60 protein-coding genes and 1 tRNA gene (2 of these 61 only partly in view) are annotated in these 54708 nt (G+C 57.0%); 37 read left to right on the top strand and 24 right to left on the bottom strand.

All coding sequences use genetic code 11. From position 1 onward, the window contains the following. Window positions 1–1002, bottom strand: partial view of a VOC family protein gene (locus tag KHQ23_RS17295; protein ID WP_004200106.1) — the 5' portion only. Its footprint begins 342 nt before the window's first position; the window shows 1002 of its 1344 coding nt (coding positions 1–1002); its start codon is at window positions 1000–1002; its stop codon lies off the left edge, out of view. A 239-nt stretch (window positions 1003–1241) separates the two neighbouring features. On the opposite strand from KHQ23_RS17295, the gene pcaH reads away from it, so the two are divergent. The 4 genes from pcaH (at window position 1242) to KHQ23_RS17275 (ending at window position 6373) form a co-directional block, all read left to right on the top strand. Then, entirely contained in the window at window positions 1242–1982 is a 741-nt protein-coding gene (pcaH, locus tag KHQ23_RS17290; RefSeq protein ID WP_002907552.1) for a protocatechuate 3,4-dioxygenase subunit beta, read from the top strand. After that, window positions 1979–2599: a protocatechuate 3,4-dioxygenase subunit alpha gene (pcaG, locus tag KHQ23_RS17285; protein ID WP_004200107.1), complete on the top strand. Its 621-nt coding sequence runs from the start codon at window positions 1979–1981 to the stop codon at window positions 2597–2599. Before pcaH ends, pcaG begins: the two co-directional genes overlap by 4 nt. A gap of 177 nt (window positions 2600–2776) precedes the next feature. After that, window positions 2777–3700: a LysR substrate-binding domain-containing protein gene (locus KHQ23_RS17280; protein WP_004143800.1), complete on the top strand. Its 924-nt coding sequence runs from the start codon at window positions 2777–2779 to the stop codon at window positions 3698–3700. A gap of 300 nt (window positions 3701–4000) precedes the next feature. After that, window positions 4001–6373: a membrane-bound PQQ-dependent dehydrogenase, glucose/quinate/shikimate family gene (locus KHQ23_RS17275; RefSeq protein ID WP_020324764.1), complete on the top strand. Its 2373-nt coding sequence runs from the start codon at window positions 4001–4003 to the stop codon at window positions 6371–6373. A gap of 69 nt (window positions 6374–6442) precedes the next feature. Here the strand turns inward: KHQ23_RS17275 and KHQ23_RS17270 are convergent, their stop codons facing one another. From KHQ23_RS17270 to cybB, 3 genes are all read right to left on the bottom strand, one after another. Then, complete coding sequence (locus KHQ23_RS17270; protein ID WP_004189749.1) at window positions 6443–7561, bottom strand: S-(hydroxymethyl)glutathione dehydrogenase/class III alcohol dehydrogenase; 1119 nt, start codon at window positions 7559–7561, stop codon at window positions 6443–6445. A 24-nt stretch (window positions 7562–7585) separates the two neighbouring features. Beyond that, window positions 7586–7861, bottom strand: a complete 276-nt coding sequence (locus KHQ23_RS17265) for a metal/formaldehyde-sensitive transcriptional repressor (protein ID WP_002907563.1) — start codon at window positions 7859–7861, stop codon at window positions 7586–7588. A gap of 105 nt (window positions 7862–7966) precedes the next feature. Further along, complete coding sequence (cybB, locus tag KHQ23_RS17260; protein ID WP_002907640.1) at window positions 7967–8494, bottom strand: cytochrome b561; 528 nt, start codon at window positions 8492–8494, stop codon at window positions 7967–7969. A gap of 259 nt (window positions 8495–8753) precedes the next feature. Here cybB and KHQ23_RS17255 point away from each other — a divergent pair, with 259 nt between their 5' ends. Beyond that, complete coding sequence (locus KHQ23_RS17255) at window positions 8754–9116, top strand: hypothetical protein (RefSeq protein ID WP_004200109.1); 363 nt, start codon at window positions 8754–8756, stop codon at window positions 9114–9116. Window positions 9117–9125: 9 nt separating this feature from the next. Here the strand turns inward: KHQ23_RS17255 and KHQ23_RS17250 are convergent, their stop codons facing one another. Further along, a complete protein-coding gene (locus KHQ23_RS17250) occupies window positions 9126–9311 on the bottom strand; it encodes a hypothetical protein (RefSeq protein ID WP_002907644.1) in 186 nt (61 codons plus the stop codon). A 243-nt stretch (window positions 9312–9554) separates the two neighbouring features. Then, window positions 9555–10019 (bottom strand): helix-turn-helix domain-containing protein, encoded by a 465-nt coding sequence (locus tag KHQ23_RS17245; protein WP_032434633.1) that lies wholly within the window; start codon window positions 10017–10019, stop codon window positions 9555–9557. 193 nt (window positions 10020–10212) lie between these two features. On the opposite strand from KHQ23_RS17245, the gene KHQ23_RS17240 reads away from it, so the two are divergent. Next, entirely contained in the window at window positions 10213–11367 is a 1155-nt protein-coding gene (locus KHQ23_RS17240; RefSeq protein WP_014343130.1) for an MFS transporter, read from the top strand. 157 nt (window positions 11368–11524) lie between these two features. Continuing rightward, window positions 11525–12526 (top strand): adenosine deaminase, encoded by a 1002-nt coding sequence (gene add, locus KHQ23_RS17235; protein ID WP_004151209.1) that lies wholly within the window; start codon window positions 11525–11527, stop codon window positions 12524–12526. Between the two features lie 35 nt (window positions 12527–12561). On the opposite strand, the gene KHQ23_RS17230 is transcribed toward add, so the two are convergent. Next, window positions 12562–13602 (bottom strand): oxidoreductase, encoded by a 1041-nt coding sequence (locus KHQ23_RS17230; RefSeq protein ID WP_004214966.1) that lies wholly within the window; start codon window positions 13600–13602, stop codon window positions 12562–12564. Window positions 13603–13792: 190 nt separating this feature from the next. Here KHQ23_RS17230 and blr point away from each other — a divergent pair, with 190 nt between their 5' ends. From blr to gstA, 13 genes are all read left to right on the top strand, one after another. Then, window positions 13793–13930: a division septum protein Blr gene (gene blr, locus KHQ23_RS17225; protein ID WP_004898594.1), complete on the top strand. Its 138-nt coding sequence runs from the start codon at window positions 13793–13795 to the stop codon at window positions 13928–13930. A gap of 115 nt (window positions 13931–14045) precedes the next feature. After that, complete coding sequence (locus KHQ23_RS17220; protein ID WP_004180160.1) at window positions 14046–15416, top strand: GH1 family beta-glucosidase; 1371 nt, start codon at window positions 14046–14048, stop codon at window positions 15414–15416. Between the two features lie 216 nt (window positions 15417–15632). Further along, a complete protein-coding gene (gene ydgT, locus KHQ23_RS17215) occupies window positions 15633–15848 on the top strand; it encodes a transcription modulator YdgT (RefSeq protein ID WP_002907652.1) in 216 nt (71 codons plus the stop codon). A 75-nt stretch (window positions 15849–15923) separates the two neighbouring features. Further along, window positions 15924–16364, top strand: coding sequence for a DUF2569 domain-containing protein (locus tag KHQ23_RS17210; RefSeq protein WP_002907654.1), 441 nt, complete (start codon window positions 15924–15926; stop codon window positions 16362–16364). Between the two features lie 78 nt (window positions 16365–16442). Next, window positions 16443–17024: an electron transport complex subunit RsxA gene (rsxA, locus tag KHQ23_RS17205; RefSeq protein WP_002907658.1), complete on the top strand. Its 582-nt coding sequence runs from the start codon at window positions 16443–16445 to the stop codon at window positions 17022–17024. Continuing rightward, window positions 17024–17602: an electron transport complex subunit RsxB gene (gene rsxB, locus KHQ23_RS17200; RefSeq protein ID WP_004143816.1), complete on the top strand. Its 579-nt coding sequence runs from the start codon at window positions 17024–17026 to the stop codon at window positions 17600–17602. Before rsxA ends, rsxB begins: the two co-directional genes overlap by 1 nt. Further along, window positions 17595–19856 carry an electron transport complex subunit RsxC gene (gene rsxC / locus KHQ23_RS17195; RefSeq protein ID WP_047694735.1) on the top strand — a complete coding sequence of 754 codons (2262 nt, stop codon included), beginning with the start codon at window positions 17595–17597 and terminating at the stop codon, window positions 19854–19856. The genes rsxB and rsxC overlap by 8 nt, the downstream gene beginning before the upstream one ends. Then, on the top strand, window positions 19857–20909 hold the full coding sequence (rsxD, locus tag KHQ23_RS17190; protein WP_002907730.1) for an electron transport complex subunit RsxD: 1053 nt from the start codon (window positions 19857–19859) through the stop codon (window positions 20907–20909). A 10-nt stretch (window positions 20910–20919) separates the two neighbouring features. Then, window positions 20920–21540 (top strand): electron transport complex subunit RsxG, encoded by a 621-nt coding sequence (gene rsxG, locus KHQ23_RS17185; protein WP_002907731.1) that lies wholly within the window; start codon window positions 20920–20922, stop codon window positions 21538–21540. A 2-nt stretch (window positions 21541–21542) separates the two neighbouring features. After that, a complete protein-coding gene (locus KHQ23_RS17180; protein ID WP_002907733.1) occupies window positions 21543–22241 on the top strand; it encodes an electron transport complex subunit E in 699 nt (232 codons plus the stop codon). Between the two features lies 1 nt (window position 22242). Further along, on the top strand, window positions 22243–22878 hold the full coding sequence (gene nth / locus KHQ23_RS17175) for an endonuclease III (RefSeq protein ID WP_002907734.1): 636 nt from the start codon (window positions 22243–22245) through the stop codon (window positions 22876–22878). A gap of 607 nt (window positions 22879–23485) precedes the next feature. After that, window positions 23486–24991, top strand: coding sequence for a dipeptide/tripeptide permease DtpA (dtpA, locus tag KHQ23_RS17170; RefSeq protein ID WP_004151206.1), 1506 nt, complete (start codon window positions 23486–23488; stop codon window positions 24989–24991). Window positions 24992–25101: 110 nt separating this feature from the next. Then, window positions 25102–25707, top strand: a complete 606-nt coding sequence (gstA, locus tag KHQ23_RS17165; RefSeq protein WP_004175870.1) for a glutathione transferase GstA — start codon at window positions 25102–25104, stop codon at window positions 25705–25707. Between the two features lie 42 nt (window positions 25708–25749). Here gstA and pdxY read toward each other — a convergent pair whose 3' ends face one another. The 5 genes from pdxY to anmK all read right to left on the bottom strand — a co-directional run bounded on the left by pdxY (window position 25750) and on the right by anmK (window position 30325). Further along, complete coding sequence (pdxY, locus tag KHQ23_RS17160) at window positions 25750–26610, bottom strand: pyridoxal kinase PdxY (RefSeq protein ID WP_002907739.1); 861 nt, start codon at window positions 26608–26610, stop codon at window positions 25750–25752. Window positions 26611–26671: 61 nt separating this feature from the next. Beyond that, on the bottom strand, window positions 26672–27946 hold the full coding sequence (gene tyrS, locus KHQ23_RS17155; protein ID WP_004175868.1) for a tyrosine--tRNA ligase: 1275 nt from the start codon (window positions 27944–27946) through the stop codon (window positions 26672–26674). A gap of 124 nt (window positions 27947–28070) precedes the next feature. Continuing rightward, a complete protein-coding gene (gene pdxH / locus KHQ23_RS17150) occupies window positions 28071–28727 on the bottom strand; it encodes a pyridoxamine 5'-phosphate oxidase (RefSeq protein ID WP_002907742.1) in 657 nt (218 codons plus the stop codon). A gap of 57 nt (window positions 28728–28784) precedes the next feature. After that, window positions 28785–29108, bottom strand: a complete 324-nt coding sequence (mliC, locus tag KHQ23_RS17145; protein ID WP_047694738.1) for a C-type lysozyme inhibitor — start codon at window positions 29106–29108, stop codon at window positions 28785–28787. Window positions 29109–29200: 92 nt separating this feature from the next. Further along, entirely contained in the window at window positions 29201–30325 is a 1125-nt protein-coding gene (anmK, locus tag KHQ23_RS17140; protein WP_032434642.1) for an anhydro-N-acetylmuramic acid kinase, read from the bottom strand. A gap of 267 nt (window positions 30326–30592) precedes the next feature. On the opposite strand from anmK, the gene slyB reads away from it, so the two are divergent. Continuing rightward, window positions 30593–31060 carry an outer membrane lipoprotein SlyB gene (slyB, locus tag KHQ23_RS17135; RefSeq protein WP_002907749.1) on the top strand — a complete coding sequence of 156 codons (468 nt, stop codon included), beginning with the start codon at window positions 30593–30595 and terminating at the stop codon, window positions 31058–31060. Window positions 31061–31282: 222 nt separating this feature from the next. Continuing rightward, the gene (locus tag KHQ23_RS17130; RefSeq protein ID WP_004180166.1) at window positions 31283–32644 is read left to right on the top strand and encodes a GGDEF domain-containing protein; all 1362 of its coding nucleotides are present in this window, start codon (window positions 31283–31285) and stop codon (window positions 32642–32644) included. Window positions 32645–32677: 33 nt separating this feature from the next. Here the strand turns inward: KHQ23_RS17130 and slyA are convergent, their stop codons facing one another. Beyond that, the gene (slyA, locus tag KHQ23_RS17125) at window positions 32678–33118 is read right to left on the bottom strand and encodes a transcriptional regulator SlyA (RefSeq protein WP_004143833.1); all 441 of its coding nucleotides are present in this window, start codon (window positions 33116–33118) and stop codon (window positions 32678–32680) included. A 172-nt stretch (window positions 33119–33290) separates the two neighbouring features. Here slyA and KHQ23_RS17120 point away from each other — a divergent pair, with 172 nt between their 5' ends. The 3 genes from KHQ23_RS17120 to KHQ23_RS17110 are packed head-to-tail and all read left to right on the top strand — an operon-like array spanning window position 33291 to window position 36458. Then, complete coding sequence (locus KHQ23_RS17120) at window positions 33291–33527, top strand: DUF1656 domain-containing protein (protein WP_002907752.1); 237 nt, start codon at window positions 33291–33293, stop codon at window positions 33525–33527. Between the two features lie 10 nt (window positions 33528–33537). Beyond that, the gene (locus KHQ23_RS17115; protein ID WP_004143835.1) at window positions 33538–34434 is read left to right on the top strand and encodes an HlyD family secretion protein; all 897 of its coding nucleotides are present in this window, start codon (window positions 33538–33540) and stop codon (window positions 34432–34434) included. Beyond that, window positions 34434–36458 (top strand): FUSC family protein, encoded by a 2025-nt coding sequence (locus KHQ23_RS17110; RefSeq protein ID WP_002907754.1) that lies wholly within the window; start codon window positions 34434–34436, stop codon window positions 36456–36458. Before KHQ23_RS17115 ends, KHQ23_RS17110 begins: the two co-directional genes overlap by 1 nt. Here KHQ23_RS17110 and sodC read toward each other — a convergent pair. From sodC to KHQ23_RS17095, 3 genes are all read right to left on the bottom strand, one after another. Next, the gene (gene sodC, locus KHQ23_RS17105; RefSeq protein ID WP_004184268.1) at window positions 36451–36972 is read right to left on the bottom strand and encodes a superoxide dismutase [Cu-Zn] SodC; all 522 of its coding nucleotides are present in this window, start codon (window positions 36970–36972) and stop codon (window positions 36451–36453) included. The two genes, KHQ23_RS17110 and sodC, sit on opposite strands and share 8 nt — an antisense overlap. 69 nt (window positions 36973–37041) lie before the next feature. Next, entirely contained in the window at window positions 37042–37938 is an 897-nt protein-coding gene (locus KHQ23_RS17100; protein WP_002907760.1) for an aldo/keto reductase family oxidoreductase, read from the bottom strand. Window positions 37939–37986: 48 nt separating this feature from the next. After that, complete coding sequence (locus KHQ23_RS17095; RefSeq protein WP_004189722.1) at window positions 37987–38229, bottom strand: DUF1289 domain-containing protein; 243 nt, start codon at window positions 38227–38229, stop codon at window positions 37987–37989. A gap of 139 nt (window positions 38230–38368) precedes the next feature. On the opposite strand from KHQ23_RS17095, the gene KHQ23_RS17090 reads away from it, so the two are divergent. The 4 genes from KHQ23_RS17090 to rnt all read left to right on the top strand — a co-directional run bounded on the left by KHQ23_RS17090 (window position 38369) and on the right by rnt (window position 41390). Then, window positions 38369–38968 (top strand): TetR/AcrR family transcriptional regulator, encoded by a 600-nt coding sequence (locus tag KHQ23_RS17090; RefSeq protein WP_004175857.1) that lies wholly within the window; start codon window positions 38369–38371, stop codon window positions 38966–38968. A gap of 53 nt (window positions 38969–39021) precedes the next feature. Continuing rightward, the gene (locus KHQ23_RS17085; protein WP_032434644.1) at window positions 39022–40119 is read left to right on the top strand and encodes an alkene reductase; all 1098 of its coding nucleotides are present in this window, start codon (window positions 39022–39024) and stop codon (window positions 40117–40119) included. Window positions 40120–40197: 78 nt separating this feature from the next. Further along, on the top strand, window positions 40198–40605 hold the full coding sequence (gene gloA, locus KHQ23_RS17080) for a lactoylglutathione lyase (protein WP_002907764.1): 408 nt from the start codon (window positions 40198–40200) through the stop codon (window positions 40603–40605). A gap of 137 nt (window positions 40606–40742) precedes the next feature. Further along, a complete protein-coding gene (gene rnt / locus KHQ23_RS17075; RefSeq protein ID WP_002907766.1) occupies window positions 40743–41390 on the top strand; it encodes a ribonuclease T in 648 nt (215 codons plus the stop codon). 47 nt (window positions 41391–41437) lie between these two features. Here the strand turns inward: rnt and KHQ23_RS17070 are convergent, their stop codons facing one another. Beyond that, window positions 41438–41785 (bottom strand): Grx4 family monothiol glutaredoxin, encoded by a 348-nt coding sequence (locus tag KHQ23_RS17070; protein WP_002907768.1) that lies wholly within the window; start codon window positions 41783–41785, stop codon window positions 41438–41440. 340 nt (window positions 41786–42125) lie between these two features. Here KHQ23_RS17070 and KHQ23_RS17065 point away from each other — a divergent pair, with 340 nt between their 5' ends. Then, on the top strand, window positions 42126–42998 hold the full coding sequence (locus KHQ23_RS17065; RefSeq protein ID WP_004151204.1) for a C40 family peptidase: 873 nt from the start codon (window positions 42126–42128) through the stop codon (window positions 42996–42998). Here the strand turns inward: KHQ23_RS17065 and KHQ23_RS17060 are convergent. After that, window positions 42953–43438, bottom strand: coding sequence for an AraC family transcriptional regulator (locus KHQ23_RS17060; protein WP_004212764.1), 486 nt, complete (start codon window positions 43436–43438; stop codon window positions 42953–42955). The two genes, KHQ23_RS17065 and KHQ23_RS17060, sit on opposite strands and share 46 nt — an antisense overlap. Before the next feature lie 469 nt (window positions 43439–43907). On the opposite strand from KHQ23_RS17060, the gene sodB reads away from it, so the two are divergent. Further along, window positions 43908–44489, top strand: coding sequence for a superoxide dismutase [Fe] (gene sodB / locus KHQ23_RS17055; RefSeq protein WP_004202885.1), 582 nt, complete (start codon window positions 43908–43910; stop codon window positions 44487–44489). A gap of 58 nt (window positions 44490–44547) precedes the next feature. On the opposite strand, the gene KHQ23_RS17050 is transcribed toward sodB, so the two are convergent. Next, window positions 44548–45717, bottom strand: a complete 1170-nt coding sequence (locus KHQ23_RS17050; protein WP_004212762.1) for an MFS transporter — start codon at window positions 45715–45717, stop codon at window positions 44548–44550. 167 nt (window positions 45718–45884) lie between these two features. Further along, window positions 45885–45977 carry a YnhF family membrane protein gene (locus tag KHQ23_RS17045; RefSeq protein ID WP_002907776.1) on the bottom strand — a complete coding sequence of 31 codons (93 nt, stop codon included), beginning with the start codon at window positions 45975–45977 and terminating at the stop codon, window positions 45885–45887. A gap of 292 nt (window positions 45978–46269) precedes the next feature. Between KHQ23_RS17045 and purR the strand changes: the two genes are divergently transcribed. After that, on the top strand, window positions 46270–47295 hold the full coding sequence (purR, locus tag KHQ23_RS17040) for an HTH-type transcriptional repressor PurR (protein ID WP_002907778.1): 1026 nt from the start codon (window positions 46270–46272) through the stop codon (window positions 47293–47295). On the opposite strand, the gene punR is transcribed toward purR, so the two are convergent. Beyond that, window positions 47222–48226, bottom strand: coding sequence for a DNA-binding transcriptional activator PunR (punR, locus tag KHQ23_RS17035; RefSeq protein ID WP_004184276.1), 1005 nt, complete (start codon window positions 48224–48226; stop codon window positions 47222–47224). The two genes, purR and punR, sit on opposite strands and share 74 nt — an antisense overlap. A 112-nt stretch (window positions 48227–48338) precedes the next feature. Between punR and punC the strand changes: the two genes are divergently transcribed. Both punC and cfa read left to right on the top strand, forming a co-directional pair. After that, entirely contained in the window at window positions 48339–49520 is a 1182-nt protein-coding gene (gene punC, locus KHQ23_RS17030; RefSeq protein WP_004184277.1) for a purine nucleoside transporter PunC, read from the top strand. Window positions 49521–49812: 292 nt separating this feature from the next. Beyond that, the gene (gene cfa, locus KHQ23_RS17025) at window positions 49813–50961 is read left to right on the top strand and encodes a cyclopropane fatty acyl phospholipid synthase (protein ID WP_002907788.1); all 1149 of its coding nucleotides are present in this window, start codon (window positions 49813–49815) and stop codon (window positions 50959–50961) included. Between the two features lie 36 nt (window positions 50962–50997). Here the strand turns inward: cfa and KHQ23_RS17020 are convergent, their stop codons facing one another. Then, window positions 50998–51633, bottom strand: coding sequence for a riboflavin synthase (locus KHQ23_RS17020; protein WP_002907792.1), 636 nt, complete (start codon window positions 51631–51633; stop codon window positions 50998–51000). 229 nt (window positions 51634–51862) lie between these two features. Between KHQ23_RS17020 and mdtK the strand changes: the two genes are divergently transcribed. Together mdtK and asr are read left to right on the top strand one after the other, a co-directional pair. Continuing rightward, window positions 51863–53236: an MdtK family multidrug efflux MATE transporter gene (gene mdtK, locus KHQ23_RS17015; protein WP_047694742.1), complete on the top strand. Its 1374-nt coding sequence runs from the start codon at window positions 51863–51865 to the stop codon at window positions 53234–53236. Window positions 53237–53411: 175 nt separating this feature from the next. Next, entirely contained in the window at window positions 53412–53705 is a 294-nt protein-coding gene (gene asr, locus KHQ23_RS17010; RefSeq protein ID WP_032420419.1) for an acid resistance repetitive basic protein Asr, read from the top strand. A 140-nt stretch (window positions 53706–53845) separates the two neighbouring features. Here the strand turns inward: asr and KHQ23_RS17005 are convergent, their stop codons facing one another. Both KHQ23_RS17005 and KHQ23_RS17000 read right to left on the bottom strand, forming a co-directional pair. Continuing rightward, window positions 53846–54424 (bottom strand): TIGR00730 family Rossman fold protein, encoded by a 579-nt coding sequence (locus KHQ23_RS17005; protein WP_004200138.1) that lies wholly within the window; start codon window positions 54422–54424, stop codon window positions 53846–53848. A 5-nt stretch (window positions 54425–54429) separates the two neighbouring features. Then, on the bottom strand, window positions 54430–54708 hold a 279-nt coding region (locus KHQ23_RS17000; RefSeq protein WP_211777055.1), incomplete at its 5' end, for a hypothetical protein. Continuing rightward, a tRNA-OTHER gene (locus tag KHQ23_RS16995) sits at window positions 54679–54708 on the top strand; it runs 74 nt beyond the window's last position. The genes KHQ23_RS17000 and KHQ23_RS16995 overlap by 30 nt on opposite strands.

The raw sequence follows: 54708 nt of genomic DNA, 5'->3' as shown, positions 1-54708 counted from the left end.
GGGAAATTCGCTAAACACCTCCTGTAGATGCTGCTGGTGGCTGAGATTGTCTTTCCCGGTTCCTGCCGCCTGCAGCAGCCGATCGTACAGCGCGCGCCCTTTCGGCGTCAGCGCCACGCCCCGCTGCTCAATTTCGCCAAAGCGGGCGCTATGGGTGCCTCGGTGTTCTCCGGCGAACATCACCGGCTCCTCAAGCGCCTTAAAGCTGGTCTGCCGCAGGAGGATCGGGACCTCCCGGCGCGGTGGCCCTTCAATCAACGCTTTGGGTTCAATACCGCACTCCGGCATCAGGGACTGGACGCGGTCAATATCCAGCGTCCGCGGCGTGAGATGGTTGATATGACACCCCGGGAAACAGACCACATCGGCAATCAGGCGGTGCTCGCGATGCAGAGCATGGTAAGTCTCCTCATCGACGGTGGCTTGCCGGTGCCAGCGGAACGTCTCCAGCGCCTCCTGGACAAACTCGCGCGCGTCGGCAGAGGTGAATTCGCCCTCTGCTTCATACTGCGCAATCAGCGCCAGGCAGCGGGGGGTGAAGATTTTGCGCCGCGCGAGGATCGCCTCGGCCCGCTCGCGCAGGGCGCGATTTTCAATCAGCTCCAGGCGCAGCAGCGAGGTGAAAATCCGAAATGGATTGCGCGCCAGCGCGGCATCGTCGATGGGACGAAACGCCGTGGAGTGGACCGGCACGCCGGCCTGCGAGAGATCGTAATAGCTAACGGGATACATCCCCATGATGGCAAACATGCGACGGAGCGTCGCCAGTTCTTCCGCTGTGCCCACGCGAATCGCGCCGTGGCGCTCCACGTTTAAGCGCGCCAGCTCGTCAGCGTTAGCGAGCTGTTCATGCAGCTGCGGATAATTTTCCAGTACCGCCAGGTTGACGTCAGCCACCAGCTCCAGCAGCGTTCCGTACTGCGGAACTTCCTGCTGGTACATGGCCGACATGGCCTGCGAAAAGTGCTCCCGAATCTCATCAGCCGTGATGGTGTTCGCCATGATGTGTTACCTCCAGTGAATACTTCCTGGAGTGTAGGAAAGCTGCCTCGCCGCGGGGGGAAGAATTTACAAACTGTGATGGCGATAACCTGCCGCCGGCCCAGGTCATTGCGCAAAACATAACCCATAGTTATGAAAAACACCCGGTAATTTCACTTTAAATTAACAATACATTTACACACACTGCTTCTGGCGACATTACAACAATATGCCCCTCTACCGTCTACACGGAGTACCCTATGAACGACAAATGGTCCCCACGTGAGGTTGTCCATCGCGATTACAGTAGCCACCCGCCCGCTTACGCCCCGGGCTATAAAACCAGCGTCCTGCGCTCGCCAAAAAACGCCCTCATCTCTCTGCAGAACTCGCTGTCAGAGATCACCGGCCCGGTATTTAGCCGCGACGACCTCGGCCCTCTGGATAATGACCTAATCCTGAACTATGCCAAAGAAGGCCTGCCGATCGGCGAGCGGATCATCGTCCACGGTTACGTGCGCGATGGATTCGGCCGACCGATGAAAAATACGCTGGTGGAAGTCTGGCAAGCCAATGCTGGCGGTCGCTACCGGCATAAAAAAGATCAGTATCTGGCGCCGATTGACCCGAACTTTGGCGGCTGCGGCCGGGTGCTTACCGATGAAAACGGCTATTACTGTTTTCGCACCATCAAACCTGGCCCCTACCCCTGGCGCAACCAGGCCAGCGACTGGCGTCCGGCGCATATCCATTTTTCTCTCTCAGGCGACGCCTGGGCCCAGCGCCTGATCACCCAGATGTATTTTGAAGGCGACCCGCTGATTAAGCAGTGCCCGATCGTCAGGACTATTAATAATGACGACGCCGTGCGCACGCTGATCGCCGAGCTGGACATGCACGCCGCCGTACCGCTGGATTGTCTGGCCTACCGCTTCGACCTTGTTCTGCGCGGCCACCGCGCCACGCTGTTTGAAAATCGCACTCAGGGGGCCGCCCGATGAAAGAGTATCTGCCTGAAACCGCCTCGCAGACGGCGGGACCCTATGTTCATATCGGCCTGGCGCCGGACGCCGCAGGCTTTCATATTTTTGAGAAAAATTTTGGCCCGGTCCTCACTACCGCCGATACCGCCGGGGAGCGCATCACCATTGAAGGCCGGGTCATCGACGGCTCCGGGACGCCGGTCCGCGATGTGCTGCTGGAGATCTGGCAGGCCAACGCCGCGGGTCGCTATAACCATCCTGACGATCGTCAACAGCATAAAGCCGTCGACCCGGCCTTCCGCGGCTGGGGGCGTACCTGCTCTGATTTCACCTCCGGCATTTGGCGCTTTGAAACCATCAAGCCGGGCCCGGTGGTCGGTCGCGATGGCCGGCTGATGGCGCCGCACGTCAACCTGTGGGTGGTGGCGCGGGGGATCAATATTGGCCTGAATACGCGGATGTACTTTGCCGATGAACACGAGGCCAACGCCAGCGACCCGGTGCTGAATCTCATCGAGTGGGAGGTGAGACGCAAAACCTTAATCGCCGAGCGCGAGGTTCGCGGTACGGAAGTGGTCTATCGTTTTGACATTCATCTGCAGGGCGAGAACGAAACCGTCTTTTTCGATATTTAGCCGTCGCGGTGACCACCACCTTCGCCCCGTTTCTGCGGGGCGAAGGCGTTTTCAACCACAGGGAAAGATCTTGTCATGTAACCAACTCAAATGTTAATAATATTTTGCTATCTGGTTATCAAATTTAAACAAGTCCGCTTGTCTCTTTCACCGCTGTGTTTTTAACATCATCTTACTATGGAAAAAAATGGTCTCTTCAGTCAGCGCATTCGCTTGCGCCATCTACACACCTTCGTGGCCGTCGCTCAACAGGGAACGCTGGGGCGCGCGGCTGAAACATTAAATCTGAGCCAGCCAGCACTCTCGAAAACGCTTAACGAGCTAGAACAGCTGACCGGTACCCGGCTGTTCGAGCGGGGTCGTCTTGGGGCGCAGCTAACCCTGGTCGGCGAACAGTTTCTGACGCATGCCGTTAAGGTGCTTGACGCCCTTAATTCGGCCGGCCAGGCGCTGAACCGCAAAGAGGGCCTGAATAACGACATCGTGCGCATCGGCGCGCTGCCCACCGCCGCGCTGGGGATCCTGCCGACGGTGATCGGCCAGTTTCACAAGCAGCAAAAAGATATCACGCTGCAGGTCGCCACTATGAACAACACCATGCTGCTCGCCGGCTTAAAATCCGGGGAGATCGACATCGGCATTGGACGTATGTCCGACCCGGAGCTGATGAGCGGGCTGCATTACGAACTGTTGTTCCTTGAATCCCTGAAGCTGGTGGTTCGCCCGGGACATCCCCTGCTTCAGGAGACGGTGACCCTTAGTCGGGTGATGGAGTGGCCGGTGGTGGTCTCACCTAAAGGCACCGTGCCGCGGCAAAACGCCGAAGCGCTGCTCCAGAGCCAGGGCTGTAAGATGCCCGCCGGCTGCATCGAGACCCTCTCCGCCTCCCTGTCGCGCCAGCTGACGGTGGATTTTGACTATGTCTGGTTTGTCCCTTCCGGGGCGGTAAAAGACGATCTTCGCCGTGGCGTGCTAACCGCCCTGCCGATCGCCACCCAGGGCGCCGGAGAGCCCATCGGCATTTTAACCCGCGTCGATGCGACACTGACCCCGGGTACGCAGACGCTGCTCAGCGCTATCCGTAAGTCCATGCCTGCCTGACCCCCCTTTCTCCCCGGCCCGCAGCGGCCGGGGAACCTGCAAACGCGCCGACGCCGCTCCCCATGACGTTAGACATATTCGGCAAAATAATCATTTAGTGCGAAATTATTTATTAACATTTGCGCAAACTTCTTTAACAGATCTATCATGTCTCGATTTCACCAAATGGTTCACTCGAAATCTAATCAAGCAACAAATACAGTTTTATGAAGGTTAAAACCACTTCATTCAAAAATGATTCAAAAGCAACATGTTTCATTTGGTTCACAGTGAGGTGGCTGGTGTGGTTAAGGAGATTACATGGCAACTGGCAACGCGCCGCGCGGATTCCCCCGGATCCTGCAGTGGCTTCTCGCCGGACTGATGCTCATCATCGGTCTGGCTGTGGGTATTCTTGGGGCAAAACTGGCCCTCGTCGGCGGTACACTGTACTTCGCGCTGATGGGCGTGGTCATGGTCATCGCGGCGGTGTTGATTTTCCGCAACCGCCGCGGCGGTATTCTGTTATACGCCGTGGCGTTTATCGCCTCGGTGATCTGGGCGATTAGTGACGCTGGCTGGAACTACTGGCCGCTCTTCTCGCGCCTGTTTGCGCTCGGCGTACTGGCCTTCCTGGCCGCCCTGGTCTGGCCTTTCCTCGCCAGCCCACCGGCGAAAAAAGGCCCGGCCTATGGCGTCGCCGCCGTTCTCGCCGTGGCGCTGGCGGTGAGCTTTGGCTGGATGTTCAAATCCGCACCGCTGGTCAGCGCGACTGAAGCGGTACCAGTCAAGCCCGTCGCGCCAGGCGAACAGCAGAAAAACTGGGCGCACTGGGGTAACACCACCCACGGCGACCGTTTCGCCGCCCTCGACCAAATCAACAAACAAAACGTCAACCAGCTGCAGGTTGCCTGGGTAGCGCATACTGGCGATATCCCACAGAGCAACGGCTCGGGCGCAGAAGATCAGAACACCCCGCTGCAGATTGGCGATACTCTCTATGTCTGTACCCCTTACAGTAAAGTGCTGGCGCTGGATGTGGACAGCGGAAAAGAGAAATGGCGCTATGACTCCAAATCCTCTTCACCCAACTGGCAGCGCTGCCGGGGCTTAGGCTATTATGAAGATAGCCAGGCGCAAACCGCGCCAGCGGCAGGCACGCAGCCGGCCGCCTGTTCCCGTCGTCTGTTCCTGCCGACCATCGACGCCCGCCTGATCGCCATTGATGCCGATACCGGCAAACTGTGCGAAAGCTTCGGCGATCGCGGTATTGTCGACCTCAGCGTCGGCATGGGTGAAGTGAAAGCGGGTTACTATCAGCAGACCTCCACCCCGCTGGTGGCGGGCAATGTGGTGGTGGTGGGCGGCCGCGTCGCGGATAACTACTCCACTGGCGAACCACCGGGCGTGGTCCGCGCGTTTGATGTCCACACCGGCAAACTGGCATGGGCGTGGGATCCGGGCAATCCAGCGCTGACCGGTGTTCCGCCGGAAGGCCAGACCTACACGCGCGGTACGCCAAACGTCTGGTCGGCGATGTCCTACGACGCGAAGCTGAATCTGATCTATCTGCCCACCGGCAACGCCACGCCAGATTTCTTTGGCGGCGAACGTACCGCGCTGGACGATAAATACAGCTCCTCTATCGTGGCCGTGGATGCCACCACCGGCCAGGTGCGCTGGCACTTCCAGACCACACACCACGATCTGTGGGACTTTGACCTGCCGTCTCAGCCGCTGCTGTACGATCTGCCTGACGGCAAGGGCGGCACCACCCCGGTGCTGGTGCAGACCAGCAAGCAGGGCATGATCTTTATGCTCAACCGCGAGACCGGCGAGCCGGTGGCCAAAGTGGAAGAGCGTCCGGTGCCGGCGGGCAACGTCAAAGGTGAACGCTACTCGCCGACGCAACCTTACTCGGTAGGGATGCCGATGATCGGCAACCAGACGTTGACCGAGTCCGATATGTGGGGAGCGACACCGATCGACCTGCTGCTGTGCCGTATTCAGTTCAAAGAGATGCGCCATCAGGGCGTCTTTACCCCGCCAGGTGAAGACCGTTCCCTGCAGTTCCCGGGCTCGCTCGGCGGCATGAACTGGGGCAGTGTTTCGCTGGATCCAAACAACAGCCTGATGTTTGTCAACGATATGCGTCTGGGCCTGGCCAACTATATGGTGCCGCGCGCGAAGGTGGCGAAAGACGCCAGCGGGATCGAGATGGGCATCGTGCCGATGGAAGGCACGCCGTTTGGCGCGATGCGCGAACGTTTCCTGTCGCCGCTGGGCATTCCGTGCCAGAAGCCGCCGTTCGGCACCATGTCCGCGGTGGATCTGAAAACCGGGAAACTGGTGTGGCAGGTGCCGGTTGGCACCGTAGAAGACACCGGGCCGCTGGGGATCCGTATGCACATGCCAATTCCAATCGGCATGCCGACCCTTGGCGCATCGCTGGCAACGCAGTCCGGACTGCTGTTCTTCGCCGGCACCCAGGATTTCTACCTGCGCGCCTTTGATACCGCCAACGGCAAAGAGATCTGGAAATCGCGTCTGCCGGTCGGCAGCCAGTCCGGCCCGATGACCTACGTCTCACCGAAAACCGGTAAGCAGTACATCATTATCAATGCCGGCGGCGCCCGTCAGTCACCGGATCGCGGCGATTACATCATCGCCTACGCGCTCCCAGACCATCACTGATCGACATACACAAAAGGGCCCATCCGGGCCCTTTTTTTATGGGTGACGATTCGCCTTCAGCGTCGGGGATTACTGGTCTCCAAAGTGGATCACGGTGCGAATCGATTTACCTTCATGCATCAGATCAAAGGCCTCGTTAATCTGCTCCAGCGGCAGGCGATGGGTAATAAACGGATCGAGGCGAATTTTACCCGCCATGGCGTCTTCCACCATGCCCGGCAGCTGACTGCGCCCTTTTACGCCGCCGAAGGCGGAACCGCGCCACACGCGGCCGGTCACCAGCTGGAACGGACGGGTCTTGATCTCCTGCCCGGCGCCGGCTACACCGATGATCACGCTCTCACCCCAGCCTTTATGGCAGCACTCCAGCGCCGCGCGCATCACATTTACATTGCCGATGCACTCGAAGCTGAAATCCACCCCGCCGTCGGTCAACTCAACGATCACATCCTGAATCGGCTTATCGTAGTCGTTCGGATTGATAAAATCGGTCGCGCCCATCTCTTTAGCGAGAGTGAACTTATCCGGGTTGGTATCAACCGCCAGAATGCGCCCGGCCTGCGCCTGCACCGCGCCCTGGATCACCGCCAGACCAATGCCGCCCAGACCAAAGACCGCGACGGTATCCCCGGCCTTGACCTTCGCCGTGTTATGCACCGCGCCGATACCGGTGGTTACGCCGCAGCCCAGCAGGCACACTTTATCCAAAGGCGCCTGCGGATTGACTTTCGCCAGCGAAATCTCGGCGCAAACCGTATATTCGCTGAAGGTGCTGGTGCCCATATAGTGATAGATCGGTTCGCCATTGTACGAGAAACGAGTGGTGCCGTCCGGCATCAGTCCTTTACCCTGGGTGGCACGCACCGCCTGACAGAGGTTGGTTTTACCCGACTTACAGAATTTGCACTCGCCACATTCGGCGGTATACAGCGGAATGACGTGATCGCCCGGCTTAAGGCTGGTGACGCCCTCGCCTACTTCCACGACAATCCCGCCGCCCTCATGGCCCAGCACCGCCGGGAAGACACCTTCCGGATCGTCACCGGAGAGGGTGAAGGCATCGGTATGACACACCCCGGTGTGGGTGATTTTCACCAGAACTTCGCCTTTTTTCGGCGGCGCGACGTCAATCTCAACGATTTTTAACGGCTGACCGGGGCCGAAGGCCACTGCTGCGCGTGATTTCATAACTGTCTCTTCCTCGTCGTGATGTTATTTTAAATAGGATCGTAGCAGATGACCGACCTCTGCCATTCTCGCGGCCCGCTGCTCAGGGGTGGTGTCGCCGCTGACCAGCTCGTCCTGCAGGTGGATCTCCACCATTTCGCCCATCAGGCCGTTCGCCGCCCCGCGAATCGAGGCGATCTGCTGCAGAATAGTCATACAGGGCTCGCCGGACTCCAGCGCGCGCTCAAGGGCTTCGACCTGGCCGCGGATGCGTCTTACGCGGCTGAGCGCCCGTTTTTTATCTTCAGGTGAATGTGGCACGATTACGCCTCCGTATCATATAGGGGGGTATACTATATTCTATTAACGGTGAAGGCAAAAAAAAAACCCGTCGCGGGACGGGGTCAGGAAGTGAAAGAGGATGATTTAGCGCTTACGAGGCATCATTCGCAGCAGAGTATTATCCTTCCACCAGTAATGATGGAGCAGCGCGGCGAGAGCATGCAGGCCAATCACAAAGTACCCGGCATTGGCCAACCATTCATGGATCGCCTTCAGGGTATCCACCCGCTCAAAATCGCTCTGCGGGGCATACGGCATGGTCAGACCAAAGGCATACCAGGGGTTACCGCGCCAGTACATCATCACCATGCCGATCAACGGCAAGGCAATGAACAGCAAATAGATCGCCAGGTGACCAAGATGGGCGAAACCGGTCATCATCGGCGATGGTTTCGGTACGATCGGCGGCGCCGGCGATTTCAGCCGCACCAGCAGACGCGCCACCATCAGCACGAAAATGGTGATCCCGCAGGAAACATGCACCATATTAATCAATGGCCGTTCACTGCGGGGAAAAAACCCGCGCAGCTCCATCGCCGCATAGGCTACTACTACCAGCAAAAAAACCAGCCAGTGAATCCCAATCTGCAGGCCGGAATATTTATCGCGCATGGCATATCCTTTATGGAAAGTATGATGCTGCCAACATAGCGGCGTTCCCTTAAATTTTCATTAACCTTTACGTAGAATTAACAATTGATTACCGCTTTCTGCCGAGCCGCTATGCCACGCTTAACGCACGCTCTTTCCTGGCCGAACGACAAACCGTCCACCGGTCATTACAAAATTACACAGTTTTGTTACTTACCGCGCTACTGCCGCCGCTATAGTACAGAATGTCTGGCAGACCACACGGCCCTGGGAGATAAGAATGAAGGAAATCGGCTTACCGTTATTGCTACTGACCGCGCTGGCCAGTCCGGCTTTTGCTGCAGACTGTCAGCCAAACGGCATTGGCGGCTCTTTTTGCATTAACGATGACGGTACGACTACCGACACGGTGCCTAACGAAGTCAACGGCATGGATACGTACTCGAATAATGGCGGCTATACCAGTTCCCTGCCCGATCGGTCAGGGGCGGATGAAGCACTGGAAGGTTCATCGCTGTCGACGCAGCAAGGCGTCGGCAGCGGACAGAGCGACAGTGCGCTGGCGGGTCGCGACTGGCATTCGCCCGCCAATCTGAATGATGGCGCCGCCGCCTCCAGTATGAGCCTGCTGGATAAACCCTGAGGCCAGCGGCTAAGCGAGACTCCAGCCTGCGGCGCCGATGGCGAGGGCGAAAAGCAGGCAGGCCAGCGCCGTCTTGCGTAACAGCATGGTATAGAATGAAATTGCGACGCCAATGAATACCACCAGCAGAATCGGCCACATGCTTAATAACAACAGCAGAAAACCCTCAATATTGTTATGGATTACGCTCTCCACATCCGCATCCTTGCCTCATCGTCGATAAAGTAAGCAGAATTTAATATGTAACATGAATACATTCAAATAAAATATAATTGTAAATGGTTATGCACCGCCTCCTGCGGTTGGCGGTGGGTCACTTTCACGCGTCCGGAGCTTTGGCATCAGAAGCAGTTCGCAAAAAAACACGTCAGGATTGTTCCATGACCCTTTAGCGGTACGCTCGTATTCTCGCTGGTATCCTGCAAATTCTTCACGCCATTATTCGGCGCGGGTATCGGACACAATGCGCCGGCGATGACAGTCGCCTGGTTGCAGTTTATCCCCCTGAGCGGAACGCACATCCAGATACTGAAGGGGCTGGCCGTGCGCGTTATCCAGCAGGACCGAATAGGTTTCCCCTTGCTCAAACATATAACGCTCTCCCCATTGCCGCAGCGCCACAACAATGGGAAACACGGAGCGCCCCTTTTCAGTCAGGACATATTCCTTGTATGCGCTGCCATCCGATGCCGGTAAAATCTCGAAAATACCGATATCAACCAGATGCTTCAGCCGCGAGGCAAGGATATTTTTGGCCAGCCCCAAATTTTTTTGAAACTCGCTGAATCTCCGCACATCGTCAAATGCTTCGCGGATAAGCATCAGGCACCAGCGTTCACCAATTGATTCCAACGTTCTCGCCACCGGACATTCACTGGTTCTAAGTGATTCCTGCTTTGCCATCTGCGCGCTCCTTATCAATTTATCTACTGATCTAGCTTAATCCTCCCCTTTACCAGTTGCAAAAAAAAACCAGCAAGGCTAATTCTATAGGTACACTAGTTTTAAAAAGCAACCAGACAGAGGGTCTCTTATGAAATGTAAGGCAAGTAGATGTACCGGCCAAAGGATCCAAACTGCGTCAGTCCCTGACACGATGCTGACCACAGGGATAACGGCGTTGTTTTCACTAACCTGCGCGCTGGCAGTAGCCAATGTTTATTCAGCACAGCCTTTACTCGACTCGATGGCGGTCAGCCTGAAGGTGTCGCCAGGCATGATTGGCAGCGTCATCACCGCTACGCAGGCGGGCTATGCCATTGGCCTGCTGTTCCTGGTTCCGCTCGGAGACTGGTTGAACCGTAAATACGTGGTGATGAGTCAACTGTTGCTTTCAGTAGCGGCGTTAGTCGCGGCAGGGTTATCCCCCAATATAGTAACTCTGCTTGGCGCCATGCTGATCGTCGGCCTGATGGCCGTTGTGGTGCAGGTGCTGGTGGCCTGGGTGGCAATACTGGCGACGCCGCAGAAACGAGGCCAGGCGGTGGGTACCCTGACCAGCGGCATTGTTTCAGGCATCCTGTTATCTCGGTTTATCTCAGGCGCGATAGCCGATATCGCCGGCTGGCGAGCCGTGTATCTCACGGCTGCCTGTCTGATGTTGATGATTGCCGGGATCGTCTGGAAAATCATGCCTTCGCCCCCGCAGCAGCCGCAGCCGCAAAAGCCGACTTACCTTTCCTTATTGAAGTCCGTGTTTCAGCTGTACCTCACCGAGCCGCAACTGAGAAAGCGCGGGATCCTGGCGCTATTTATCTTCGCCGCTTTCAGCATGCTATGGACGACCATGGTCATGCCGCTCACCGCCCTTTCCCTCTCGCACACCCAGACGGGGATGTTTGGCTTAGCCGGCTTCGCTGGCATGCTGGCCGCCGCCAGAGCGGGCAAGTGGGCTGACCAGGGATGGGCTCAGCGCACTACCGGCCTGGCGCTGGCGCTGCTGACCATCTCATGGCTTCCTATCGGCTATGCCGAAACCTCTCTGCTTTGGCTGATAGCTGGCGTCATTGCGCTGGACTTTGCGGTACAGGCCGTTCATGTCTCCAGCCAGAGCCTGATCATTGCCGCCAGGCCTGCAGCGGCAAGCCGCCTGGTTGGGGCTTACATGTGTTTTTATTCGCTGGGCAGCGCGGCAGGGGCTATCGTTGCCACACAGCTTTATTCCCACTGGGGATGGCAGGCGGTCTGCCTTGCGGGCGCCGCGGTCAGCGCGTGTGCATTTCTGATCTGGTCAGGATCGCGTCAATCATGATATTCGTTCTGCGTTTTAAAGGGGCCAGTCAAAAAGACCGTAACACTGACCTGATTGCTGCCAGCTATTTGTATCGCATACATTTTTTCAATGCTTTTAAACAGTTATGTTCATGTTGTATAATGACGTGCACTTTAACTAAAAAAAGAGTGCGACCATGATTGATTCCTCATTGCCATTAACCGACATTCATCGTCATCTTGACGGTAACATCCGGGCCCAAACCATCCTCGATCTTGGCCGCGAATTTAATATCGCTCTTCCCGCAACCACCCTCGACACGCTGCGTCCGCACGTCCAGGTCACCAGCCTTGAGCCCGATCTGGTTAGTTTCCTCGCCAAGCTCGACTGGGGGGTAAAGGTCCTGGCCTCGCTGGAAGCCTGTCGCCGCGTGGCGTATGAGAACGTCGAAGACGCGGCGCGAAATGGCCTGCACTACGTTGAGCTGCGCTTCTCTCCCCGCTATATGGCGATGACCCACCGGCTGCCGGTCGACGGCGTGGTAGAGGCGGTAATTGCCGGGGTTCAAGAGGGATGCCGCGATTTCCAGGTCGACGCCCGGCTGATCGGTATTCTGAGCCGCACCTTCGGCGAAGCCGCCTGTCAGGAAGAGCTGGCGGCGCTGCTCGCCCACCGCGAGGGCATCACTGCCCTCGACCTCGCCGGCGATGAGCTCGGCTTCCCGGGTACGCTGTTCCGCAACCATTTTAACCAGGCCCGCGACGCCGGGTGGCATATCACCGTCCACGCGGGCGAAGCGGCCGGCCCGGAAAGTATCTGGCAGGCCATTCGTGAGCTGGGCGCGGAGCGCATCGGCCATGGGGTTAAAGCGGTAGAGGATCCAGCCCTGATGGACTACCTGGCCGAGCACCGCATCGGGATTGAATCCTGCCTGACCTCGAACGTGCAAACCAGCACCGTGGCCTCCCTGGCCCAGCATCCGCTGAAGCAGTTCCTTGAGCACGGCGTGCTGGCGAGCCTCAACACTGACGATCCGGCGGTCCAGGGTGTGGACATCATTCACGAGTATACCGTGGCGGCGCCGGCGGCAGGGCTGAGCCGGGAGCAGATCCGTCAGGCGCAGATCAACGGCCTGACCCTGGCGTTCCTCGGCGAACAGGAAAAAGCCGCCCTCATTCAGCGGGTTGCCAAAGGCTGATAACCGGCCCGGCAGCCGTGCTGCCGGGCTCCTCCTCAGACCAGGCTGAGCGTGGCGCGATGTCTGGCCGACTCGATACCCAACTCAATCAGGGTCATTATCTGAATCGCCTCGCTGGCCGAGACCGGGTTTTCCCCTACGCCGTTAAGCGCGTCGCGGATAGCGGCATAGTAAGCGGGATAATTACCCGGTAGCGTCAGCCATTTCTCCTGACTACGTTCATCCCCTTCCGCACGGGTCAGGGTACCGTCGCGCATATCATATCCCCAGTCCTCCTGCGGCAGCCGTTCACCGTTTTTTAGCCGCTCCTCCTGCGGGTCAAGGCCGTACTTAATATAGCTGGCCCGCGAGCCGTGGACGATAAAGCGCGCGCTCTCCGCGGCGGCGAGTAACGTACCATGCAGTACTACCCGCCGCTGCGGATAGGCCAGCACGGCGTGAAAATAGTCGGTGGATTGCGCGCCGGGCCGAAGCTGCGCGAGGTCCACCGTGATGCTTACCGGCAGGCCAAACAGCACCACGACCTGGTCGAGCAGATGCGGCGCGAGGTCATACCATATGCCGCTGCCAGGACCTGCCTGCTCACGCCAGCGCTGGCGCACCTGTGGTCGGAAGCGATCGAAATGCGACTCGAAGTAACACACCTCCCCCAGCTGACCTTCGTTGATCAACGCGCTGACCGTTAAGAAATCGCTGTCCCAGCGCCGGTTATGAAACACCGAAAGTATCCGACCGCAGTGCTTCGCCAGGCTTTCCAGCTCGCGAGCTTGTGACAGTGTCACGGTAAAGGGTTTATCCACCACAACATGCTTTCCCGCCTCCAGCGCCGCTTTCGCCAGCGGAAAGTGGGTGTCGTTCGGGGTGGCGATGACCACCAGATCGATATCCGGGTCGTCCAGCAGATCCCCCGGCGCACTCATTACCTTCACGCCAGGCCAATCGGCATGGACCTTATCGGCGTCGCTGCTGGCGACCGCCTTCAGCGCCATACCCGGCGTGCCGCCGATCAACGGCGCATGAAACGTTTTGCTGGCGTAACCGAACCCCACCAGCCCCACCCGGATCGCATCGCTCATCTTACCGCCTCGCTTATGCAACTGATATCAACACCAGGTTAATGAGAATAATTTTACAAACCGTGAGCAAAACTTATCATTCCTTACTTTGCGACTTACATGCAAGTGTGAGAAATCAGACAGATACCCCTTGTGATCTGCTGACCATCGAGTAACATTTCACGCTGTGTTCAAAGGATATTGAAGTGTTATGACAACTGTTTTTACCCGTATTGTAGAACTTATTGGCTGGGTTGTTTTTGGTATTTCGGCACTGCTTTTGGTTATCGCACACCATATAGATAACTATCAGTCCCCACCGCCAGCGGATGTGGTGCACACGAAGTAGCTCCGCGTTAAAACAGTGACCCGCCTCGCAACTGTGCAACCGGTTTCAGAAACCGGTTGCACGTATGCTCGCGCTTTTATTACACTCCCTTTATCATCAGACAGGGAGCTTTTTCATGGCCGCTTTTCCGCACAATTTCTTATGGGGTGCCGCTACCGCAGCGTATCAGGTTGAGGGAGGACACGACGCCGACGGTAAAGGACCGTCAATCTGGGATATCTACTCTCATCTGCCGGGTACCACCTTTGAAGGCACCACCGGCGATATTGCCGTCGACCACTATCACCGTTTTCGCGAAGACGTGGCGTTAATGGCCGAAATGGGCCTGCAAAGCTATCGATTCTCCATCTCCTGGCCCCGCCTGCTGCCCGCCGGGCGCGGTAAGGTGAATGAAGCGGGAGTCCAGTTTTACAGCGATCTGATCGACGAACTGCTGGCGCACAACATTGAGCCGATGATCACCCTCTATCACTGGGATCTGCCGCAGGCCCTGCAGGATGAGGGCGGCTGGGAAGCGCGCACTACCGCCGAGGCCTTCGCCGAGTACGCCCGCCTGTGCTATGCGCGCTTTGGTTCACGGGTGAAGCTGTGGGCTACCTTCAACGAAACCATTGTCTTCATTGGGCACGGCTACATTAACGGCCTCCATCCCCCGGCGGTCCGCGATCCGGCGCGCGCCATTCAGGCCTGCCACCACGTATTTATCGCCCATGCGCTGGCGGTGAAGGCCTTTCGCGAGATGGCTGTGGCCGGCGAGATTGGCTTCGTCAACGTACTGCAACCGCATACCCCGCTCACCGACAGCGAGGCGGACATTAAGGCCACCGAACTGGCTGACGCCATCCATACTCACTGGCTGTACGATCCGGTGCTGAAAGGCACCTATCCTGCCGACCTGCTGGCGCAGACCCAGGCGCTGTGGGGGGTACCTCGCTTTGCTCCAGGCGACGACGCGCTGCTCCGTGACAACCGCTGCGACTTTATCGGTCTGAATTACTATCGCCGGGAAACGGTATCTGCCCAGCCGCCTGAGATCGCTACCGGCGGCGAGCCTGGCGTGGAGGGATTATTCTATTTCGTGCGTAATCCCCAGAGTACATATACCGAATGGGGCTGGGAAATCTGGCCGCAGGGGCTAACTGACGGCATTATGATGATTAAGGCGCGCTATGGCGATATTCCGATATATATCACCGAGAATGGCCTCGGCGCGAAGGACCCGATTATTGACGGGGAAGTGGTCGACGACCCGCGGATTGATTATCTCAGCAGCCATATTGGCGCCCTCGAAAAAGCGCTGGCGCTGGGGGCAGATGTGCGCGGCTATTACCCCTGGTCATTTATCGATCTGCTGAGCTGGCTCAACGGCTATCAAAAGCAATATGGTTTTGTCTATGTCGATCACCAGCAAAATCTGGCGCGGAAACGAAAGAAGAGTTTTTATTGGTACAAATCTGTTATTGCCAGTCACGGCGAACAGCGTTAATCTTCTCTTGCGGGCGCCATTCGGCGCCCGGTCTGATTTTAGAATATTCTTAAACTTCTCCCTGCTCTTCAAGGCTGGCTTTGCCCCTTGTCATGGGTTTATATAACCTGATTCATTCCACGCGGCCCCAGCAGAAGGCGCCGTTGGTTGAGAGTAGGTTTAGTGAATGCTGATAATATTCAACGCAATAATTCCGATTATAAAATGGATACGAAAATGACCGTGCTGGACTACTTATTAAAATTTCGCAAAATCAGTTCGCTGGAAAGCCTTGAAAAACTATTTGATCACCTTAACTACTCCCTGACTGACACCCAGGAGATCGTGAATATGTATCGCGCCGCCGATCATCGTCGCGCAGAGCTGGTCTCCGGTGGTAAATTGTTCGATGTGGGCCAGGTTCCTAAATCCGTTTGGCGATTCGTGCAGTAAGGCTGTCATCCTTCACGCCAGTTGCTTATACTTCCCGGCCTGATTTTATTCACTGGCGTTGAATAGGGGAGAAACATGACGTCTCAATCTGCAGAGCGCATCGGCGGATGGCTGCTGGCTCCGCTGGCCTGGTTGCTGGTGGCGCTGCTGAGCGCCTCGTTATCGCTGCTGTTTTTTGCCAATGCGCTGATGTCGCCGCAGACCTATACCCTACTGCGCGCCATGAGCGCGGGCCATATGGCGCTGTGGGTCGCCTCGCTGCTGTTTGCCCTCGCCATGTGGTATTACACGCTCTGGCTGACTATCGCCTTTTTCAAGCGGCGCTCGGTGGTGCCGAAACACTATATTATCTGGCTGCTCATCACCCTGCTGCTGGCGATAAAGGCTTTTGCCTTCTCGCCGGTCTCGGATGTGCTTGCCCTGCGTCAGCTGCTGTTTCCGCTGCTGGCCGCTGCGCTGCTGGCGCCCTATTTTCGCCGTTCGCAGCGGGTAAAACGGACTTTTGTTAATCCGTAATACCCCCACACTTAACCTGTTGTCGCTGGTATCGTTTTATTCGATAATAAGCGGCTTTTTTTCGTTTCAGGTCGCATGATGGCTGATTATTTACTGCTCTTTATTGGTACAGTCCTGGTCAATAACTTCGTTCTGGTGAAGTTTCTTGGTCTGTGCCCGTTTATGGGGGTTTCCAAAAAGCTGGAAACCGCAATGGGGATGGGGCTCGCTACCACCTTCGTGATGACCCTGGCCTCTATTTGCGCCTGGCTGATTGATACCTGGATCCTTATCCCGCTAAATTTGGTTTATTTGCGTACCCTGGCCTTTATTCTGGTTATCGCCGTGGTGGTTCAGTTTACTGAGATGGTGGTGCGTAAAACCAGCCCGGCGCTCTATCGCCTGCTGGGGATCTTTCTACCGCTGATCACCACCAACTGTGCCGTACTCGGGGTAGCGCTGCTGAATATTAATCTGGGCCACAATTTCCTGCAGTCGGCGCTGTACGGCTTTGCCGCCGCCGTCGGCTTCTCGCTGGTAATGGTGCTGTTCGCGGCGATCCGCGAACGGCTGGTGGTAGCCGATGTCCCCGCGCCGTTTCGCGGTAATGCCATCGCGCTGATTACCGCCGGTTTAATGTCTCTGGCCTTCATGGGCTTTAGTGGTTTGGTGAAGTTGTAATGAGCGCAGTCTGGATAGCCGTGATCGCCATCAGCCTGTTAGGGCTGATTTTCGGCTTAATACTGGGATACGCCTCGCGTCGTTTCGCGGTGCAGGACGACCCGGTGGTGGAAAAAATTGATGAGCTATTGCCGCAGAGCCAGTGTGGGCAGTGCGGGTACCCTGGGTGTCGCCCCTATGCGGAAGCAGTCGGCGTACAGGGTGAGAAAATAAACCGCTGCGCGCCGGGTGGCGAAGCGGTGATGTTAAAAATCGCCGCCTTGCTGAACGTCGACCCGCAGCCTGTCGACGGCGACGCACAGGAAGCGGAGCCGGCCCGCATGCTCGCGGTAATTGACGAGCCGAACTGCATTGGCTGTACCAAGTGTATCCAGGCCTGTCCGGTGGATGCCATCGTTGGGGCGACCCGCGCCATGCATACCGTGATGAGCGACCTGTGCACCGGCTGCAATTTGTGCGTCGCCCCCTGCCCGACCCAGTGCATTTCACTCGTTCCGGTGGCCACCACCCCGGAGACCTGGAAATGGGATCTGCATACGATCCCGGTGCGAAATATTCCTGTGGAACAACATGTTTAAGCTATTTTCCGCTTTCCGAAAAGACAAGGTCTGGGATTTCAACGGCGGTATTCACCCGCCTGAAATGAAAACCCAGTCTAACGGCACCCCGCTGCGTCAGGTTTCCCTGCCGCAGCGCTTTGTTATCCCGTTGAAGCAGCACATTGGCGCCGAGGGCGAACTGTGCGTTAAAGTGGGCGACCGGGTGCTGCGCGGCCAGCCGCTGACCCGCGGCTGGGGAAGAATGCTGCCCGTTCACGCCCCGACTTCCGGCACCATTGCCGCCATCGCTCCGCACACTACCGCGCACCCGTCGGCGCTGGCGGAGATGAGCGTGATCATTGACGCCGACGGCGAAGACCGCTGGATCGAGCGCGATGGCTGGAGCGACTATCAGACCCGCACGCGTGAAGCGCTGATCGAGCGTATCCACCAGTTTGGCGTTGCTGGCCTCGGCGGCGCAGGCTTCCCCACCGGCAGTAAACTGCGCGGTGGCGGAGATAAAATTAAAACGCTGATCATTAACGCCGCCGAGTGCGAGCCCTATATCACGGCGGATGACCGCCTGATGCAGGACTGCGCGGCGCAGATTGTCGAGGGTATCCGCATCCTCGCTCATATACTGCAGCCTGAAGAAGTGCTGATCGGCATTGAAGACAATAAGCCGCAGGCCATCTCAATGCTGCGGGCGGTGCTCTGCGACGCCCATGGCATTTCGCTGCGCGTGATCCCCACCAAATATCCCTCCGGTGGCGCCAAGCAGCTCACCCAAATTCTCACCGGCAAACAGGTACCGCACGGCGGTCGTTCATCGGACATTGGCGTGCTGATGCAGAACGTCGGTACGGCTTATGCGGTGAAACGCGCGGTGGTTGACGGTGAGCCGTTAACCGAGCGCGTGGTCACCCTCACCGGCGAAGCGGTAACCAGACCGGGCAATGTCTGGGCGCGTCTTGGCACGCCGGTGCGCCATCTATTGAACGATGCCGGCTTCTGCCCCAGCGCCGAGCCAATGGTGATCATGGGCGGCCCGCTGATGGGCTTTACCCTGCCGTGGCTCGACGTCCCGGTGGTGAAGATCACCAACTGTTTGCTGGCGCCTTCCGCCAGCGAGATGGGCGAACCGCAGGAAGAGAAAGGCTGCATTCGCTGCAGCGCCTGCGCTGACGCCTGCCCGGCCGATCTGCTGCCGCAGCAGCTGTACTGGTTCAGCAAAGGTCAGCAGCACGATAAAGCCACTGCCCATAATCTGGCGGACTGCATCGAGTGCGGCGCCTGCGCGTGGGTATGTCCAAGTAATATTCCGCTGGTGCAGTACTTCCGTCAGGAAAAGGCCGAGATCGCGGCGATTCGTCAGGAAGAGCAGCGCGCTGCGGAAGCCAAAGCCCGATTCGAGGCCCGACAGGCGCGCCTGGAGCGTGAGAAAGCCGCGCGCGCCGAGAGGCATAAAAAAGCCGCCGTTCAGCCTGCCGCCAAAGATCAGGAGGCGATTAGCGCCGCCCTGGCCCGGGTACGGGATAAACAGCGCGATGCCGCGCAGCCGATCGTGATCCAGGCCGGCGCCAAACCTGACAACAGCGAGGCGATTGCCGCCCGCGAAGCGCGTAAGGCTGAGGCCCGGGCGCGCAAAGCGCAGCAGCAGGCCGCGCCGGTGGTAGCCCCGGCCGCCGAACCGGTCGATCCACGCAAGGCGGCGGTGGAAGCCGCTATCGCCCGCGCTAAAGCGCGTAAAGCAGAACAGCAGGCCGCGCCGGTGGACGCCCCGGCCGCCGAACCGGTCAACCCGCGCAAGGCGGCGGTGGAAGCCGCCATCGCCCGCGCCAAAGCGCGTAAAGCCGAACAGCAGGCCGCGCCGGTGGACGCCCCGGCCGCCGAACCGGTCGACCCGCGCAAGGCAGCGGTGGAAGCCGCCATCGCCCGCGCCAAAGCGCGTAAAGCCGAACAGCAGGCCGCGCCGGTGGACGCCCCGGCCGCCGAACCGGTCGACCCGCGCAAGGCGGCGGTGGAAGTCGCCATCGCCCGCGCCAAAGCGCGTAAAGCCGAACAGCAGGCCGCGCCGGTGGACGCCCCGACCGCCGAACCGGTCGACCCGCGCAAGGCGGCGGTGGAAGCCGCCATCGCCCGCGCTAAAGCGCGTAAAGCCGAACAGCAGGCCACACAACAGGATCTCGCGTCAGCCGCAGCCAATGACGACCCGCGCAAAGCGGCCGTCGCCGCGGCTATCGCCCGCGTTCAGGCGCGTAAAGCAACACAGCAGGCAGTTAACGAGGAATAAATGGTTTTCAGAATCGCAAGCTCCCCCTATACCCATAACCAGCGGCAGACCTCGCGTATTATGCTGCTGGTGCTGCTCGCCGCTGTGCCTGGCATTGTGGTCCAGACCTGGTTTTTCGGCTGGGGCACCGTACTGCAGATTGTCCTCGCCGCCCTGACGGCCTGGGCGACCGAAGCCGCTATTCTCAAACTGCGTAAACAGCCTGTTGCTGCCACGCTGAAAGATAATTCCGCCCTGCTCACCGGCCTGCTGCTGGCGGTGAGTATTCCGCCACTGGCCCCGTGGTGGATGGTGGTGCTCGGCACTGCCTTTGCCGTAGTCATTGCCAAGCAGTTGTACGGAGGCCTGGGCCATAACCCCTTCAACCCGGCAATGATCGGCTATGTCGTGCTGCTGATTTCGTTCCCGGTGCAGATGACCTCCTGGCTGCCTTCCTATGAGATAGCCGCCCATATCCCGGCATTCAGCGACGCGCTGCAGATGATCTTCACCGGTCATACCGCCGCCGGAGGCGACATGGCCAGTCTGCGGCTGGGTATCGACGGCGTCAGCCAGGCCACCCCGCTGGATACCTTTAAAACCTCCCTGCATGCCGGACATAGCGTTCAGCAGGTGCTGCAATTGCCGGTCTACGGCGGCGTGCTGGCAGGTCTGGGCTGGCAGTGGGTGAATATCGCCTGGCTGGCAGGCGGCCTTTTCCTGCTGTGGCAGAAGGCGATCCGCTGGCATATCCCGGTCAGCTTCCTTGTTAGCCTCGGCCTGTGCGCCACCCTCGGCTGGATTTTTTCGCCGCAGAGCCTGGCCTCACCGCAGATGCATTTGCTCTCCGGGGCGACCATGCTTGGCGCCTTCTTTATCCTGACCGATCCGGTGACGGCCTCAACAACCAACCGCGGCCGTCTGATCTTTGGCGCCCTCGCTGGCCTGCTGGTCTGGCTCATCCGCAGCTTCGGTGGTTATCCGGACGGCGTGGCGTTTGCCGTTCTGCTGGCGAATATTACCGTGCCGCTGATCGATTACTACACGCGCCCGCGCGTATATGGCCACCGTTGAGAGAGCAATGATGTTAAAAACGATGCGTAAACACGGCGTCACGCTGGCGCTGTTTGCCGCCGGTTCCACCGGGCTGACGGCGGCGATCAATGAGCTGACCAAAAGCACCATCGACCAGCAGGCGGCCCTGCAGCAAAAGGCGTTATTCGACCAGGTTTTACCTGCCGACCGCTATAATAACGATCTGCTTAAGAGCTGTTATCTGGTCAGCGCCCCGGCGCTGGGCAAAGGCCAGCATAAAGTGTGGATCGCCAAAAATAACGATCGACCGATCGGCGCGGTGATGGAAGCCACCGCGCCGGACGGCTACTCCGGAGCAATACAGCTGCTGGTTGCCGCCGATTTTAGCGGCACGGTCCTCGGCACCCGCGTAACTGAGCATCATGAAACGCCGGGCCTGGGTGATAAAATCGAACTTCGCCTGTCGGACTGGATTACCCATTTTGCCGGGAAAGTCATCCACGGCCAGGGCGATAGCCACTGGGCGGTCAAAAAGGATGGCGGCGATTTTGACCAGTTCACCGGCGCCACCATCACCCCCCGGGCGGTGGTCAATGCCGTTAAGCGCGCAGGCTTATATGCACAAACGCTGCCTGCGCAACTTCCTGAATTCACCGCCTGTGGAGAATAACCATGAGCGAAGTTAAAGACGTCATCGTCCAGGGCCTGTGGAAAAATAACTCCGCCCTGGTTCAGCTGTTAGGTATGTGTCCTCTGCTGGCGGTCACCTCGACCGCCACCAACGCCCTCGGGCTGGGTTTGGCCACCACCCTGGTGTTAACCCTGACCAACCTGACCATCTCCAGCCTGCGCCGCTGGACGCCGGCGGAGATCCGGATCCCCATCTACGTAATGATTATCGCCTCGGTGGTGAGCGTCGTGCAGATGCTGATCAACGCCTATGCCTTCGGCCTCTATCAGTCGCTGGGGATTTTCATCCCGCTTATCGTGACCAACTGCATCGTGGTCGGCCGCGCCGAAGCCTTTGCCGCCAAAAAAGGGCCAGCGCTGTCGGCACTGGACGGTTTCTCGATCGGCATGGGCGCTACCTGCGCGATGTTTGTGCTGGGCTCCCTGCGCGAGATCCTTGGCAACGGCACCCTGTTTGACGGCGCCGACAGTCTGCTTGGCAGCTGGGCGAAGGTTCTGCGCATCGAGGTTTTCCACACCGACACCCCTTTCCTGCTGGCTATGCTGCCGCCAGGCGCCTTTATTGGCCTCGGCATGATGCTGGCGATTAAATACCTTATCGATGAACGTAGCAAACAGCGGAAGGCGCAAGCGGCCCGGGCCGTCTCTGTCGCCCCGTCCGACGTGACAGGGAAAGCATAATATGAACAAAGCCAAACGCCTGGCGATCCTCACCAGGCTGCGGGAAAACGATCCCCACCCCACTACCGAACTGCATTTCAGTTCGCCGTTCGAGTTGCTGATTGCCGTTCTGCTTTCTGCACAGGCCACCGATGTCAGCGTCAACAAAGCGACAGCCAAACTCTATCCGGTGGCCAATACGCCCGCAGCGATGCTGGCCCTGGGGGTGGATGGGGTAAAATCGTATATCAAGACTATCGGCCTGTTTAACAGCAAAGCGGAAAACGTCATCAAAACCTGCCGCATCCTGTTGGAGCAGCACAATGGTGAGGTGCCGGAAGACAGAGCAGCGCTGGAGGCGCTACCCGGCGTGGGCCGTAAAACCGCCAACGTGGTGCTGAATACCGCCTTTGGCTGGCCGACCATCGCCGTGGACACGCACATCTTCCGCGTCTGCAATCGGACGCAGTTCGCCCCGGGCAAGAATGTTGAACAGGTGGAAGAGAAGCTTCTGAAGGTGGTCCCCGCCGAGTTTAAGGTCGACTGCCATCACTGGCTGATCCTGCATGGGCGTTATACCTGTATTGCCCGCAAGCCGCGCTGCGGCTCCTGCCTGATTGAAGATCTTTGCGAATACAAAGATAAAGTCTACGCCTGACTGTCTCGTCTCTATTGCGGTCATAGCTTAACTCTGGGTTATGGCCCGCATTCATCTATTTCACCGGCCATTAACACCACATAATCATCATGATTATGGATGATTATCCGGTTATATAACAAACAACTAGTTCATTCATTTTTTATCAGCGCAAAATTTCTATGCATTTGTGATCCAGATCATGCTCGCAACTTTATGTTGATTGAATGTTACTGGAATGGAAATAAATGTCAGGCAATACAACGGATGAGTAAAGATTGTCAGGATAATGACCCATTATTTTTTAAGATAATGGACCATATCACTATGCTTACGCCAGATCAGTAGAATATATCGCCTTTTCCCGGAAAACCGGCGAACCCAAAAGATAAAAATACCAACGATATCGAAACGGTAAAATTTAACGCTGTATAACATTCATATGTCCGGAGCATTATACCACCCTGATTATGTGTAACAGATTATTACAAAAGCCTTGCCTGATGCGCCAGGATAGTGAACATTACTTGCCGTTTTCCCTCCAAGAATAACTATAAAGGCGGCGGTCCAACGAGATTGCGCCCCGAACACCCCCCAGTAAATATGGGATGTAAAAAAAGAGGTATATGTGTCTACTGCAAACAATAAACCAGCAGAAAGCGTGAGTCTGAACGCTTTCAAACAACCACGCGCGTTCTATCTCATTTTCTCGATCGAGTTGTGGGAGCGTTTTGGTTACTACGGCCTGCAAGGGATCATGGCCGTTTACCTGGTAAAACAGCTGGGTATGTCGGAAGCGGATTCCATTACTCTGTTCTCCTCCTTTAGCGCGCTGGTTTATGGCCTCGTCGCCATTGGCGGCTGGCTGGGTGATAAAGTGCTGGGTACCAAGCGTGTCATCATGCTGGGCGCTATCGTGCTGGCGATTGGCTATGCGCTGGTGGCCTGGTCCGGCCATGACGCCGCTATCGTCTATATGGGTATGGCGACCATCGCCGTCGGTAACGGCCTGTTTAAAGCCAACCCGTCCTCCCTGCTTTCTACCTGCTATGACAAAAACGACCCACGTCTGGACGGTGCATTTACCATGTACTACATGTCCATCAACATCGGTTCGTTCTTCTCTATGCTGGCAACCCCGTGGCTGGCCGCACGTTTTGGCTGGAGCGTAGCGTTTGCCCTCAGCGTGGTGGGGATGGTGATCACCATTATTAACTTCGCCTTCTGTCAGAAATGGGTTAAACAGTACGGCTCTAAACCGGACTTTGCCCCGGTACACATGGGTAAACTGCTGGCGACCATCGCTGGCGTGGTGGTGCTGGTCGCTATCGCCACCTGGCTGCTGCATAACCAGGGTATCGCACGTATGGTGCTGGGCGTCGTCGCACTGGGTATCGTCGTGATTTTCGCCAAAGAAACCATAGGCCTGAAAGGCGCTCCGCGTCGTAAAATGATCGTCGCTTTCCTGCTGATGGTAGAAGCGATTGTCTTCTTCGTGTTGTACAGCCAGATGCCGACCTCGCTGAACTTCTTCGCCATCCGTAACGTGGAGCACTCGATCCTCGGTCTCGCCTTTGAACCGGAACAGTATCAGGCGCTGAACCCGTTCTGGATCATGATTGGTAGCCCGATTCTGGCCGCCATCTACAACAAGATGGGCGACCGCCTGCCGATGCCGCACAAATTTGCTATCGGTATGGTACTGTGCTCTGGCGCATTCCTCGTCCTGCCTTTAGGGGCGAAGTTCGCCAGCGACGCCGGTATCGTCTCGGTCAACTGGCTGATTCTGAGCTACGCGCTACAGTCTATCGGTGAACTGATGATTTCCGGCCTCGGCCTGGCGATGGTCGCTCAGCTGGTTCCTCAGCGTCTGATGGGCTTCATCATGGGCAGCTGGTTCCTCACCACGGCAGGCGCGGCGATCATCGCCGGGAAAATCGCTAACCTGATGGCAGTCCCGGAGAATGTCACCGATCCGCTGGTGTCGCTGGAAGTGTACGGTCACGTATTCCTGCAGATTGGTATCGTCACCGCGGTTATCGCCGCCCTGATGCTGCTGACCGCGCCGAAACTGAATCGTATGACTCAGGACGACAGCGCGGACATTAAAGCACGCGAAACCGCGGCTGCCTGACGCCGCAGGGAAAACTAATTATTTTTAAGCCGCTAACGTTAGTTTAGCGGCTTTTTTTTTACCCCTGGCAGGACTAACATACAGAAAACTGCAGCCACGAGGAGTCACGCATGAAACTGTTCTACAAACCCGGCGCCTGTTCCCTTGCCTCGCATATTGCCCTGCGCGAAAGCGGTCTGGATTTTACCCTGCAGAGCGTGGATCTGGCCCAGAAACGGCTGGAAAACGGGGAAGACTATCTGCTGATCAACCCGAAAGGTCAGGTGCCGGCGCTGCTGCTGGATGATGATATCCTGCTCACTGAGGGCGTAGCCATCATGCAGTACATCGCAGACCAGGTGCCGGATCGTCATCTGCTGGCGCCGGTGGGCTCGATTGCGCGCTATCAGACTCTCGAATGGCTGAACTATGTGGCCACCGAGCTGCATAAAAGCTTTACCCCGCTGTTCCGCCCGGATACCCCGGAGGACTATAAGCCTGTCGCGCGGGGGCTGCTTGAGAAAAAGCTGCAATACGTTGATGCAGCGCTGGCAGACAAACAGTGGCTGACCGGCCATCGCTTCACCATTGCCGATGGTTATCTGTTTACGGTGCTGCGCTGGGCCTATGCTATAAAACTGGATATGGCTGCCTATGGTCATATCGGCAACTGGATGACGCAGGTGGCAGCGCGTCCGGCGGTGGCGGCCGCACTGGCGGCTGAAGGCTTAAAATAAGGCCTGAACCTGCCCGACGGACCGTCGGGCAGGCCTTGGGAGTTACAGCCGGGTGGCGCTGAAGCAGTGCTCCGGTACGGCGATGCGATCCTGCGCCGCTACTACCTGCAGTTCGTATTCCTGCATATTTTTGGTGGCGAGCATAATCTCGTACACCGCGGCGGTGACGTGTTCCAGCGCATCGCGCAGACTTGCCCCCTGCAGCAATTTTACCAACAGCAGACCGCTGGTCACATCGCCGACGCCCACCGGCTGACGCAGGCCGAAATCCACCAGCGGCCGACTAATATGCCAGGCTTCTTCGGCCGTCACCAGCAGCATCTCAAAACGATCCATACTCAGACCCGCACGGGCAAGATGCTTAACTAATACCACTTCCGGCCCCTGGGCAATCAGCTCCCGCGCGGCGGCCACTGCCTCGCTGACGCTGGCGACCGGATGACCGCACAGGATCTCCAGCTCAACCAGATTCGGGGCAATAATATCGCTGGCCGGCAGCGCATAGCGCACGTGGAACTCCGCCACGCCCGGCGCGACGATGCAGCCCTTCTCCGGGTGACCCATCACCGGATCGCAAAAATATTTCGCCGCCGGATTGGCCGCCTTAACCTGACGCACGATACCGAGGATATGCTCTCCCTGCTCAGCGGAGCCAAGATAGCCGCTCAGTACCGCATCGCAGGTCTGCAGCTTGTCGATATCGGCAATGCCCTGAACGATCTCCGTCAAATGCGAAGGCGGCATGACGCAGCCGGTCCATTTGCCGTACTGCGTATGGTTAGAGAACTGTACGGTATTCAGGGGCCAGACATTGGCGCCCAGACGGCGCATCGGAAATTCGGCGGCACTGTTGCCGGCATGGCCAAACACAACGTGAGACTGAATGGCGAGGATGTTCTTCATTTTCTTACCACAACCCTAAAAAGAAAAAGGGCGTGGTTTCCCACGCCCTGGCAGTATTTTTTTATTTCCAGCAGACCAGGCAGTAATTTTTCTTACCGCGACGCAGCAAGGTGTAGCGGCCAAACAGGCGATCGCTGTCGGCGAAAACATATTCCGGGTCGGCCTGTTTTTCGCCGTTGATGGTCACCGCGTTAGAGGCAACGGTTTTACGCGCCTGACCGCGGGACGGCTGCAGCTCGGAATCAACCAGCGCCTGCAGCAGATCGGCGCCTTTTTCCATTTCGATCATCGGCACGCCATCCTGGGCCAGCTGTTCGAAGTCTGCTTCGCTCAGGTCGCTCAGGTTACCGTTGAACAGGCTTTCGGTAATGCGCTTCGCCGCTTCCAGGCCTTCTTCGCCGTGAACAAGGCGCGTCACCTGCTCTGCCAGCACGTACTGGGCGCGCGGCGCTTTACCGCTGTTTTTGTCTTCTTCTTCCAGGGCATTGATCTCCGCAATGTCCATAAAGGTGAAGAATTTGAGGAAGCGATAGACATCAGCATCCGCGGTGTTGATCCAGAACTGGTAGAATTTGTACGGACTGGTTTTCTTCGGATCCAGCCACACGGCGCCGCCTTCGGTTTTACCGAATTTGGTGCCGTCCGCTTTGGTGATCAGCGGTACGGTCAGGCCAAACACCTGGTTCTGATGCAGACGACGGGTCAGATCGATGCCGGAGGTGATGTTGCCCCACTGGTCAGAACCGCCAATCTGCAGCGCCACGCCGTGCAGCTTGTTCAGGCAGGCAAAGTCGTAACCCTGCAGCAGATTGTAAGAGAACTCGGTAAAGGAGATACCCTGATCGTCACGATTCAGACGCTGCTTCACCGCTTCTTTGTTGATCATCTGGTTAACAGAGAAGTGTTTACCGATATCGCGCAGGAAGGTCAGCACGTTCATGCTGCCAAACCAGTCATAGTTATTCGCCGCGATCGCCGAGTTGTCGCCGCAGTCAAAATCAAGGAACGGAGCTACCTGTTTGCGGATTTTATCCACCCACTCCTGCACGGTATCCTCGGTGTTTAGTTTACGCTCAGCGGCTTTGAAGCTTGGGTCGCCAATCAGACCGGTTGCGCCGCCCACCAGCGCCACAGGTTTATGACCTGCCTGCTGGAAGCGTTTCAGGCATAACAATGGAACAAGATGCCCCAAATGCAAGCTGTCAGCGGTAGGATCGAAGCCGCAATAGAGCGCGATCGGGCCTTGCGCCAGTCGCTCTGCTAACGCTTCCTCGTCCGTCACCTGGGCTACCAGCCCCCGCTCTTGCAATTGTTTAATCAAGTTACTGCTTGCCATCAAATTCTCCATGTATAAACGACTGCACCTCTGCCGGTACACGACTTTTCGCCAGATGCGAAAAGTACATAGAATAAAGCGCCGGCCCTTTCAGCGCCAGCGCTTCGATAACTAATTTCGGCGTTTACGGCGCCAGACGGTCTATTTTCCAGGCGCCGCTATCGCGCTGGTATAAAAAGCGATCGTGCAGACGGTGTTCTCCCCCCTGCCAGAACTCCATCTGCTCAATGCTGACGCGGAATCCGCCCCAGAAGCTCGGCAACGGCACTTCACCCTGCTGGAACTTCTGCTTCAGCTCGAGGAATTTGCTTTCGAGGATGCCGCGGGCTGAGATCCGGCTCGACTGCTTCGAGACCCAGGCGCCAATCTGGCTGTCGCGCGGACGGCTGTGGAAATATTTGACCACTTCCAGCGTCGACAGACGCTCCGCTTTGCCGATTACCATCACCTGGCGCTCCAGCATATGCCACGGGAAAAGCAGGCTGACCTGCGGGTTGTTTTCAATTTGATGCGCTTTACGGCTGCCAAGGTTGGTATAAAACACCAACCCTTTTTCGTCGTAGTGCTTCAGCAGCACAATGCGCTGGTAGGGCTGGCCGCGCTCATCGACGGTGGCGACCACCATGGCCGTCGGGTCGGCAAGTTTCGCATCGCAGGCCTGACGCAGCCAGCGTTCAAACAGCGGCAGGGGTTCAGCAGGAAGATCGTGGCGACGCAAACCGCCACGGGTGTATTCACGGCGCAAATGCGCAATTTGCTGGAGTTCGTCGTTATCAGACATGGCCATTGAGGATGTAGTCATAAGGTGGCGTTATTGTGCGCCCCCCGGACAGAAATCTCAACGTTTGGCCGTCTGCAGCTGACAGTTATCAAGGACGATGCGGTCGCGCTTATAGACGGTGGCGGTTTCGCCTTTTGACCAGAACACATAGACGCCGTCGGTGTAGCGCGCCCCGGAAGCCGACAGCCCCTCAGACAGGTTCAGTTGCTGATTATCATAGATAAAACTGACCTGCTGGCGTGCGTTATTGCGATGGACCGTCAATGGTTTCTGGTCGCATTGATACTCCAGCGTGTCCGTCTGCATCCGCTCGACAAACTGGTTGTAGTAGCTACAGCCCGCCAGCATAAAAGGTACAACTGCGATAAGAATTTTTTTCATTCGTTTGCCTTCGACTTTCCCGGTCACGGCGGGCACTCCGCCCTCCGCTTAACTTGTCCAGTTTACCGGTCACATCGTATTTAAGATTTCAGTTAACTCCGATTCTGCGGCGGGTTAGCCGGAAAAATGGCGCCCAGCACCGAGGCTTCGCTGGCGCCGGTCACGGAGGGCAGATTGCCCGGCAGACCAGCCAGCGTTCGCCAGGCCAGCCAGGCAAAGGCCAGCGCTTCCATATCATCGCCGCTGATCCCCGCCTCATCGGTGGTGGAGACCTCGGTTCCCGGCAGCAGCGCCGCCAGGCGCGCCATTAACAAGGGGTTACGCGCGCCGCCGCCGCACACTAACAAACGCTCGCAGCCGCCGCTTAACAATACCTGCTCACTGATGGTGACGGCGGTCAATTCCGCAAGCGTAGCCTGAACATCCTCCCCGCGTAGCCCCGGATAGCGGGCCATATGCTGCTCCAGCCAGCCGTAATTGAAATATTCCCGACCGGTGCTTTTCGGCGCCGGCAAGGCAAACCACGGATCGCTCAGCATGTCCTGCAGCAGCGGCAGCAGCACTTTACCTTCGCTAGCCCATTGGGCGTCCTTGTCGTACGGTTTGCCCTTCTGGCGCCAGATCCAGGCGTCCAGCAACATATTTCCCGGCCCGGTATCATAGCCGCGCACCGGCTGCCCTTGCGCCAGCAGCGACACATTAGCGATCCCGCCGATATTGAGCACCATACGTCGCTCAACGGGGTGGGCCAGCAGCGCATGATGAAAAGCCGGCACCAGCGGCGCTCCCTGCCCGCCTAGCGCCATATCCCGGCGACGAAAATCCCCCACTACGGTTATCCCGGTGTGGGCGGCGATCTGGTTGTTGTCACCAATTTGCAGGGTATGCGGAGCCTCTCCCTGCGGTTCATGCCATACGGTCTGTCCATGGCAGCCGATGGCGATGACGTCGGTGGGTTTGAGACTTTCCTGGCGCATCAGCGCCAGTACGGCATCGGCAAACAGCCGTCCCAGACGGGTGTCCAGACGACCTAGCTGCGAAAGGGTCAGCGACTGCCCCTGGCAAATCGCCAGAATTTCTTCTTTTATCGCGTGTGGAATGGGCCAGGTGAGACTAGCCTGCTGCGCCACCATGTTTTCAGTAATGGTGGCCAAAACGACATCGATACCATCCAGGCTGGTACCAGACATAACGCCAATAAAGCGACCCGATCTCATACGTTTTCCTTCATTTCATGACCCTTGTATGCCCTTCACTCCATCATAAAGTGTCGGCTAATGCTATGTTGTACTAATACTTTTTAACAATAGAGCGACAAATCAGAGAACATCGTAAAGAACCGGCGTTTAGTTGAGGTTGAAGCACCAGTGTTTATTATTTTTTGTATAGTCCAGGGAGAACCTATGCCCGCCGACGACTAAATGCCATATAATTAACCGTATGGACGTTCAATTGAACACCTTCGGTGAACAGGAGATTCATAAATGATTTTACGTGTTTTGGCTGTATCGATGATTGGTTTTACGCTCGCAGGCTGCGTGAGCAGCAGCGGCCTGTCCGGCGACGTTTATTCCGCATCTGAAGCCAAACAGGTGCAGAGCGTGACTTACGGTACTATCGTGCATACGCGCGCCGTACAGATCCAGAGCGGCGACGATAGCAATGCCATCGGGGCCATTGGCGGTGCGGTACTGGGCGGGTTCCTTGGAAACACCATCGGCGGCGGTACCGGACGCTCTCTGGCTACGGCGGCAGGTGCGGTCGCGGGCGGCGTAGCCGGTCAGGGCGTTCAGGGCGCGATGAATAAAACGCAGGGCGTTGAACTGGAAATCCGTAAGGACGATGGCAATACCATTATGGTAGTGCAGAAACAGGGCAGCACTCCGTTCTCCGTTGGTCAGCGCGTGGCCATTGCCGGCAGCGGCAGCCAGGTCACCGTCTCTCCGCGATAATTCCCCTTACGATGCGGCCGGTTGCGCCGCATCGTATTTTTCAGCCACGTTTATTTCGCCGTAATAAATTAGTAGTAACCATCAGACATCTTTATTTTAATATTCCATGAATCATTGCGCCTGCGCAATATCTTATCTGCCCGCCCCTATTACCCTCAAGAACGTAAATTAGCCCTGGCGACTCATCGTCGCTGCCGTTGCCTTTTATGTGGAATATTGCCTATGCCCGAACATGTGCATCATATCGTTAAACGTCTAATCCTTTATATTTGCATTTGTTTACTGGCCGGGATTGGCATTTCCGGGATGACTGCGTTTTTTCATACCAGCTTCAGTAGTACTTCCTCAATATTATTTCCGCTGCTGACCAGTTTCCTGATGGTTTTTCATATTACCATTGCCTGTTTTATGGGCATGAAATACTGGAGCAGCAAGCGGCGTCTCTACCTTACTCCAGTCTCTTTCGGGTTTGCCTGCTCAGCGCTGCTGATGCTTGGCACGCTCAGCAGCTATCCGGACTGGCTTACCTGCAATCCGGCCCCGGTCGTTAATCAAAATGACGCCGTTATCTATTATTTCTTCCGCAATATAATGATGGCTGTGTTATTCATGTCATCTATTATTTTGTACTATTTTCGCCAGCGCATCATGCATTCGTGGAAAGCACACGTTCTTACATTTACAGCATGTATACTTTTTACGTTGACCATTATTGTTTTATCATGGCTATACTCCAGCCATTCGCCGTGGCTGAGCGTCAATTTTATCGACGATCTGAGCCATACCTTTACCCCGTTGTGGCAAAGTATTATCGGCTGGCTGCTGATGGCAGTTTGGTTCATCACGCTGATTTTATTAATTAGCTTGAGTAAACTGCGTAATATTTTTTGGTTCAGCGGCGCTTTTTTTTGCAGCGCTTATTTGTTCACGCTTTTCCAGCTGCTCTCCACCGCAGGGGAGCTGGATCAGACCTGGTACCAGGCGCGTTTTTTCGAAACGCTATGCACCTTGTTCCTGATTCTGGTGCTACTGGTTGACGTCTTTATCCTCTATCGCGAGTCTAACCACAAATATGTTCATTCGTATCAGAATTCGATCCGCGACCCGTTGACCCGCCTCTACAACCGCAGCTTCTTCTACGACACCCTTAACCAACAGCTGGCGAAGGTGAATGCCCAGCATCCGCTGTCGGTGCTCATCAGCGACCTCGACCATTTCAAACGCATCAACGATAGCTACGGCCACGTCGCGGGCGACAAAGTGATCCAGTTCGCCGCCTCGGTGCTGGAAAGCCATTCGCGGGTAGATGACGCCGCCGCACGCATCGGCGGTGAGGAATTTGCTCTGCTGCTGGTCAACACCGGTGAAAAAGAAGCGCAAGCGATCGCCGAGCGTATCCGCCTGGCGGTCAGTGCCGGGGAGAGCCATTTACCGGAGCGAATGACCATCAGCATGGGGGTGTATACCACCTACGACAATAGCGTGACAGCGGAAGCGTGCGTTCAGCGCGCGGACGAAGCCATGTATGAAGCAAAGAATAACGGACGTAACCAGGTGATCGTCTGGCATCGGCAGGGAGGGTGAAAAAAGGCCCGGATTAGCCCGGGCCGCAAAGAATTAATCTTTAGCCTGGAGATCGAGGATATTTTGTTCAAGTTTACGGATTAAGTGGAGCAAGGTTTCCACTTCCTGCTTCGAGACCCCTGAGAGGATTTCATCACGGGTCTTACCTATCACCTCTTCCATCTCGTTGATCAGCGGTTCGGCTTTTTCCGTCAGCTTGATGCGTTTGGCCCGCCGATCGCTTGCGCAGGTCTGGCGAGAAATGAGCCCTTTCTCCTCCAGCTGATCGAGCGTGCGCACCAGCGACGGCTGTTCAATACCGATAGCTTTCGCCAGCTGGATCTGCGACTGCTCAGGCGGCAGCTGGTGGATGTTATGCAGCGTGACCCAGTGGGTCTGCGTTAACTCCAGAGGTTTCAGGCGATGGTCGATTAGCGCGCGCCAAACGCGAACTAAACGTGCCAGATCAGAACCAAGTGGCGATTCCAATTTCATCTCCTTATAATTAGCTTGCTAAGTTATTATACTGATTTTAGAATAGTGTGCAGCATTTGAATTATCAAAACAAATGAATTACTTGATTCAACAAAAACCAAAACAATGATTTACACTGTTAAAGAGTAGCACGTCCTGAGGTTACCCCTGTAATGGCAAAGGATTTTTGCTTGTGAAACTGAGTCTTAACACATCCGGATTGCCGCTGCAGGACCTGGTGTTCGGCGCGTCCGTCTATTTCCCTCCGCTGTTCAAAGCCGTCTTGTTGGGTTTCTTTATCTGGTTGTTTTTACATCGCCAGCTGCGTGACTGGATGTATGCGGGCGACATCTGGCACCCGCTACTAATGGATCTATCCCTGTTCGCGCTCGCGGTCTGTCTGGCCCTGGTATTGCTCATTGCCTGGTGATCTCCCTGTTATGAAAAGATTAAAATATCTGTCAACGCTGCTGGTCGCGGCCGTCGCCCTGATTGCCGCATGGTTGTTATGGAATTTCTACACTCAGTCACCCTGGACCCGCGACGGCAAAGTGCGCGCCGAGCAGGTTGGGATCACCCCTCAGGTCTCCGGCAGTATTCTGCAGTTGAACGTAACCGATAACCAACGGGTCAAAGCCGGGGAAGTATTGTTTACCATCGACGACACCCCCTATCGCATCGCGGTGCTGAACGCCCAGGCGCAGCTGGCGAAAGCCCAGGCGGAGGTGGCGAAAGCGCAGGCGGAGCAAAGCAAGGCCGCCAGCGAGGCTCGCCGTCGCCGAAGCCTGTCGCAAAATGCCATCTCGGCTGAAGACCTTGAGAACGTCAATACCGCCCTGAATACCGCCACCACCACCCTGGCTGCCGCCAGAGCGGGGGTCGGCGTAACCGAAGCGGCGCTGAAACATGCGCAGTGGCAGCTCAGCCAGACGGTTGTCAAAGCGCCGGTGGATGGCTGGGTGACCAACCTTTCCACCCGCGTCGGTGATTACGCTACCACCGGCCATCCGGTTTTTGCCCTGGTGGACAGCCACTCGTTTTACGTGCTGGGCTACTTCGAAGAGACCAAACTGCGCCACATTCGCATCGGCGATCCGGCACAAATTATTCTCTATAGCAATCAGCAGACGCTAAAGGGCCATGTCGCGAGCATCGGCCGCGCGATTGTCGACCAGAGCGTGGAACAGGGAACCGGGCTGGTGGCCAACATCAAACCAAATATCCCCTGGGTTCGTCTCGCCCAACGCGTTCCGGTGCGAATTGCCTTTGATACGCTGCCGGCCGATGTCACCCTGGTCTCCGGCACCACCTGCACTGTCTCAATTGGCGGGCAGTAATGAACCTGCAGACCCTGTCGTGGCGCGCACTCCCCTGGGTTAAAGCCACCCGGCCGCAGTGGCGGTACGCATTGCGCAACGGCATCGCGATGTGTCTTGCGCTGAGTATCGCCTATGCGCTGGATCTTGATGAGCCCTACTGGGCGATGACGTCCGCGGCGGTGGTCAGCTTTCCCACCGTCGGCGGCGTGATCAGTAAAAGTTTTGGCCGCATCGCAGGCAGCCTGCTCGGCGCCTGCGCCGCCCTGCTGCTTGCCGGTCATACACTCAACGATCCCTGGCTGTTTCTGTTCAGTATCTCCGGCTGGCTGGCGCTCTGCACCTGGGCCTGCGCCCTGTTCACCAACAACGTCGCTTATGCCTTTCAGCTGGCGGGCTATACCTGCGCCATCATCGCCTTTCCGGTGATTAACATCAGCGACAGCTACGAGCTGTGGGTCATCGCCCAGTCGCGCGTCTGCGAAGTCATCGTCGGGATCCTCTGCGGCGGGCTAATGATGATGATCCTGCCAAGCACCTCCGACGGCAGCAACCTGCTGACGGCCCTGAAAACCATGCACGCCCGGCTGCTGGAGCACGCCAGCCTGCTGTGGGTGCCGGAGACGACGGATGCCATTCGCACCGCCCATGAGAGCGTGATTGGCCAGATCCTGACCATGAACCTGCTGCGTATCCAGGCCTTCTGGAGCCACTACCGTTTCCGTCGGCAGAATCCTCTGCTGAACTACCTCCTGCATCAGCAGCTCAGAATGACCAGCGTCATCTCCAGTCTGCGACGGATGCTGCTGAACTGGCCTGACGCGCCGGCGAACACTCGCCAGGTACTGGAGTCGCTGCTCGCCGAGCTCGCCACCCCTCATGCCGACAGCTATCACGTTGCGCGGATCCTGGCGCCGCTGGCGCCGCGGCAGGATGCCGATTACCGGCACATCGCTTTCTGGGCGCGATTGCGCTATTTCTGTCGCATTTACCTGGAGAGCAGCCGCTGGATCCGCCGCGTTGAAAATGCCTCGGCGATCGCCGAGTTCAATGTGCCCGCCGCCCCGCCGTTAGCCCGCCATACCGATCAGGCGGAGGCGTTGCTCAACGGTGTCCGTACCTTTTGCGCGCTGGTGGCGATTGGCGCATGGGGGATCAGTACCCAGTGGACCAGCTGCGCGGCGGCCCTGACCCTGGCCTCCATCTGCTGCGTGCTCTACTCCGTATCCGCCTCGCCGTTTCGCTCGCTGACATTGCTGATGCAGACTCTGGTCCTGCTGTCGCTATTCAGTTTCGTAGTGAAGTTCGGCCTGATGGTGCAGGTAACCGACCTGTGGCAGTTTCTGCTGTTCCTGTTCCCGCTCCTGACCACCATGCAGTTACTCAAACTGCAGTGGCCCAAATACGCCGGCCTGTGGGGACAGCTTATCGTCTTTATGGGCTCGTTTATCGCCGTCACCAACCCGCCGGTGTACGATTATGCGGCCTTTTTCAATGATAATTTGAGCAAGATTGTCGGGGTAGGCTTTGCCTGGCTGGCCTTTGCGGTACTGAGTCCGGGCTCTGACGCCCGCAAAGGGCGACGCCATATCAGAGCGTTACGGCGTCACTTTGTCGATCAGCTCAGCCGTCATCCTCAGCACAGTGAGCATGAATTTGAATCGCTGGTATATCACCACGTCAGTCAGCTCAGCCAGAGTAAGGATGCCCTGGCGCGCCGCTGGCTGTTGCGTTGGGGCGTCGTGCTGCTCAATTGCTCGCACGTCGTCTGGCAGCTTCGCGAATGGGAAACCCGCTCCGATCCTCTCGCCCAGGTGCGCGACCTGTGCATCAACCTGTTACGCGATGTGATGAGCGAGCGCGGCGTGCAGCAGCGTCCGCTGGCCTCCACCCTGCAGGAGCTGCAGCGGATCTGCGACGCCCTGAACCACCATCATCAGCCGGCGGCGCGGGAACTGGCCGCCGCGATTTGGCGACTGTACTGCGCCTTGTCGCAGCTGGAACAGGCCCCGGTGGCCGGCACAATTGGCGAAGGAACTACTTAATCACCCCGCAGGCAAACCGTTCGCCGCCGCCGCCCAGCGGCTGCGGACTGTCGGCCATGTTATCCCCGCCTACGTGGACCATCAGCGCTTTCCCTTTCACCTCCGCCAGCGTTTTCAGGCGCGGAGCAATAATCGGCTGGTCGGCTACGCCCGCATCGTTGACCACCAGCAGGGGCAGGTCGCCAAGATGCCCGGCCCCCAACGGCCCTTCGTGTTTGCCGGTATGCTGCGGATCGTAATGTCCGCCCGCCGCCCCGGCGGCCACGGCTTTACCTTCTTTCATCGCCGGCTGGCAGCTGCCTTCGGCATGAATATGAAACCCGTGCTTACCCGGCGGTAGCGCCCGCAGAGTGGGGGCGAACTCGAGTCCGCGGTCGGTTTCGGTGATTTTGACGCTGCCGATGGTCTGACCGACGCCCTGGGTGGTCACGAGATTAAGTTGCACATCTTCACTAACGGCCTGTGCGCCAGCGCAAAATGCGAGGGATAAGATCGCGAGAATACATCGTTGCATAACACCTCCGGATGGCTGTCTCCCTGTTAAGTGTAAACCAGGAACGCCTTTCCGGAGGGGAAATGCCCGTTACGGTACGTCGTACCCGAGCGCGGCTTTACGGATGCGGAACCACTGCTGACGGGTCATGCTGAGTTTTTCAGCCACAATCGCCGAGCGCACGCGCTCGATTTTGCCCGAGCCAATAATCGGCAGCGGCTGCGACGGCAGACGCAGCACCCAGGCATAAACTACCTGTTCGATGCTGTCGGCGTTAAGCTCGTGCGCCACCTGCGCCAGCTCATCGCGCAGCGCCTGGAAGCCCTCTTCGTTAAACAGGCGACCACCGCCAAGACAAGACCACGCCATCGGACGAATACGCAGTTGCTGCAGCTGATCGAGAGTACCGTCGAGCAGCAGCGGCTGATGCACCGGTGAAATTTCGACCTGGTTGGTGGCCAGGGTAAACGGCAGACGTGACTGCAGCAAGGTGAACTGGGCGGGGGTAAAGTTCGAGACGCCAAAATGGCGCACTTTACCGCTGTGATGCAGCGCGAGAAAAGCCTCGGCTACCTCGTCGGCGTCCATTAGTGGGTCCGGCCGGTGGATCAGCAGCAAGTCGAGATGGTCCGTCGCCAGATTACGCAGCGATTGCTCGGCGCTGAGCACGATGTGATCGCGGTCGGTAATGTAGTGGCCAATGGTGTTCTCAGCGCGCGCCCGGGTGGCGATACCGCATTTGCTGACGATTTCCATCCGGCTACGCAGATGCGGCGCTCGCTTCAGCGCTTCGCCAAAGGCAGCCTCACACTGATAATCGCCATAGATATCGGCGTGATCGACGGTGGTTACGCCTAAATCGAGATGCTGCTCAATAAAGCTGACCAGCTCGCCAGGCGACATTTTCCAGTCCATCAGACGCCAGTAGCCCATCACAAAACGTGAAAATTCCGGCCCCTGGGGAGCCATAGCAATACGCTGAACCATAACCGCTTCCTCAATAAAAAAGTGCTCTGAGTATACGTAATTTTTGGCTTAAAACAGTGAGGGTTGCTGCGGTTCTTCCGCCGGCTCCGGCCTGTTCGCGCGTATTTTGCGAAGCAGCCGTTGGCGGCAAAGACGCAAAACCTCCTGTTTCTGCGCATCGCTCATCGTTTGCCAGTTAAAACGTTCCTCACGGCTGCGGAAACAGCCGCGACAGTAGCCGCGCTCATCGGTCTGACATATTCCCCGGCACGGGCTCTGCACCGGGAAAAATTCTAACTGCTCTGCCACCACACGCCTCCTGTCCCCTCGTCTCCTTTCATTGAAGACGTTTCCCCGCGCCGACGCAAATTTTGTTCACTACGTGCTGCGTCAGCTAACATTTTTCCGCCGACGCTTGCATTAGACCAATCGGTCTACTACAGTGTGCAGCATGAACAGACACAGCGATTGCGATACCCGAGAACATATCCTGGCCACCGGCGAGCAGCTTTGCATGCATCGCGGTTTTACCGGAATGGGCTTGAGCGAACTTCTGAAGACGGCGGAGGTGCCCAAGGGCTCCTTCTACCACTACTTTCGCTCTAAGGAAGCCTTCGGCGTCGCGCTGCTTGAACATCACTACACCGGATATCTGCAGCGCCTGGTGGACCACTTCGATCATGGCGACGGTAACTATCGCGATCGCCTGCTGGCCTACTATCAGCACACGCTGAATCAGTTCTGCCAGCAGGGGATTATTAGCGGGTGTCTTACTGTCAAGCTATCCGCGGAGGTTTGCGATCTGTCGGAAGATATGCGCGCCGCCATGGATCGCGGAGCCAGCCAGATTATCGCCCTGCTGGGCGACGCGCTGGAGAAAGGACGTCAGGAAGGCAGTCTCGCATTTGACGGCGAGGCCATGACCCTGTCGCAGGTGCTGTATTCCCTGTGGCTCGGGGCCAACCTGCAGGCCAAAATTACGCGTAGCGCAACGCCGCTGGAAAGCGCCCTTGCCCACGCCAAACAGATTATTGCGGCGCCTGCGGTATAACAGGCGTTTTTATTTCATCAGTTACTAGACGACCGGTCTACTCAGGAGTCACTATGTCGGAAGCAAAATTATTCAGCCCACTGAAAGTCGGTGCGGTCACCGTCCCTAATCGCGTATTTATGGCGCCGTTGACGCGTCTGCGCAGCATTGAGCCGGGCGATATCCCTACTCCGCTGATGGGCGAATACTACCGCCAGCGCGCCAGTTCCGGGCTGATCATCACCGAAGCGACGCAGATCTCCGCGCAGGCCAAAGGATACGCCGGCGCGCCTGGGCTGCACAGCCCGGAGCAGATTGCCGCCTGGCAGAAAATCACCGCCGGCGTTCATGCCGAAAATGGTCATATCGCCGTCCAGCTGTGGCACACAGGCCGAATTTCCCATAGCAGCCTGCAGCCTGGCGGCGCCGCCCCGGTAGCGCCTTCCGCGCTGAGCGCGGGCACCCGTACCTCACTGCGTGACCAAAACGGCCACGCCATTCGCGTCGACACCTCAATGCCCCGCGCCCTGGAAACCGCAGAGATCCCAGGGATCGTCAACGATTTCCGTCAGGCGGTCGGCAATGCCCGTGACGCCGGCTTCGATCTGGTTGAGCTGCACTCAGCCCACGGCTATCTGCTGCACCAGTTCCTCTCGCCATCGGCGAACCAGCGTACCGATCAGTACGGCGGCAGCGTGGAGAACCGTGCCCGTCTGGTGCTGGAAGTGGTTGACGCCGTGAGTCAAGAGTGGAGCGCCGAGCGCATTGGCATCCGCGTGTCGCCGATTGGCAGCTTCCAGAATGTGGATAATGGCCCGAACGAAGAAGAAGACGCGCTGTATCTGATTAGCGAGCTGGCGAAACGCGGTATCGCCTATCTGCACATGTCCGAGCCGGACTGGGCGGGCGGCAAACCTTACAGTGAAGCTTTCCGTCAGAAAGTCCGCGACCGCTTCCCGGGGGTGATCATTGGCGCTGGCGCTTACACAGTAGAAAAAGCCAACGATCTTATCAATAAAGGGCTGATTGATGCCGTGGCCTTTGGCCGCGATTACATCGCCAACCCGGATCTGGTGGCTCGCCTGCAGAAAAAAGCGCCGCTTAACCCGCAACGCCCGGAATCCTTCTACGGCGGCGGCGCGGAAGGCTACACCGATTACCCGACTCTGTAATCCCTCCATTGATAGCGGCGACGTATCGCCGCTATACTCAACGTTCTGATCTATCAAATAAACTGCATAGGGGACATTATGCGCTTACTCCACACCATGCTGCGCGTTGGCGACCTGCAACGTTCTATCGACTTCTATACCAACGTGTTGGGCATGAAGCTGCTGCGCACCAGCGAAAACCCGGAGTACAAGTACTCCCTCGCCTTTGTCGGCTACGGCGAAGAGAGCGAAACCGCGGTGATCGAACTGACCTACAACTGGGGCGTGGACAGCTATGAGCTGGGCACCGCCTACGGCCATATCGCGCTGAGCGTCGATAACGCCGCCGAAGCCTGCGAACGGATCCGTCAGAACGGGGGCAACGTCACCCGTGAAGCCGGGCCGGTAAAAGGCGGCACCACCGTCATCGCCTTCGTGGAAGATCCGGACGGTTACAAAATCGAGCTCATTGAAGAGAAAGATGCCGGCAAAGGTCTGGGCAACTAACGCTTCCCCACGCTGGCATATTTAATGCCATGTCTCGCCCGGGCGCTACGGCGCCCGTTGTTTTCACCCCTGCCTGCTGCAAGCCGCGGCAAAATTTGCCATAATGCGCGCTACTTTTTTCCAGCTAAGAGAATCTGATGTCCGAGAACGCTCAACTGAATGGTCTGTGCGACCGTTTCCGCGGTTTTTATCCGGTGGTGATCGATGTTGAAACCGCAGGATTTAACGCCAAAACCGACGCCCTGCTGGAGATCGCCGCCATTACGTTGAAGATGGATGAGCACGGCTGGCTGATGCCCGATGAAACGCTGCATTTCCATGTTGAACCTTTCGAGGGCGCCAATCTGCAGCCCGAAGCGCTGGCTTTTAACGGGATTAACCCGCATGACCCGCAGCGCGGGGCCGTCAGCGAATACGATGCCCTGCATGCCATCTTCAAAATGGTGCGCAAAGGGATGAAAGAGAGCGACTGCAGCCGGGCAATCATGGTGGCGCACAATGCCACCTTTGACCACAGCTTCACCATGACCGCCGCCGAACGCGCGGGACTTAAACGCAACCCTTTCCATCCGTTTGTTACCTTCGACACCGCCGCGCTAAGCGGGCTGGCGCTGGGCCAGACGGTGCTGTCGAAAGCCTGTATTGCCGCGGGTATGCCGTTCGACGGCGCGCAGGCTCACTCCGCCCTGTATGATACCGAGCAGACGGCGCAGCTGTTTTGCGAGATCGTGAACCGCTGGAAGCGTCTGGGCGGCTGGCCGCTGCCCGTAGCCACCCCGGAGTGATAAAAAAAGCGACTTCCAGGAAGTCGCTTTTTTACTGATGGCGGGAATTACTCCGCTTTTGGCTCGTCGGTATGGTACTTTGCCGCCGTCTCTTTGATCAGCTGCTGCAGTTCACCGCGCTGGTACATTTCGATGACGATATCGCAGCCGCCCACCAGTTCACCGTCTACCCAAAGCTGCGGGAAAGTCGGCCAGTTGGCGTATTTAGGCAGCTCGGCGCGGATATCCGGGTTCTGCAGGATATCAACGTAAGCAAAACGTTCGCCACAGGCGGACAGCGCCTGAACGGCCTGGGCAGAGAAACCGCAGCTTGGCAGCTTCGGCGACCCTTTCATGTATAACAGGATCGGGTTTTCAGCGATTTGGCGTTGGATCTTTTCTAAAGTCGAGCTCATTGTCGTGCTTCCTTAAACTTCTTTCTACGGCAGTAACTTGTCATTGTAGCGTCCTGTAGGCAGGACGGATAATAACATTTTTTTCACTATTCATATTTTATCTTCTGTTGCGCGAAGTTGCCTTAAAAATATCACTTTGCGATCGCAGGCGGGCACTCATTGCGCATTTTCTGTGCGAGGCGGTCAATGTCTGACGCGTTTTCTTGCAATCGTTAACCAATCGACATTTTTGATACAAAAGAATATTAACTTTCCGGCTTTTTATGCTTTAGAATCATTCCGGTTTGTCATTCATCGTCAGGCATTTGTACATGTCTGTAATTAATCAGGGGATTGCTCAGTGGCGCGGCTAAACAAAATCGCGATATCGCTCTGTGCATTACTGTTCACGTCTATCTCATTCACGCCACTGGCTCAGGCATCAGGGCATACGCACGCCTCCGCTTCGCCAAAAGCGTTGCCCGCGAAAAGTGGCTCAGAGCGCAAGAAAAAAGCAACCAGTCAAAAAACTAAAACCACCGCTAAAACCACCAGTAAAAAGTCCTCGCGCACCCGGCTCCCTACCCGCACTACCGCAGCAAGCCAAACCGCACTTCATCGTCAGGCCGCCGGCGCGACGAAAAAATGCGTGCTGCGTAAAGGTTATAAAAAGCAGTGCGCGAAAACGGTCGCCGCCAGCGCCGAGCCGACCCTGGCGCTAAACAGCGTCAAAAGCAAATGCGTGGTGCGCAAGGGCTATAAAAAACGCTGTAAGCCCGAGGCCAGCGAAGCGAATTTAACGATCGCCGACGCCCACAAGGTCCGGGTGCAAAAAGCGCAAAGTACCGCGATGAACAAACTGATGGGCCAGTTGGGTAAACCCTATCGCTGGGGCGGCACCTCGCCGCGCACCGGGTTTGACTGCAGCGGGCTGGTCTATTACGCCTATAAGGACCTGGTCAAGATCCACATCCCGCGTACGGCCAACGAAATGTACCACCTGCGCGATGCGCGTCCGGTGGATCGTGATGAACTGCAGAGCGGCGATTTAGTCTTCTTCCGCACCCGCGGACGGGGCGCTGCCGACCATGTCGGCGTCTACGTCGGCAACGGAAAATTCATTCAGTCGCCGCGCACAGGTCGTGATATTCAAATCACCTCCCTGAGCGAGGATTACTGGGTTCGCCATTATGTCGGCGCTCGTCGCGTCATGACGCCGAAAACCATTCGCTGATCCCGGTCTGCCGCTGCGGCGGCAGACCGCCTCTCCTGCTCGATCTCCATCCCCACCCGCAAGGGATATTGCAGATTGCTCTCTTTGCCCGGCGTATCACGACGATAGCGGGTCGGCGACATGCCAAAGTGACGGTGAAAGGTCCGGCAGAAAGCGGCTTGTCCCTCGTATCCCAGGCACTGAGAAATACTCTGTATCGACGCCTGCGTCTGCGTTAAATAGATTGTCGCAATCGTCATCTTTCGTCGGCTGACGTAGCTCGCCAGCGTGCAGCCCGTTACCATGGCGAATTGTCGCTGGAAGTACCAGTGTGAGTAGCCGGACTTTTTCGCAATCGCGCTCACCGACAGGGTGTCGAAAATATGTGCTTCGATCCAGTCAACAATCCCCTGCACCACCGGGATCATTTTCGCGCTCACCACCTCATCTGTTTTTGCCATCGTCGTCATCCTGGGGAAATTACTGCTGGCGGCTATATTTGTCATACAAATTAAAAAATAGACAATGAATTATTGGCATAGCGACGATTGCCTGAGCGCATATTTTTATTAATCGTTTGATATTAAAGTTTTATTTTTTGTTCAGCGCATTGCGTGACAGCGGCGAAGCAGAGTAGTTAATTGCCATGCGAGTTCGCAAATCCGCAGAGGGCATCTCCTTATACATGGTTGCAACAATTTTGGCGGCTTATTGCCCACTCCTGCAGAAAACGGTTAAGCCTTCACCACATGCACCGGAGATAATAGCCTTTATCGTTGTAAGGCTTTTCACTGCTTGCGGCAAATGTTAACATTCTCAATACAATAACACGCCCGGGACGCGACAGCGTCGGGCGGTCAGAACACGATTCAGGTGAAAACCTCATCCTGTCAATGTGAGATAAAACAAAAAGTTATAAGGAGAGTAGCAATGTCGTTTGAATTACCTGCATTACCATATGCAAAAGACGCCCTGGCGCCGCACATTTCCGCAGAAACCCTGGAATATCACTACGGTAAACACCACCAGGCGTATGTCACTAACCTCAACAACCTGATCAAAGGCACCGCATTCGAAGGGAAATCGCTCGAAGAGATCGTCCGCACCTCTGAAGGCGGTGTTTTCAATAACGCGGCGCAGGTCTGGAACCACACCTTCTACTGGAACTGCCTGGCACCGAACGCCGGCGGCGAACCGGAAGGCGAGCTGGCTGCCGCTATTGCCAAATCCTTCGGCAGCTTCGCTGAGTTTAAGGCCAAATTTACCGACGCCGCAGCGAAAAACTTTGGCGCTGGCTGGACCTGGCTGGTCAAAAATGCCGACGGCAGCCTGGCTATTGTCTCCACCAGCAACGCCGGTACCCCGCTGACCACCGACGCCAAGCCGCTGCTGACTGTTGACGTCTGGGAACACGCTTACTACATCGACTACCGCAACGCCCGTCCAAGCTATCTGGATCACTTCTGGGCGCTGGTTAACTGGAAGTTTGTTGCCGCTAACCTGGCCGCATAAACGACAAACCGCAGCTGGGTCCCCCCGGCTGCGGTTTTTTTAGCGCTTTCCCACCCGTTTATGACTGACTAGCAAAGGCCTCTTCCGGCTGCGCTCGTCCGCTAAACCAGACCAGCAGCAGCGCCAGACCGGCAATGATCGCGCCCATCACCGGCACAAAAGCGTATCCCAGTCCGCCAGAGATCACCGCCCCACCGGCGGCGGCGCCCAGCGCGTTGCCGAGGTTGAACGCGCCGATATTCACCGAAGAAGAGAGCCCCGGCGCCTCATGCGCTACGCGCATAACCCGCATCTGCAGCGGCGGAACCACCGCAAAGGTTGCTGCGCCCCAGACAATCATGCTGATGGCCGCCCCGGCCTGGGATTGCGCCAGCAGCGGGATCGCCAGCATGATCGCCATCAGCAGCAGCAGAAAGCCCTTCAGCGTGCCGGAGACCGACCGGTCAGCAAATTTGCCGCCCAGATAGTTGCCTAGCGAAAAACCGACGCCAATCAGCACCAGCATCGCGGTTATAAACAGCGATGAAGCGTGGGTCAGCGTATTGAGCACTGGCGAAATGTAGGTATACAGCGTAAACATCGCCCCGGCGCCCAGCACGGTGGTCAGCAACGCGGAGAGCACCTGCGGGCGCAGCAGGACAGAAAGCTCTTTTTTGACATCAGGACGTTCCCCCGCGCTGCCCTTCGGCAGGGAGAACCACAGGCTAACCATCGCCAGCAGGCCTAATCCCGCAGTAGCAAGGAAGGACATCCGCCAACCGATGGTTTCGCCAAGCCAGGTGGCCGCCGGCACGCCGCCAATGTTGGCGATGGTCAGGCCCATAAACATAGTGGCTACCGCGCTGGCCTGCTTATGCTTTGGCACGACGCTGGCCGCCACCACCGATCCCAGGCCGAAAAAAGCGCCGTGGTTGAGGCTGGTAATAATCCGCGACAGCAGCAGCGTGGTGTAATCCGGCGCGATGGATGACAACAGGTTGCCGACGGTGAAGATCCCCATCAGAAAAATCAGCGCATTGCGCCGTGCGCGATGCGACAACAGCAGCGTCATCAGCGGTGCGCCGACCATGACGCCGATGGCATACGCACTGATCAGCATTCCCGCTACCGGTATCGAGACGTCCACACCTTTCGCAATCACCGGCAGCAATCCCATCGGGGAGAACTCGGTGGTACCGATGCCAAAGGCGCCGATCGCCAGCGCAAGTAAAGGAAAGTTGATTTTCATTCAATGACTCCATCAGACCGTCAGAGAGGACGGCGTAACATCAGAAGTCAAAAGCATGACATCAATCACAAAAAAACAAAAGTGAACGAAATGACAAAAGATTTTTGCAGAATTGATAATAATAGCGGGATATGGGGAGGAAGCGGCGCTCCTCCCTCAGCGAAACATTAGTGCAGTATGGCGGTCAGGCTGAAAGCGACAATCACGCCGAGAGCAATAATCGTGGTGATCAGCGAAAACTTTAAATTGGTATCCATCATTTTTCCCTCTTGTTATCCCCACACCAAAAGTGAGCTTGCTCATTTTTGCACAAAAAATCGCAAAAATCTTCCGGGATTTAGGGCGATGCACATTTTTGCTCTTCCACTTTGCCCCAAGATCGGACAAAATCCCACGCTAATTTAAAAGCGTATCGGCCATTGACCCCTTCCTGTCGTTCTGTGTCGTTTTCCCGACGTGATGCAATGTTGAAAATTGTATTCAGGGTGTGTGTAGGCAAACGTTTACGTATCGATGATCAGGCGATCAGGTCAAGGCATGGAGTGAGATGTAATGGCAACTATTAAAGATGTAGCGAAACGCGCAAACGTTTCCACTACAACTGTGTCACATGTAATTAACAAAACCCGTTTCGTTGCCGAAGAGACGCGTAATGCGGTATGGGCGGCGATCAAAGAGCTGCACTACTCGCCGAGCGCCGTGGCGCGCAGCCTGAAAGTCAATCACACCAAATCGATTGGCCTGCTGGCGACCAGTAGCGAAGCCGCCTATTTCGCTGAAATTATTGAGTCCGTTGAAAAGAGCTGCTTCCAGAAGGGCTATACTCTGATCCTCGGTAACGCGTGGAACGATCTGGAAAAACAGCGCGCCTATCTGTCGATGATGGCGCAAAAGCGCGTAGACGGTCTGCTGGTGATGTGTTCCGAGTATCCGGATTCGGTATTGAGCATGCTGGAAGAGTACCGCCATATCCCGATGGTGGTGATGGACTGGGGCGAGGCGAAAGCCGACTTCACCGATGCGGTGATCGATAACGCCTTCCAGGGCGGCTATATCGCCGGACGCTACCTGATTGAACGCGGCCATCGCGAAATCGGCGTGATCCCGGGCCCGCTGGAGCGCAACACCGGCGCGGGGCGACTGGCCGGCTTCATGCAGGCGATGAAAGAGGCGCATATCAGCGTGCCGGAAAACTGGATTGTGCAGGGCGACTTCGAGCCGGAGTCCGGCTACCGCGCAATGCAGCAGATCCTAAACCAGCAGCACCGCCCGACGGCGGTCTTCTGCGGCGGCGATATCATGGCGATGGGCGCTATCTGCGCGGCGGATGAAATGGGACTGCGGGTGCCGCAGGACATTTCGCTGATCGGTTATGATAATGTGCGCAACGCCCGCTATTTCAGCCCGGCGTTAACCACCATTCATCAGCCGAAAGATTCCCTGGGCGAGGCCGCATTTAACATGCTGTTGGATCGTATCGTCAACAAGCGTGAAGAGTCGCAGTCTATCGAAGTGCACCCTCGTCTGGTTGAGCGCCGCTCGGTAGCGGATGGCCCGTTTGTCGATTATCGTCGTTAAGGCATCTGGCGGGCGCGGATCTCTCCGGCGCCCGCAGCCACTCCCGATTCAGCGTGTCGCTGTCCCCCAGATAGTCAAGCATCCAGTTCAGCGCCGGTGAGGCATCGTTCTGCTGCCACGTCAGGCAGCAGGCGGCATCCGGGAACGGATTTTCCAGCGCCAGCGCAGTCCACTCGCCGCGATCTATCCATGGACGGGCGAAATGGCTCGGCACCATGCCGACGCAGAGTCCTGCCGACAAACAGGTTGCTGATGATTCCCAGTCAGGGACGACTACCCTCTTCTGGTTATCCAGCAACCATGTTGTCCGTTTAGGCAACGAGCGCGAGGTATCCTCCCGCACCAGCGACGGCCAGTTACGCAGGACGTCGTCGCTCAGGGGTCCATCCATCTTTGCCAGCGGATGATCGCTCGCCACCACGCAGTCCCAGCTCAGCATCCCCATATCGCGGAACGCATAGCGACCGCCGACCGGAATAGATCGCGTTGCGCCAATCGCCAGCTCAACGCGGCCGTCGGCCAGCGCATCCCATACACCATTGAATACTTCCTGAAAGACGATCAGTTCGACGTCGGGAAAATGGCGATAGAAGTCGACGATCATCTGACGCATCCGCGCCGGTTTCACAATATCATCCACTGCGATCGACAACTGTCCGCGCCAGCCGTTCGCAATTTGCTGACACTGCTGGCGGGTGATCTGCATTTTTTTGATAACAGAGCGCCCTTCCTGTAAAAACCAGACCCCGGCGGGGGTCAACTCCACATCACGATGGCGACGCTCAAATAAGGGAACGGCGAGCCACTCTTCGAGCTGACGCACGGTATAGCTGACCGCGGAAGGCACCCGGTGAAGCTCCTGCGCGGCCGCGCTGAAGCTGCCGTTACGGGCGACGGCATCAACCACTTCCAGAGAGTATTCAGACCACATTTTCTGCCTGCAAAATTTTTGAATGCATGTGACAAATATTAGCGTTTCACAAGCCACAATGCACTCCCTACACTCTGCGGCATCGTACCTGTACACCAACTATGAGAACGTTATGTCACAACCCGGGAAAGGATTTTTAGTCTGGCTGGCCGGCCTGAGCGTGCTGGGCTTTCTGGCCACCGATATGTACCTGCCGGCGTTTGCCGCCATGCAGCAGGATCTCAACACCTCCGCCGCCTCCATTAGCGCCAGCCTGAGCCTGTTCCTCGCCGGCTTCGCGCTGGGCCAGCTGTTCTGGGGACCGCTGTCGGACCGCTATGGACGTAAACCGGTGCTGCTGGGCGGCCTGGCGATTTTCGCGGCCGGCTGTCTGGGGATGCTGTGGGTGCACAACGCCACCCTGATGCTGGCGCTGCGCTTTCTGCAGGCGATTGGCGTCTGTGCCGCGGCCGTTACCTGGCAGGCGATGGTCGCCGATTACTATCCTGCCCAGCGCACGAACCGCATCTTCGCCACCATTATGCCGCTGGTAGGACTGTCGCCGGCGCTGGCCCCGCTGCTGGGCAGCTGGCTGCTGGTGCACTTCGAGTGGCAAGCCATCTTCGCCACCCTGTTCGCCATCACTCTGCTGCTGATGCTGCCTGCCCTGCGCCTGAAGGCAGCCGCGAAGTCAGTAGTAGTGACGCAGCAAAAGATCACCTTTCTCGCGCTGCTGCGCTCCCGGGAATACAGCGGCAACGTCCTGATCTACGCCGCCTGTTCCGCCAGCTTCTTCGCCTGGCTTACCGGTTCACCTTTTATCCTGCATGAAATGGGCTATGGCCCAACCGCTATCGGCCTGAGCTATATTCCGCAGACCATCGCCTTTCTGGTGGGAGGCTATGGCTGTCGCGCGCTGCTGCAGAAATGGTCCGGTCAACAGATGCTGCCGTGGCTGCTGGTGATTTTTGCCGTCAGCGTAGCCGCCACCTGGCTGGTGGGCCTGCAAACCCATGCCTCGCTGGTGGCGTTAATGATCCCGTTCTGCATGATGGCGGTGGTCAACGGCGGGATCTACCCCATCGTGGTTGCTCAGGCGCTGAAGCCTTTTCCGCAGGCGACCGGCCGCGCGGCGGCGCTGCAAAATACCCTGCAGCTTGGCCTGTGCTTCCTGACCAGTCTGCTGGTATCCGCGCTGATCGCCACGCCGCTGCTGACCACCACCAGCGTAATGCTGGTTTCGATTGGCTTAGCCGGAATAGGCTATCGCCTGCAGCAGACGCCGGAGCTGACACCCCACTCTTCCCACGCGTAATGCCCGTCGCCAGGGCCCGGACCAGTCGTTAGCATGCTAAGAAATTTTTATTGAAAGCCAGTACTTAGCGTCCTATACTGGATCCGGGTTCACATAAATAGAAAATAGTTACAGATTAACGGATGCAGGATGCCTCCGTTTCACCATGGAAGGCCTTTCGGCAAGGGTTATCTCCCTTCCTCTGTTTACGTCGGATAGCGACTTCACGGATTATCCGTGAGATTTCTCACAAAGCCAAAAAAGCGTCTACGCTGTTTTAAGGTTCTGATCACTTGGGCGTGATGGAGAAGCTATGAGTTCATCGTGTATAGAAGAAGTAAGTGTACCAAATGATGACTGGTACCGGATTGCAGCTGAATTATTAGGCCGTGCGGGAATTGAAATCAATGGCTCCGCGCCGTCCGACCTGCGGGTTAAAAATCCTCTCTTTTTTAAACGGGTTTTGCAGGAAGGTTCGCTGGGTTTAGGCGAAAGCTATATGGACGGCTGGTGGGAATGCGAGCGTCTGGATATATTCTTCCACAAGGTGTTACGCGCCGGGTTGGAAAAGCAGCTCCCACACCATTTCAAAGACACACTCCGCATCGCAGGCGCTCGTCTGTTTAATCTACAAAGTAAAAAACGTGCCTGGATTGTCGGTAAAGAGCACTACGACCTCGGCAACGATCTCTTCAGCCGGATGCTTGATCCCTATATGCAATATTCCTGCGGTTACTGGAAAGAGGCGCAGAGCCTCGAGGCCGCCCAGCAGGCTAAGCTGGATCTCATCTGCCGCAAACTGGAGCTGGAGCCAGGCATGCGGGTACTGGATATTGGCTGTGGATGGGGCGGTCTCGCCGAATATATGGCGCGAAATTATCAGGTCAGCGTCGTGGGTGTAACCATCTCCGCCGAGCAACAAAAAATGGCCCAGGCGCGCTGCGCCGATCTCGATGTAGAGATTCGTCTCCAGGATTATCGCGATCTGCACGACAGCTTTGACCGCATCGTCTCCGTTGGCATGTTTGAGCACGTGGGGCCGAAAAATTACGCTACCTACTTTGAGGTTGCCGACCGTAATTTGAAACCCAACGGCCGCTTTTTACTGCACACCATTGGTTCCAAGGTCACCGACCATAACGTTGACCCGTGGATCGATAAATATATCTTCCCGAACGGCTGCCTGCCTTCCGTGCGTCACATTGCCGAAGCCAGCGAGAAGCACTTTGTGATGGAAGACTGGCACAACTTCGGCGCCGATTATGACACGACCCTGATGGCCTGGTATGAGCGTTTCCTCGCCAGCTGGCCGGAAATTGCCGATAACTATTCTGAGCGTTTCAAACGCATGTTTACCTATTATCTGAACGCCTGCGCCGGCGCCTTCCGCGCCCGCGACATTCAGCTCTGGCAGGTGGTGTTCTCGCGCGGTATTGAACATGGACTGCGCGTCGCCCGTTAAATAACACTCCCCCGCTTATCGGCGGGGGATTTTATTTCAGGCTTCATTGACCTTAGCCGCCATCTCTTTCGCGGCCAGCACGCGTTCGACCGTATCGACAACCGCCTGGGTCTGCGGATCAATCTCAATATTGACGCGATCGCCCAGTTTTTTTGCTCCCAGGGTGGTCCGCTGCAGCGTCTCCGGAATAAGATGCACGCAGAAACGGGTCGCCGTCACCTCACCCACCGTCAGACTAATGCCGTCAATACCGATGAATCCTTTATAGAGGATGTATTTCATCAGCGTTGGATCCTGCACTTTAAACCAGATCTGACGGTTATTTTCGGAAGTCAGAATCTTCACGATTTCCGCGGTGGTCATAATGTGGCCGGACATTAAATGCCCGCCGATTTCATCACTAAATTTCGCCGCTCGCTCGACGTTCACTTCATCGCCGACCTGAATATCGCCAAGATTGGTAATCCGCAGCGTCTCTTTCATCAGATCGAAGCTGATGCGCGCGCCGTTGATTTCGGTCACCGTCAGGCAGCAGCCGTTGTTGGCTACCGAGGCGCCGGTTTCCAGCCCCTCCAGCATATGTGCCGGTAACTCAACCACGTGAGTGCGAAAATTGGGTTTATCATCAATGGAGACCACTTTCGCGGTTCCCTGAACAATACCAGTAAACATGTTTGGCTCCTGTTGAAAATCATGACGGTATCATTACCGCTTTCGCTATCGGGAACAATAACAGGAGGGCAAAGCGGTTGCCAGCGCGCTTCGTGCCTCGACTCTTTTTTCACTGGCTTAATAGCCAATCCTCGCTACAATAGACTGGAAATTCCTCATTTTTATCCCCTTGCTGCCAGTTACGGCGGCTTTTTTAGTCTCAAAATAACAACAATTCGAAGGTGTTCACGTGCAGAAGTATTTCGTTGAAGCGCGTCAGTTATTAGCTCTGGCTATACCCGTCATCCTTGCGCAGGTAGCGCAGACGGCGATGGGTTTTGTCGATACCGTGATGGCGGGTGGCTACAGCGCCACGGATATGGCCGCCGTGGCCATCGGGACCTCCATCTGGCTGCCGGCGATCCTCTTCGGCCACGGCCTTCTGCTGGCGCTGACCCCGGTGGTGGCGCAACTTAACGGATCCGGGCGGCGGGAGCGTATCGCGCCGCAGGTGCGTCAGGGCTTCTGGCTGGCCGGCTTTGTCTCGGTGCTGATCATGGTCGTGCTGTGGAACGCCGGATACATCATCAGCTCCATGCATAACATCGATCCGCTGTTGGCAGAGAAGGCGGTTGGCTACCTGCGCGCGCTGCTGTGGGGCGCGCCGGGCTATCTGTTCTTCCAGGTCGCCCGTAACCAGTGTGAAGGGCTGGCAAAAACCAAGCCCGGGATGGTCATGGGCTTTATTGGATTACTGGTCAACATTCCGGTGAACTATATTTTTATCTATGGTCATTTCGGCATGCCCGAGCTGGGCGGCGTCGGCTGCGGTGTGGCGACGGCCTCCGTTTACTGGGTGATGTTCGCCAGCATGCTGTGGTGGGTGCGCCGGGCGCGTACGATGCGCGATATCCGCTGCGTCGAGCGCTTCAGCGGCCCTGATTTTGCCGTCCTGTTACGGCTGGTGCAGCTGGGGCTGCCCATTGCTCTGGCGCTGTTCTTTGAAGTCACTCTGTTTGCCGTCGTCGCGCTGCTGGTCTCCCCGCTCGGGATCATTGACGTCGCTGGTCACCAGATCGCGCTTAATTTCAGCTCGCTGATGTTCGTTCTGCCGCTGTCGCTGGCGGCGGCGGTCACCATTCGCGTCGGCTTCCGCCTTGGCCAGGGCTCAACGATCGATGCCCAGGTTTCGGCCCGCACCGGCGTGGGCGTGGGGATCTGCCTGGCAGTATTTACCGCTATCTTTACCGTCCTGATGCGTAAGCAGATTGCGCTGCTGTATAACGATAATCCCGAAGTGGTGACGCTGGCCTCGCACCTGATGCTGCTGGCAGCTATCTATCAGATCTCCGACTCTATTCAGGTGATCGGCAGCGGCATTCTGCGCGGCTATAAAGATACGCGGTCTATCTTTTTCATTACCTTTACCGCGTACTGGGTGCTGGGTTTGCCGAGCGGCTATCTGCTGGCGCTGACCGATATGATTGTGCCCCGCATGGGACCTGCCGGTTTCTGGTGCGGATTTATCATCGGTCTGACCTCCGCCGCCATCATGATGATGCTGCGGATGCGTTTTCTGCAGCGCCAGCCTTCCAGCACCATCTTACAGCGCGCTGCGCGCTAACTTGTCTAAGCCCGCCGCTCCGGCGGGCTTTTTCGTTCTTCGCTATAACGGCGCGTTGTACATTCCGTTACTCCCTGACACCAAAGACTCACTGATAGCCTCCCGGCAGGCGCTTATAGTGTTGCCAACAGCCCCGCAGTGGGGTTACTCAAGAAACCAAGTCGAGGATTTCAGAATGAAAAAAGTATTAGCTCTGGTCGTTGCCGCTGCTATGGGTCTGTCATCAGTTGCTTTCGCTGCCGATGCGGCAAGCACCACCCCGAGTGCAGCAGCCAGCCATACTACCGTTCACCATAAGAAACATCACAAAGCGGCCGCGAAACCGGCAGCCGAGCAGAAAGCGCAGGCGGCGAAGAAACACCACAAAGCCGCTGCAAAACCGGCTGCTGAGCAAAAAGCCCAGGCTGCAAAGAAACATCATAAAGCGGCACACCACGCAGCTAAACCGGCGGTTAAACCGGCGGCATAATGGTCAGGGCGTTAAGGTGATAAACCGGCGCTGAACAGCGCCGGTTTTTTTTCAGGAGGACATCATGCTGCAACGCTATCGCTTCGAATTGCTGCTGTTACTGCTCATCGTCTGCGCGCTGTTTACCCTGCGCTTGATGTTTAAATAGCTGGCTGCTGAACCCATTTACGGGCCGGCGGCGTATAGTCGCGAAAACCGGCGATAATCTCGTCTGCCGAGGTAGCGAACGGCAGCATTTCCGCGTAGCGCGGGTGCATAAACCCTTCCTGTACCATGTTATCGACCATCGCCTGAAGCGGATCGTAATAACCCTTAATATTCAGGAACGCGCACGGTTTCTCATGGATCCCCAGCTGCGCCCAGGTCCATTGTTCGAAAATCTCCTCGAGCGTCCCCGCCCCGCCCGGCAGGGCAATAAAGCCATCCGCCAGCGCCGCCATTTTGGTTTTCCGCTCGTGCATATCCTCGACCACATGCAGCTCCGTCAAGCCGCGGTGGGCAATTTCCCGCTCCACCAGGCCGCGCGGCATCACGCCGATCACCACGCCACCGGCCTCCAGCGCCGCATCGGCGACCGCCCCCATCAGACCAACTTTGCCGCCGCCATAGACAAGCGCCAACCCCTGCTGCGCCAGCGTACGTCCAACCAGACGGGCGGTTTCGAGGTACAGCGGATGTTCGCCAGCTGAAGAACCGCAAAAAATACCAATCGATTTCATCTTCGTTATGACTCCTTCTCTTCTGGTGGCCGATAATTTAACACATCGGCAACCCTTCCGCGCAGGTTTGGACTGCCTGAAAAATGAGAGCCGTGATGCTCGCTGGCGAAGAAATATCCTTGTGGTTCAGTAAAATATATCCGGAATGAGTAAAAGTTCCGCAATCGCATGCAATGTGCAAGAAAAGTGACGTTTACCTCTTGCCACATCCCCTCCCTGCCGCTAATATGCGTCCCCGTTGTCACCACAACATTGCGTTCGTAGCTCAGTTGGTTAGAGCACCA

Origin of the sequence: Klebsiella sp. 64 (assembly GCF_018223915.1) — a bacterium.
Classification (GTDB): Bacteria; Pseudomonadota; Gammaproteobacteria; order Enterobacterales; family Enterobacteriaceae; genus Klebsiella; species Klebsiella pneumoniae.
The sequence above is the reverse complement of the archived record's forward strand: the minus strand, read 5'-3'. Positions and strand labels throughout refer to the sequence as shown.

What these genes read in the sequence shown, in the direction of transcription:
- cybB (WP_002907640.1), bottom strand. Translation starts at nt 8,494, where the DNA reads ATGCGCGATAAATATTCCGGCCTGCAGATTGGGATTCACTGGCTGGTT.
- KHQ23_RS17085 (WP_032434644.1), top strand. Translation starts at nt 39,022, where the DNA reads ATGTCGGAAGCAAAATTATTCAGCCCACTGAAAGTCGGTGCGGTCACC.
- mliC (WP_047694738.1), bottom strand. Translation starts at nt 29,108, where the DNA reads ATGAAAAAAATTCTTATCGCAGTTGTACCTTTTATGCTGGCGGGCTGT.
- anmK (WP_032434642.1), bottom strand. Translation starts at nt 30,325, where the DNA reads ATGAGATCGGGTCGCTTTATTGGCGTTATGTCTGGTACCAGCCTGGAT.
- rsxB (WP_004143816.1), top strand. Translation starts at nt 17,024, where the DNA reads ATGAGCGCAGTCTGGATAGCCGTGATCGCCATCAGCCTGTTAGGGCTG.
- gloA (WP_002907764.1), top strand. Translation starts at nt 40,198, where the DNA reads ATGCGCTTACTCCACACCATGCTGCGCGTTGGCGACCTGCAACGTTCT.
- KHQ23_RS17230 (WP_004214966.1), bottom strand. Translation starts at nt 13,602, where the DNA reads ATGAGCGATGCGATCCGGGTGGGGCTGGTGGGGTTCGGTTACGCCAGC.
- KHQ23_RS17020 (WP_002907792.1), bottom strand. Translation starts at nt 51,633, where the DNA reads ATGTTTACTGGTATTGTTCAGGGAACCGCGAAAGTGGTCTCCATTGAT.
- KHQ23_RS17275 (WP_020324764.1), top strand. Translation starts at nt 4,001, where the DNA reads ATGGCAACTGGCAACGCGCCGCGCGGATTCCCCCGGATCCTGCAGTGG.
- add (WP_004151209.1), top strand. Translation starts at nt 11,525, where the DNA reads ATGATTGATTCCTCATTGCCATTAACCGACATTCATCGTCATCTTGAC.
- KHQ23_RS17240 (WP_014343130.1), top strand. Translation starts at nt 10,213, where the DNA reads ATGCTGACCACAGGGATAACGGCGTTGTTTTCACTAACCTGCGCGCTG.
- KHQ23_RS17100 (WP_002907760.1), bottom strand. Translation starts at nt 37,938, where the DNA reads ATGGTTCAGCGTATTGCTATGGCTCCCCAGGGGCCGGAATTTTCACGT.
- KHQ23_RS17005 (WP_004200138.1), bottom strand. Translation starts at nt 54,424, where the DNA reads ATGAAATCGATTGGTATTTTTTGCGGTTCTTCAGCTGGCGAACATCCG.
- blr (WP_004898594.1), top strand. Translation starts at nt 13,793, where the DNA reads ATGACAACTGTTTTTACCCGTATTGTAGAACTTATTGGCTGGGTTGTT.
- KHQ23_RS17255 (WP_004200109.1), top strand. Translation starts at nt 8,754, where the DNA reads ATGAAGGAAATCGGCTTACCGTTATTGCTACTGACCGCGCTGGCCAGT.
- ydgT (WP_002907652.1), top strand. Translation starts at nt 15,633, where the DNA reads ATGACCGTGCTGGACTACTTATTAAAATTTCGCAAAATCAGTTCGCTG.
- pdxH (WP_002907742.1), bottom strand. Translation starts at nt 28,727, where the DNA reads ATGTCTGATAACGACGAACTCCAGCAAATTGCGCATTTGCGCCGTGAA.
- KHQ23_RS17045 (WP_002907776.1), bottom strand. Translation starts at nt 45,977, where the DNA reads ATGATGGATACCAATTTAAAGTTTTCGCTGATCACCACGATTATTGCT.
- pcaG (WP_004200107.1), top strand. Translation starts at nt 1,979, where the DNA reads ATGAAAGAGTATCTGCCTGAAACCGCCTCGCAGACGGCGGGACCCTAT.
- gstA (WP_004175870.1), top strand. Translation starts at nt 25,102, where the DNA reads ATGAAACTGTTCTACAAACCCGGCGCCTGTTCCCTTGCCTCGCATATT.
- rsxG (WP_002907731.1), top strand. Translation starts at nt 20,920, where the DNA reads ATGTTAAAAACGATGCGTAAACACGGCGTCACGCTGGCGCTGTTTGCC.
- rnt (WP_002907766.1), top strand. Translation starts at nt 40,743, where the DNA reads ATGTCCGAGAACGCTCAACTGAATGGTCTGTGCGACCGTTTCCGCGGT.
- KHQ23_RS17180 (WP_002907733.1), top strand. Translation starts at nt 21,543, where the DNA reads ATGAGCGAAGTTAAAGACGTCATCGTCCAGGGCCTGTGGAAAAATAAC.
- KHQ23_RS17245 (WP_032434633.1), bottom strand. Translation starts at nt 10,019, where the DNA reads ATGGCAAAGCAGGAATCACTTAGAACCAGTGAATGTCCGGTGGCGAGA.
- KHQ23_RS17210 (WP_002907654.1), top strand. Translation starts at nt 15,924, where the DNA reads ATGACGTCTCAATCTGCAGAGCGCATCGGCGGATGGCTGCTGGCTCCG.
- KHQ23_RS17070 (WP_002907768.1), bottom strand. Translation starts at nt 41,785, where the DNA reads ATGAGCTCGACTTTAGAAAAGATCCAACGCCAAATCGCTGAAAACCCG.
- pcaH (WP_002907552.1), top strand. Translation starts at nt 1,242, where the DNA reads ATGAACGACAAATGGTCCCCACGTGAGGTTGTCCATCGCGATTACAGT.
- KHQ23_RS17270 (WP_004189749.1), bottom strand. Translation starts at nt 7,561, where the DNA reads ATGAAATCACGCGCAGCAGTGGCCTTCGGCCCCGGTCAGCCGTTAAAA.
- rsxD (WP_002907730.1), top strand. Translation starts at nt 19,857, where the DNA reads ATGGTTTTCAGAATCGCAAGCTCCCCCTATACCCATAACCAGCGGCAG.
- KHQ23_RS17110 (WP_002907754.1), top strand. Translation starts at nt 34,434, where the DNA reads ATGAACCTGCAGACCCTGTCGTGGCGCGCACTCCCCTGGGTTAAAGCC.
- KHQ23_RS17115 (WP_004143835.1), top strand. Translation starts at nt 33,538, where the DNA reads ATGAAAAGATTAAAATATCTGTCAACGCTGCTGGTCGCGGCCGTCGCC.
- nth (WP_002907734.1), top strand. Translation starts at nt 22,243, where the DNA reads ATGAACAAAGCCAAACGCCTGGCGATCCTCACCAGGCTGCGGGAAAAC.
- cfa (WP_002907788.1), top strand. Translation starts at nt 49,813, where the DNA reads ATGAGTTCATCGTGTATAGAAGAAGTAAGTGTACCAAATGATGACTGG.
- KHQ23_RS17220 (WP_004180160.1), top strand. Translation starts at nt 14,046, where the DNA reads ATGGCCGCTTTTCCGCACAATTTCTTATGGGGTGCCGCTACCGCAGCG.
- rsxA (WP_002907658.1), top strand. Translation starts at nt 16,443, where the DNA reads ATGGCTGATTATTTACTGCTCTTTATTGGTACAGTCCTGGTCAATAAC.
- tyrS (WP_004175868.1), bottom strand. Translation starts at nt 27,946, where the DNA reads ATGGCAAGCAGTAACTTGATTAAACAATTGCAAGAGCGGGGGCTGGTA.
- rsxC (WP_047694735.1), top strand. Translation starts at nt 17,595, where the DNA reads ATGTTTAAGCTATTTTCCGCTTTCCGAAAAGACAAGGTCTGGGATTTC.
- asr (WP_032420419.1), top strand. Translation starts at nt 53,412, where the DNA reads ATGAAAAAAGTATTAGCTCTGGTCGTTGCCGCTGCTATGGGTCTGTCA.
- KHQ23_RS17280 (WP_004143800.1), top strand. Translation starts at nt 2,777, where the DNA reads ATGGAAAAAAATGGTCTCTTCAGTCAGCGCATTCGCTTGCGCCATCTA.
- slyA (WP_004143833.1), bottom strand. Translation starts at nt 33,118, where the DNA reads ATGAAATTGGAATCGCCACTTGGTTCTGATCTGGCACGTTTAGTTCGC.
- KHQ23_RS17130 (WP_004180166.1), top strand. Translation starts at nt 31,283, where the DNA reads ATGCCCGAACATGTGCATCATATCGTTAAACGTCTAATCCTTTATATT.
- sodC (WP_004184268.1), bottom strand. Translation starts at nt 36,972, where the DNA reads ATGCAACGATGTATTCTCGCGATCTTATCCCTCGCATTTTGCGCTGGC.
- punC (WP_004184277.1), top strand. Translation starts at nt 48,339, where the DNA reads ATGTCACAACCCGGGAAAGGATTTTTAGTCTGGCTGGCCGGCCTGAGC.
- pdxY (WP_002907739.1), bottom strand. Translation starts at nt 26,610, where the DNA reads ATGAAGAACATCCTCGCCATTCAGTCTCACGTTGTGTTTGGCCATGCC.
- KHQ23_RS17090 (WP_004175857.1), top strand. Translation starts at nt 38,369, where the DNA reads ATGAACAGACACAGCGATTGCGATACCCGAGAACATATCCTGGCCACC.
- purR (WP_002907778.1), top strand. Translation starts at nt 46,270, where the DNA reads ATGGCAACTATTAAAGATGTAGCGAAACGCGCAAACGTTTCCACTACA.
- KHQ23_RS17050 (WP_004212762.1), bottom strand. Translation starts at nt 45,717, where the DNA reads ATGAAAATCAACTTTCCTTTACTTGCGCTGGCGATCGGCGCCTTTGGC.
- KHQ23_RS17060 (WP_004212764.1), bottom strand. Translation starts at nt 43,438, where the DNA reads ATGGCAAAAACAGATGAGGTGGTGAGCGCGAAAATGATCCCGGTGGTG.
- slyB (WP_002907749.1), top strand. Translation starts at nt 30,593, where the DNA reads ATGATTTTACGTGTTTTGGCTGTATCGATGATTGGTTTTACGCTCGCA.
- punR (WP_004184276.1), bottom strand. Translation starts at nt 48,226, where the DNA reads ATGTGGTCTGAATACTCTCTGGAAGTGGTTGATGCCGTCGCCCGTAAC.
- sodB (WP_004202885.1), top strand. Translation starts at nt 43,908, where the DNA reads ATGTCGTTTGAATTACCTGCATTACCATATGCAAAAGACGCCCTGGCG.